Source organism: Streptomyces sp. NPDC029139 (assembly GCF_055564335.1).
In genome coordinates, this window is record NZ_JBVHWN010000017.1 from 54,826 (window position 1) to 111,492 (window position 56,667).

Genomic DNA, 56,667 nt, shown 5'->3' on the forward strand with positions numbered 1-56,667 from the left:
GGTGTCGGTCGCCGTGGGTGTGGGGCTGTCCGTCACGGTGATCGGTCTGCCCCTGCTGGCCCTCGGGCTCGCCGGGGCGCGCGGCATGGGCCGGGCGGAGCGGGCGAGGGCCCGGGCGCTGCTCGGCGTACGGGTGGAGGAGCCGAGCCCGCTCCCCCGCCGGCACGGGTTCTTCCCCTGGCTGTGGACGGCGTTGAAGGACCCGGTGGCGTGGCGGACGCTGTTGTACGGCTTCATCCGGCTGCCGTGGGGCATCGTGACGTTCACCGTCACCCTCGTCTCGCTGATCGTGCTCTGGCCCGTGCTGCCGTTCATCACCCGTGGGCTCTCCAACGCCGACCGGGCCATGGTCCGCGGGCTGCTCTCGCCCTCGGACGAGCTGGAGCGGCGGATCGCCGAGCTGGAGGAGGACCGGGGCGTGGTCGTGGACACGGCCGCCGCCGATCTGCGCCGGATCGAGCGCGATCTGCACGACGGCGCCCAGGCCCGGCTCGTCGCGCTCGCCATGGGGCTGGGTCTGGCGAAGGAGAAGCTGTTGGAGGACCCGGAGGCGGCGGCCTCCATGGTCGACGAGGCGCACGGCGAGGTGAAGCTGGCCCTGCAGGAGCTGCGGGACCTGGCGCGGGGCATCCACCCCGCTGTCCTCACCGACCGCGGCCTGGACGCCGCACTCTCCTCGATCGCCGCGCGGTGCACCGTCCCGGTGAAGGTGACCGTCGATCTGACCGAGCGGCCGGCCGAGGCCATCGAGGGCATCGCCTACTTCACGGTCTCCGAGCTGCTCCAGAACGTCTCCAAGCACGCGCGGGCGCGCTCCGCCTCGGTGGAGGTGTGGCGCCGGGACGACCGGCTGCTGCTGCAGGTACGGGACGACGGACACGGCGGGGCCCGGCTGGACGGCGGTACGGGGATGGCGGGGCTGGCCGAGCGGCTGGGCGCGGTCGACGGGCTCTTCGTCGTCGACTCCCCTGAGGGCGGGCCGACGACGGTCACGGCGGAGCTGCCGTGGCGGTCCCGTCCGGTGTCGGCGCAGGCCTGACCGGGCGCCGGCACAGGCGCAGGCGCACGCGCACGCGCACGCGCATACGGGCATAGGCGCAGGCGTGCGTCGGCGCAGGCGTGGGCCAGAAGGCACGGCCCTGCGCGGGCGCCGGCTTCCGCGCCCGCCCAGGTAGGGAAAACCCCCCGCCCGAGACGCCCACCTTCCTCATGGTCCGCGGCGCCGCCGACCGGAACCCTTGAGACATCACCCTCCCCGAGCAGAAACGGACCACAGCGATGGCTACCCACCGCCTCCCCGCCGGGCTCCGCGCGCCGTTCGAGGCCCGCACCTGGCGCGAGTTCGGCCACCTGGTGCTCGGGCTGCCGCTGAGCTGCGTCTACTTCGCGCTCTCCATCGCCATGGTCTCGGCGGGCGCGGGGCTGTTGATCACCTTCCTCGGCATCCCGGTCCTGGCCGGCGGGCTCGCCCTCTGCCGCGGTTTCGGCGCCGTCGAGCGGGCCCGGGCACGCGCGCTGCTGGGCGTGGACGTGGCGGCGCCCGAGCCGGTGCGGGGCCGTACGGGCGGGGCGATGTCGTGGATGGGGGCGATGCTGAAGAGCGGCGCGTCCTGGCGGCACCTGCTGTACGCGATCCTCCACATGCCGTGGGCCATCTTCGCCTTCACCGTCTCGGTGACCTTCTGGGTCTGGGGCTGGGCGCTGTTCACGTACCCCCTCTGGCAGTGGGTCTTCCCTCTGTACGCGGGCCAGGACGGCATCCAGCTGTACGGCGACCGGACGCGCGCCTTCTACCTGGACTCCCCCTTCGAGATCGCCGTCACCAGCGCCGTCGGCCTGCTGTTCGTGCTCGTCGGACCGTGGATCATCCGCTCGCTGGCCGCGGTCGACCGGCTGATGGTCTCCGGGCTGCTGGGTCCGTCACGGCTGGCGACGCGTGTGACGGAGCTGGAGACGGACCGGGGTGTGGTCGTGGACACCGCCGCCGCCGATCTGCGCCGGATCGAGCGCGATCTGCACGACGGCGCCCAGGCCCGGCTCGTCGCGCTCGCCATGGACCTGGGTCTGGCGAAGGAGAAGCTCGCCGAGGACCCCAGGGCGGCGGCGCAGATGGTCGAGGAGGCGCACGGCGAGGTGAAGACGGCGTTGCGGGAGCTGCGCGACCTGGCCCGGGGCATCCACCCGGCGGTCCTCACCGACCGCGGCCTGGACGCGGCACTGTCGGCGGTCGCGTCCCGCTGCACGGTCCCGGTGTCGGTGGAGGTCGACCTTCCGGCCCGGCCGGTGCCCGCGATCGAGGGGATCGCCTACTTCACCGTTTCCGAGCTGCTGCAGAACGTGTCGAAGCACTCCGGCGCACGTCGCGCCTGGGTCGATGTGTGGCACACCGGCGACGGGCTGATGCTTCAGGTCAGGGACGACGGGCGGGGCGGCGCGGACGTGGCGGCGGGCAGTGGTCTGGCCGGTCTGACGGAGCGGCTCACCGCGGTCGACGGCATCCTGGCGGTGGACTCGCCGGCGGGCGGCCCGACGACGGTCACGGCGGAGCTGCCCTGGAGGGCCTGAGCCCGTCGCGGGCACCGTCCCGAGCCCTCCGCGGGCACGGCCCTGAGCCCTCCGAGGGCACCGTCCCGGGCCCGCCGAGGGCACCGTCCTGGTCCGCGCCGCAGAACCGTCGGGCCCACCCGTGCGCAGCCGTGGTGGAGCCCACCGTTCCGGGAGCCGCCCCGCGGAACGCCTGGCCACAACCCGCTCACGGGTTGCCGGCGGAATGCCCGCCGCGCGAGGGACGGGGTGCGATGCTGGGGCCTCACCGGAACATCGACATGGGGGCTTCAAGGTCGTGGAGAACGTGGCGGACAGGGTGCGTGTGGTCATCGCCGAGGATTCAGTGCTGCTCCGTGAGGGCCTGACCCGGCTGCTGACCGACCGGGGGCACGAGGTCGTCGCCGGGGTGGGCGACGGAGAGGCCCTGGTGAAGACCGTGGCCGGTCTCGCCGGTGAGAACGCGCTGCCCGACGTGGTGGTGGCGGACGTCCGGATGCCCCCCACGCACACGGACGAGGGCGTACGGGCGGCGGTACGGCTGCGCAAGGAGTACCCGGAGATAGGGGTCCTGGTCCTCTCGCAGTACGTGGAGGAGCAGTACGCCACCGAGCTGCTGGCCGGTTCGAGCCGGGGCGTGGGCTATCTCCTGAAGGACCGGGTCGCCGAGGTCCGCGAGTTCGTGGACGCCGTGGTCCGGGTGGCCCGGGGCGGTACGGCGCTGGACCCGGAGGTCGTGCAGCAGCTCCTCGGCCGGAGCCGTAAGCAGGACGTGCTGGCCAACCTGACCCCGCGCGAGCGGGAGGTCCTCGGCCTGATGGCCGAGGGGCGGACGAACTCGGCGGTCGCGAAACAGCTGGTGGTGAGCGACGGCGCGGTGGAGAAGCACGTCAGCAACATCTTCCTGAAGCTGGGCCTGTCGCCGAGTGACGGGGATCACCGCCGGGTACTCGCGGTGTTGACCTACCTGAACTCCTGAAGACCTGACACTCTGTCAGATAGCGACACAAGATCCGGTCAAGCCGGACCTCATGACGGAGCAAGCGCGAGCCGGTACCAAAGGACGAGCGGAACACCGAGTCCGCGAAGACTCCGGGGGCGACAGAACGTGACAAGCTATGACACAAGGGCATCTCAAAACGAGGTCCGTGATGCGAGAAGTCCCGGGAAGGCACCCCTTACCGTCGTAGGGTGGGCCACGGGACGGCCGGTCCGCCGACCGTCTCCCGAGCCTTCTCCCGCCTCCGGCGGAGAGACCCTTGCCGCGAGGGAGGTCCAGTTCAGTGACCAGCCAGGTCAGTAGCGAGGCCGGTGAGGCCCTGGTCGGGGAGCAGCGCAGCGTCCCGGCAGCGCCCCACCACGGCGACGAGAAGGAAGTCCGGAAACTCGATCGGGTGATCATCCGGTTCGCCGGGGACTCCGGTGACGGTATGCAGCTGACCGGTGACCGGTTCACCTCGGAGACGGCGTCCTTCGGGAACGACCTCTCGACGCTGCCGAACTTCCCCGCCGAGATCCGGGCGCCCGCCGGCACGCTGCCGGGGGTCTCCTCGTTCCAGCTGCACTTCGCCGATCACGACATCCTGACCCCGGGCGACGCGCCGAACGTGCTGGTCGCGATGAACCCGGCCGCTCTCAAGGCCAACATCGGCGACGTGCCGCGCGGCGGCGAGATCATCGTCAACACGGACGAGTTCGCCAAGCGCCCCATGGCCAAGGTCGGCTACGAGACGTCCCCGCTGGAGGACGGCTCGCTGGACGGCTACCGGGTCCACCCGGTGCCGCTGACGACGCTGACGATCGAGGCCCTGAAGGACTTCGGGCTGTCCCGGAAGGAGGCCGAGCGCTCCAAGAACATGTTCGCGCTCGGGCTGCTCTCCTGGATGTACCACCGGCCGACCGAGGGCACCGAGACCTTCCTGCGCCAGAAGTTCGCCAAGAAGCCGCAGATCGCCGAGGCGAACGTGGCCGCGTTCCGGGCCGGCTGGAACTTCGGCGAGACGACCGAGGACTTCGCCGTCTCGTACGAGATCGCGCCGGCGACCCGGGCGTTCCCCACCGGCACGTACCGGAACATCTCCGGGAACCTGGCCCTCTCGTACGGTCTGATCGCCGCCTCGCGCCAGGCCGACCTGCCGCTCTACCTGGGCTCGTACCCCATCACTCCGGCCTCGGACATCCTGCACGAGCTCAGCAGGCACAAGAACTTCGGTGTCCGCACCTTCCAGGCCGAGGACGAGATCGCCGGCATCGGCGCGGCACTCGGCGCGGCCTTCGGCGGCTCGCTCGCCGTCACCACCACCTCCGGCCCGGGGGTGGCGCTCAAGTCCGAGACGATCGGCCTGGCGGTCTCCCTGGAGCTGCCGCTGCTCGTCGTCGACATCCAGCGCGGCGGCCCGTCGACCGGACTGCCGACCAAGACCGAGCAGGCCGACCTCCTCCAGGCCATGTACGGCCGCAACGGCGAGGCACCGGTGCCGGTCGTGGCCCCGAGGACCCCCGCCGACTGCTTCGACGCGGCCGTCGAGGCCGCCCGGATCGCCCTCACCTACCGCACGCCGGTCTTCCTGCTCTCCGACGGCTACCTCGCCAACGGCTCCGAGCCCTGGCGCATCCCGGACATCGACGAGCTGCCCGACCTGCGCGTCCAGTTCGCCGGCGGCCCGAACCACCGGCTGGCGGACGGCACCGAGGTCTTCTGGCCGTACAAGCGCGACCCGCAGACCCTCGCCCGGCCCTGGGCCGTCCCCGGCACCCCCGGCCTCGAACACCGCATCGGCGGCATCGAGAAGCAGGACGGCACCGGCAACATCAGCTACGACCCCGCCAACCACGAGTTCATGGTCCGCACCCGCCAGGCCAAGGTCGACGGCATCGAGGTCCCGGACCTCGAGGTCGACGACCCGGACGGCGCCCGGACCCTCGTGCTGGGCTGGGGCTCCACCTACGGGCCGATCACGGCGGCCGTCCGCCGGCTGCGCCGCGAGGACCGGCCGATCGCCCAGGCCCATCTGCGCCATCTCAACCCCTTCCCGCGCAACCTCGGGAAGGTGCTGAAGCAGTACGACACGGTGGTCGTCCCGGAGATGAACCTGGGCCAGCTCGCCACCCTCGTCCGGGCGAAGTACCTCGTCGACGCCCGCTCGTACACCCAGGTCAACGGGATGCCGTTCAAGGCCGAGCAGCTCGCCTCGGCGCTCAAGGAGGCCATCGATGAGTGAGTCGCTCCTGCACCTCGTACCGAAGGCCGAAGCCGCACAGTCGATGAAGGACTTCAAGTCCGACCAAGAGGTGCGCTGGTGTCCCGGGTGCGGCGACTACGCCGTCCTCGCCGCCGTGCAGGGCTTCATGCCCGAGCTCGGCCTGGCGAAGGAGAACATCGTCTTCGTCTCAGGGATCGGCTGCTCCTCCCGCTTCCCGTACTACATGAACACGTACGGGATGCACTCCATCCACGGCCGCGCCCCGGCGATCGCCACAGGTCTGGCCACCTCGCGCCGTGACCTGTCGGTGTGGGTGGTGACCGGTGACGGCGACGCGCTCTCCATCGGCGGCAACCACCTGATCCACGCCCTGCGGCGCAACGTCAACCTGAAGATCCTGCTGTTCAACAACCGGATCTACGGTCTGACGAAGGGGCAGTACAGCCCGACCAGCGAGGTCGGAAAGATCACCAAGTCGACCCCGATGGGTTCGCTGGACGCGCCGTTCAACCCGGTGTCGCTCGCGATCGGCGCGGAGGCGTCCTTCGTCGCCCGGACGGTCGACTCCGACCGCAAGCACCTCACCGAGGTCCTGCGCCAGGCCGCCGACCACCCCGGCACGGCGCTGGTGGAGATCTACCAGAACTGCAACATCTTCAACGACGGCGCCTTCGAGGTCCTCAAGGACAAGGACCAGGCCCAGGAGGCCGTGATCCGCCTGGAGCACGGGCAGCCGATCCGCTTCGGCACCGGCCTGGACAAGGGCGTCGTACGGGACCCGGCCACGGGCGAACTGAAGGTCGTCACGGTCACCCCCGAGAACGAGAGCTCCGTCCTCGTCCACGACGCGCACGCCGACTCCCCGACGACCGCGTTCGCCCTCTCGCGGCTCGCCGACCCGGACACGCTCCACCAGACGCCCATCGGGGTCTTCCGGTCGGTGGAGCGCCCGGTGTACGACACGCTGATGGCCGAGCAGCTGGACACGGCGATCGAGCAGAACGGCAAGGGCGACCTCGGGCAGCTGCTCGCGGGGAACGACACCTGGACCGTCGTCGGCTGACGCACGCCGCCGGAAGCCGGACGGAAGCGGTACGGCTGAGGGGCGCAGGCGATACGACTGAGGGGCGCGGAACGTGAGGGCCGCGCCCCTCAGCCCTTCCCGCGCCGCTTCTTCTCGTCGTTCGCCGCCTTCTCGAACTGGCCGAGGAAGCGCGGGACGCCCCGCTCGACCCGGTACAGGAACAGCTCCGTGTTGTACTTGAACATCACCACGTTCTGGACGTCGAACCCGTACTTCTTCGCGAGCCCCTGGTACGTGAACGCCCGCATCGCCCCGCGCAGGGCGACCCGTGACATGGCCAGCTTCTGGCCCGACACCAGGCCCGTCATGCGCTCGGCCAGGCACGTCACCGCGTCGTGGGCCTCCACCGCGAACCGGTCGACGGGTGCCGACGGCGCGATCCCCCAGCGGGTGCGGTAGGCGGCGGTGAACGCCTCGGCGCCGGGCATCAGCGCCGGATCGACGTAGGTGGTGCCGAAGTACCAGCCCTCGGCCGCCGGACCCGCGACGGAGAAGAACTCCGGGGCCAGCGCGTACTCGACACCGCCGCGCATGCCGCCGTACCCCTGGTCCTTCAGCGCCCTGGCGCACAGGCCCGCCCGGCGCGGGGAGACGCCGGCGTAGAGCACCGCGTCGGGGCGCGCGGCGAGGGCCTCGCGCACCACCGGACCGAAGTCCTCGCTCTCGGCGGCCACCTGGTGGAGCGTCACCGTCCGACCCACCTGGGACATGGTGGTCCGCGCGGAGTTGGCCATCCGCCAGCTGTAGTCACCCGCCGCCCGGTCGTCCACCACGGCCGTCCGTACGGCGTCCCGCACGAGGGCGAAGCTGGTGAAGGGCAGTTGCAGCATGTCGTGGTGGACGCGCAGCTCCCGATAGCTGGGGATGTGGATCTGCGAGGCGAGGTCGCCCTGGTCGACGCCGACGGCGACGGACACGACCACCATGGGGCTCTTGTCGTACGTCTCGGACGCGGTGAGGACGGTTTCGCGGGTGGTGGGCCCGATCACGGCCACGGCCGTCGTGTCCTTGACGAACTCCTGTGCCACGGTGGCGGCCCGCTGCGGGTCCCCGCGGTCGTCCCGTACCTTCACCGCCAGGTCGAAGAGCCGGTCGGCGCGGGCGTTGAGGGTCTCGACGGCCAGCCTCGCCCCGCGCTCCTGGGCGCGTCCGTCCGCCGCGCGGGGGCCGCTCAGATCGGTCTGGACGCCGATCGTGTACGTGGGCAGGGCCACGGGCGACCCGCCGGAGCCCGGTGTGCCGGGCGGGCGGTTCACCAGCCACGCCGTCAGCCCGCCCGCCCCCGCGACGGCGGCCGCGGACCCCAGGACCAGGAAGCGGCGCCGTGACGCCGAGGTGCGGGCCGGGTCGGCGGAGGGCGCGACGACGGTCGGCTCCGCCACCGGCAGGTCGAGGACCCGGGCGGAACGCTCCGCGATCAGCGCCGGCAGCCCGGGGGGCAGCCAGTCGCCGGCCGCCGCTTCCGCCGGGCCCAGCCGGGCCCGTACCTCCGCCGCCGTGGGCCGGTCCACGGGGTCCTTCGCCAGACACGCGGTCACCAGCGGCAGCAGGGCTTCCGGTACGCCGTCGAGGTCGGGTTCCTCGTGGACCGTGCGGTACACGATCGCGGCCACTCCGCCCGTACCGAAGGGCCGCCGGCCGGTGGTCGCGTACGCGAGCACGCAGCCGAGCGAGAAGACGTCGCTCGGCGGGCCGACCTCGCCCGCGCCGGTGGCGCGGGCCTGCTCGGGGGCGAGGAAGCCGGGTGTGCCGATCATCGCGTCGGTGGCGGTGAGGGCGGTGGCGCCGGCCGAGCGGGCGATGCCGAAGTCGATCAGGCGCGGGCCGTCGAGGGCGAGCAGCACGTTGGCGGGCTTGACGTCCCGGTGGACGAGTCCTGCCCCGTGCATGTCCGTGAGCGCGTCGGCGAGCCGGGCGCCCAGAGCCCGTACGGTCGGCTCGGGCAGGGCGCCGTGCACGCCGACGGCCTCGGCGAGGGAGGGTCCGGGGACGAACTCGGTGGCCAGCCAGGGTTCGCGGGCCTCCGGGTCGGAGCCGAGGACGCGGACCACCCAGCGGCCGGTGATCCGCTCGGCGACGCGGGCCTCCCGCCGGAACCGCTCGCGGAAGCCGGGGTCGGTGGCGTGCTCGGCGAGGATCAGCTTGAGCGCGGCGAGCGAGCCGCCGGCGGACCGGGCGAGGTAGACCACGCCCATGCCGCCGGCACCGAGCCGGCCGAGCAGACGGTATCCGGCGATCGCGGAGGGATCGGCGGGGCGGAGGGGCCGCACGCGTCAGGTCCGTCTGTTCTGCGGCGGCCCGGCGGGGGCGAACTCCAGCGGCTTGAAGCGGCCGTTCTCGACCGCGTACATGAAGGTGCCCACGCCGGACAGCGCGCCCCTCTCGTCGAAGCCGTACTGGCCCATGGCGCCGGTGTACCGCGCCTTGCGCAGGAGGGAGGCGATCCCGGTGCGGTCGAGGCGTTTCCCGCCCTTGACGACCTTCACGACCTCCTGCGCCAGGAAGGTGACCATGTCGAAGGACTCGCCCGTGTAGAAGGCGGGGGCCGTGCCGTAGCGCTTGCGGTGTGCGGCGACGAGGGCGGACGCCTCCTTGCGGGACGCGGGGTCGACGGCCGGCGCGCCGACGATCCAGCCCTCCGCCGCGTCGCCCGCCTCGGTCAGGAACCGGGGCTCGAACACATGCTGTCCGGTGACCTTCATGCCGGTGAAGCCCAGTTCGTCGAGTGCCCGGGCGACCAGGACGGCGCTCGGGGTGAGGCCGCAGTGGACGTACGCGTCCATGCCCTCCGCCATCATGGCGGCGAGCACGCGCTTGTAGTCGGTGGTGGCCGCGGGCACGACACGGGGGATGGGGGCGAGCTTCGCCTGCCGGAAGACGAAGTTGGCGCCGCCGATGTACTGCCAGGCGTAGTTGTCGTCGGTGCGCTCCTGGAGGAGACCCGGCCGGACGCTCCGGGTCTTGGCCAGGATGTAGTAGCTGAGATAGGTGCCCGCGATGGGGTGCTGCGGGCACGCCTGGAGCACCGACCTCCCCTGGCCGCTGCCCGAGTTGGTCAGCAGGTTCGATCCGACGGAGACCGTGATGAGGGGCAGGAGCGCCTCGTCGTACGCGGGGAGGGCGGCCAGACCCGGGTAGTCGGAGGTCGGGCCGAGGACGCCGAGGACGTCGGGGTCGCCGGTGAGGACGCGGGCCGCGGCCAGGGCCTTGTTCTTGTCCCCGCCGTCGTCGGAGACCTTGAGTTCGAGGGTGAAGGGCTTGTCCGCGCGGGCGTTGAACTGCTCGACCGCGAGCCGGGCACCGCGTTCCTGCGCGCGGCCGATGTCCTTGGCGGGGCCGGTCAGGTCCGCGTGGACGCCGATGACCCAGCGCCGCTTCTTCGGTGGCGCGGTGGCCTTCCGGTCCTTGCCGTCGTCCCGCAGGGCGGCCCAGGCGGCGGTGCCGCCCCCCGCGGCGAGCACGGCTCCTCCGGACGCCAGCAGGAACTTCCGTCTGCTGGGCGCCGGCCGGCCGTCGGTCTCGGATGCGCCGAGCCGGGTCGCGTCGATCTCGGGCAGGGCGAGCATCGCGGCCGAGCGTTCGGCGATGGTCCGCACGACGGGGGCGGGCAGCCAGTCGGCCCCGCCGCTGGGGGTGTCCTCCGTGAGGCGGGCGGCGATCTCCTCGGCGGTGGGCCGCTCGGCGGGGTCCTTGGCGAGGCAGGCGTGCAGGAGGTCGAGGAGTCCGGTGGGCCCGTCCGGTACGCCGTCGAGGTCGGGCTCGTCGTGGACGGTGCGGTACAGCAGGGCGTCGACCGCCCCCGTGCCGAAGGGCGGGCGGCCGGTCGCCGCGTAGGCGAGGAGGCAGCCGAGGGCGAAGACGTCGCTGGGCGGCCCGATCTGGGCGGCGCGGGCCTCTGCCTGTTCGGGGGCGAGGAAGCCCGGGGTGCCGACGACCATGTCGGTGGAGGTGAGCGCGGTCTCCCCCGTCGTCCGCGCGATGCCGAAGTCGATGAGGCGCGGGCCGTCGACGGCGAGGAGCACGTTGCCGGGTTTGACGTCCCGGTGGACGAGACCGGCCTCGTGCACGGCGGCGAGCGCGCGGGCGAGGGCGCCGCCGAGGACGCGTACGCTCCGCGCCGGCAGCGGGCCGTGCGCGGTGACCGCCTCGCCGAGCGAGGGGCCGGGGACGAAGGCGGTCGCCATCCAGGGCTCGGGCGCGTCGGGGTCGGCGCCGGTGACGGGGACGGCCCAGGGACTGGCGACGCGGCGGGCGGCCTCGACCTCGCGGCGGAAGCGGGCGCGGAAGTCGGGCTGGTCGGCGTGGTCGGCGTGGGTGACCTTCACGGCGGCGAGTTCGCCGTTGTCCGTACGGCCGAGGTAGACCACGCCCATGCCGCCGGCGCCGAGCCGGCCGAGCAGGCGGTATCCGGCGATCGCCGACGGGTCGGAGGGCAGCAGCGGCCGCGGGGCGGCGGGCTCACGGGCCGGCTCGGGGGCGGACCCGGACGCGGGCTGGGGGGCGGGGCTCACGACTGGACCTCCAGCTCGTCCTCGGCGCGCCCGACCATGGCGACCAGGGCATGGACCTGCGCGTTGTCGACGTCCTTGGCGAGGTGGCCGGGCGCTCCCTTGACGACGGCGGCGACGGTGACCTGTCCGACGCGGGACTGGTACCACGAGTAGGTCTGCTCGCCGCGGACGGAGTCGTTGATGTACGTCCCCGCTTCGCGCAGGGAGTCCACGGCGGTGAAGTTGCCGCCGACGCCGTACGGGCTGCCGAGGGACAGCAGTCCCTTGATCCGCTCCCCGTGGCGCAGCTGCTGGTCGGGGCAGCGCAGCGCCTCCTCCAGGGTCTGCGCCATCTCCCAGTCGGCGTCCGACTCGGTGCGGTGCACGGTGACCGTGGCGGAGACCTGGAGCGTGCCCTTGCCGGCCTTCGCGGGGATCTCGCTGTAGGCGGTGACGCTGTGGAGGACGGACGAAGGGCGGGTTCCGGTCTCCCACGAGCACCGCTCGTCGAGGACGGGCCAGTAGCTGTCCGGGCTGAGGTACGGGGTGCGCTTGACGTAGTCGGAGCCCCAGGAGGCGGGGTCCGCGACGATGGCGAGGGCGAGGCGCTTCGCCTCTGCCTCGTTCTTCGGGGCGCGCGCCGGGTCGGCAGTGAAGCCGAGCTTCGTGGGCAGGGCCACGGGCGGCGCCGTCGTGCTTCCGGTGGACGCCGGGGGCGTACCGGAACTGCCCCCGCTCCCGGGGCGTTTCGTGTCGTCGCCCGAGTCCGAGCAACCTGTCAGGATCACGCCGCAGGCCAGTAAGGCCCCCCAGGCGCGCAGCGTTCTTCGGTACCCGTACGTCACGCTTCCCCCACGCACGCTCACACTTTCCCCGAGTGGTGAGGAGATCGTACGGGGCGGGGGCCCAACACGCCCCGGTTACAACATCATTGGGACGATCTCGCAGCGGATTCGCGACGCGCCGCGTCGTAGCGGGCGCGGGCCTCCTGGACGGCCGGGACGCGGGCGTCGGTCCAGCGCGCGAGCTCCGCGACCCGCCCGGCGGCCTCCTCGCCCAGGTCGGTGAGGCTGTAGTCGACGCGGGGAGGGATCACCGGCTTGGCGTCGCGGTGGACGAAGCCGTCGCGCTCCAGGGTCTGGAGGGTCTGGGTGAGCATCTTCTCGCTGACGCCGCCGACGCGGCGGCGCAGCTCGCTGAAGCGGTAGGACCGCTCGCGCAGCGCGATGAGAACGAGGACCCCCCACCGGCTGGTGACGTGCTCCAGGACGAGGCGCGCGGGGCACATGGCTCCGTCGACGTCCGCGAGCAGGGGCTTCGGTTCCTCACTTACTCCCATGTCAGTACCTTACTTCAAAGTGGGTACTTTCGAAAGGTTAGCGCCCGACGTACGGTGAGTGCATCGCCCGATCCGCCCCACCGAGGAGATCCCATGAGCATCGTCGTCACCGGAGCCACCGGACAGCTCGCCCGTCTCGTCGTGGACGAGCTGCTGACCCGGGTGCCCGCCGGGTCCGTGGCCGCCGTCGTACGCGACAAGGCCAAGGCCGCCGACCTCGCCGAGCGCGGCGTCGAGCTGCGGATCGCCGACTACGGCAAGCCGGAGACCCTGGCGGACGCCTTCGGGGCCGGCGACCGGGTGCTGCTGATCTCCGGCAGCGAGGTCGGGCGGCGCGTGGCCCAGCACGCCGCCGTGATCGCCGCGGCGAAGGCCGCCGGCGTCGCCCAGCTCGCCTACACCGGCATCCTCGGCGGTCCGGAGGCCGACTTCGAGCTGGCCGCCGAGCACCGGGAGACCGAGCGGCTGATCCTCGACTCCGGCCTGCCGTACACCTTCCTGCGCAACGGCTGGTACACCGAGAACTACACCGCCAACCTCGCCCCCGTCCTCGCCCACGGCGCCGTCGTCGCGAACGCCGGCGAGGGCCGGATCGCCTCCGCCTCCCGCGCCGACTTCGCGGCCGCGGCCGCGGCCGTCCTCACCGGCCCGGCCGAGGAGCACCTGAACAGGGCGTACGAACTGAGCGGCGACGTCGCCTGGTCGCTGGCCGAGTACGCGGCCGAGGTCGCCCGCCAGACCGGCCAGGAGATCGCGTACCGCGAGGTCCCGGCCGAGGCGCACGAGGAGATCCTGACCGGCGCGGGCGTCCCGCCCTTCTTCGCCGCGATCCTCGTGGACGTCGACAAGGCCATCGCGCGCGGGGCGCTCGCCCGCCGGACCGGCGACCTCTCCCGCCTCATCGGCCGCCCGACCACCCCGCTCGCCGAGACGGTCGCCGAGGCCCTCGCCCGGAGGTCATGACCGTATCGCGGTACGGACATGACAGCCCGCCCTGCGCGGCGCTACCTTCGTCAGAACGGTGCGGCGCAGGGCAGGAGGTTCGGTGAAGACGGACGACGAGGGACGGGCGGGGCTCTTCTACGGGATCGGCGCCTACGGCATGTGGGGACTCGTCCCCCTCTTCTGGCCCCTGCTCAAGCCGGCCGGGGCGGTCGAGATCCTCGCCCACCGGATGGTGTGGTCACTGGTCGTCGTCGCCCTCGCGCTGCTCGCGCTGCGCCGCTGGGGCTGGATACGGGAGCTGGTGCGCAGCCCGCGCAAGCTGGTGCTCATCACGTCCGCCGCGACGATGATCACCGTCAACTGGGGCGTGTACATCTGGGCCGTGAACGCCGGCCAGGTCGTCGAGGCCTCGCTGGGGTACTTCATCAACCCGCTCGTCACCATCGCCCTGGGCGTCCTGCTCCTGAAGGAGCGGCTGCGGCCCGCGCAGTGGGTGGCGGTCGGGGTCGCCGTCACGGCCGTCCTCGTCCTCTCGATCGGCTACGGACGCCCGCCGTGGATCTCGCTGATCCTGGCCTCCTCCTTCGCCGTCTACGGCCTGGTGAAGAAGAAGGTCAACATCGGCGGCCTGGAGTCGCTGGCCGCCGAGACCGCCGTCCAGTTCCTGCCGGCCCTCGCCTACCTGCTGTGGCTGGGCTCGCGCGGCTCGGCCACCTTCGGCTCCGAGGGCGCGGGACACGCGGCCCTCCTCGCGGCGACCGGCATCGTCACCGCGGTGCCCCTGGTCTGCTTCGGGGCGGCGGCGATCCGCGTCCCGCTGTCGACGCTGGGACTGCTGCAGTACCTGACGCCGCTCCTCCAGTTCAGCCTGGGTGTCCTCTACTTCCACGAGGCGATGCCGCCGGAGCGCTGGGCGGGCTTCTCGCTGGTGTGGCTGGCGCTGACGATCCTGACATGGGACGCGCTGCGGACGGGGAGGCGCAGCCGGATGGAGGCCCAGGCGCTGGCCCTGGCCACGGCCGCCGCGCGGGCCGCACGGGCCGGCGGCACAAGCGGCCATGCCGCCGAGGAGACCGGGGACACCGCCGTTTCCACCCCATCGGCCCGGCCCGGACGCTGACCACAGGCAGCCACGGCCCCTCCGGTGTGACGCCAGGGGAGGGAGGCGGCAGCGACGGCCGGAGCCTCGGACCGAGGCGCGCGGTCAGTCCCCCCTGCCCGCCACCTCTCCCTCCGTGTGCGTACGGGCCCGGTGCGCCCGGACCTTGTGCCGGTTGCCGCACCGCTCCATGGCGCACCAGCGCCGGCGCCCGGGGCGGGAGGTGTCCACGAACAGCAGGGAGCAGGTGTCGGAGCCGCACTCGCGGATCCGGTCGGCGTGGGGGCCCGTGAACAGCGCGACCGCGTCGCGGGCGACGGTCGAGAGCAGGGGGGTCGCGGTGGCCCCCGGCGCCCACGCGTGCGCGCCGTCGGCGGTCATGCGCGGCACGAGCGGAGGCCGTGCGGCGGCCTCGTTGACGAGGGCGAGGTCCTGCGGTGGGTAGTCCCGGCCCCGCGTCCGGGCGTGCGCGAGCCTCCACAGCGCGTCCCGCACCTCCCGTACGCACGCCAACTCGCCCTCCCCGACGGTCACGTCGAGGTCGGGTCCGAGCCGGCACCGCCGGACCCAGTCGAGCAGCCCCTCCGCCGCGTCGAGGACCTCGAACCGCGCCGCCACGGGCCCGGGGCCGCCGGTGAGCAGCAACTCCAGGCAGAGGGCGCCCGCGTCGAAGCGGAACCGCTGTCCATCGGGGTGAATGAGGATCATTCCGGTTGTGTCCTGCGTCACGAAACCACTATAACTGGTTACATGACAGCGCTCCATTGGAAGCTCGTGATCGACGCCGCCGACCCGCACGGCCAAGCCGTGTTCTGGGCAGCCGCCCTCGGCTATGTGGAGGAGGACAACAGCGCCCACATCCAGCGCCTCCTCGATCTCCACGCCCTGCCCCCCGAGGCGACCGTCCCGTTCGCCGACCGCCTCGCGTTCCGTGACCTGATCGCCGTCCGCCACCCGGACGACCCGTACGAGGAGCAGACCGGCATCGGCCTCGGCCGCCGCATCCTCTTCCAGCGGGTCCCGGAGAAGAAGACCGTCAAGAACCGTCTTCACCTGGACGTCCACGCCCCCGAGGGCACCCGGGACGCGGAGGTCGAGCGCCTGGAGTCCCTGGGTGCCTCGGTGCTGCGCCGGGTGGCGGAACCGGGGGGCACGTGGATGGTCATGACGGACCCGGAGGGCAACGAGTTCTGCGTGCAGTGACGTCGGGCGCTCGTCTGCTCAGGACTCCTGGGGGCGCCGCACCTCGAACTGGAAGCAGCCGTACTCGACGGCCCTGACGTGCACGAGCGCCACCCGCGGGTCGGCGAACGCCTCCGCGAAGGCCTTGTCGAGGCCCTCGGTCGCCTCGGCCGGGATCTCCAGGAGGCGACCGCCGACGATGCGCCCCTCGGAGTCGTAGCGGCGCAGGGTGCGCAGGGCGCCGGGACGGGCGAAGGGGTACGCCTCCGGGTCCGCCGGCGGCCCCGCGCACTCCTCGGCGTGGATGAAGACCGGCCCCTGCTCGTCGTACGCCCCCGGCCGGGCCCCGGTCTCGTCGGCCCAACGGCGCAGCGGCGCGTAGGAGACGAGCGCGATCCTCTCCCCGGGCTCGACGGGCCGCAGGCAGCAGCGCAACGGGCTCCCGCCCTCGGTGGCGGTGTACGGAGCACAGGGCTGTCCGGCGTCGTCCACGGTCCGAAGCCGGGCGAGGGCGGCGGGCTCGACGGGGCGTGCGATGTAGGTCGTCATGCCCCCAGCGTCCCGGCCGGGCGAGCGCCGTACCGGCGGGAATCGGACGTGGAGTTCCCCCGGTCGCGCAGGGCGGGAGCTAAATTCCCCCCGCGGCGTCGACGAGGGTTTCGAATCCCGCGCCGTCGCAGTAGCGCACCGCGCGCGCCTCGGCGGGCACGTCGGCCGACATCACGGCCTGTTGGGTGTCGACGAGGATGTGGCTTCCGTCGCGATCGAGCTGCTCGCGGTCGAGCACCGTGGACGCGGCGATGGCGTCCCGCCCGGCGCTCTCGCGCGCTTCGACGACTCCGGCGTCCGCGGCACCGGCGGAGCCTGTGACACCTTCGCCGTCCGCGGACATGGCCGCGTCGCGCCCGTACTGCCACAGTCCCAGCTTGCCGCAGTAGTCCTTCTGCCATGCCCGAACCTGCTCGGGATCCTGCGACGAGCAGCCGCCGACCAGCATCAAGGTCACCAGCGCCCCCGCGGCACGCACCCGTATGTCTCCGCCTCGCACGGCCGTCACCCTCTTCCGCTCCCGCGGGCCGGACGCCGAGAAGGGCCCGTGCGCGCACCGTCCGGCCGGATCTCCCTGGCGCCGGGAGTACAGAGAGTATGCGGCGGTGCAGGAACGCCCGCGCCCGGGCGCCTATCTGACCGCATGTCAGAAAGTCCTGAGCGATCCGCGTCCGCGGCGACCGCCCGCCGCTCCGGCCCCGGCACACCGGCTCCGACTCCGACTCCGGCCCGGCTCCGACTCCGACTCCGGCCCCGGCTCCGACTCCGGCTCCGGCTCCGGCTCCGGCTCCGGCTCCGGCTCCGGCTCCGGCTCCGACGAACGCAACCACCCAAGAGGGACAGGGCGATCGGCGTTCCGGAACCCCGCCCGGCACCGGGGTCCGCCTCGGCCTCCGTCCCCGCACCCCCTACCATCGGCCCTCATGGCGACCTTCGTGCACCTGACGGCCGCGGCCACCGTCCCGCGGATCCGGCGGGCCGGCGTACGAGCCCTCAGCCGGGGGCGCGGCAGCGGGCTCGGCGCCGCCGGGCGGGGCGTCTACCTCTTTCCCGTCCTGCCGTCGTACACGCTGACCCACCAGTGGCTGCGCGAGCTGGCCCGCCGGCCCGGGCCCGGCACCTTCGTCGCCGTGCACGTCACCCTCGCGGGCGGGGAGCCGGTCACCGTCGGGCGGTACGGCGATCGGGAGCCCCGGGAGACGACCGCCGCCGAGGCGGTGCGCACGGTGGGCGCGCTCGACGATCCGCGCGGGTGGGAGGTGTTCCTGCCCCGGGCGGTCACCCGGCGCGAGGTACGAAGCGTCCGACGGGTCCGGCAGGTCACCGGGTGGCGGTACTTCCCCGACGCCCACGGCAGGACGCCCTGCACCTGCCACGGCTGCCGGGTGCGCGGTGAATACGGCTCCCGGAGGCTGCGTGAGCGCCGGCCGCATCCGCTGGACGGCCCCCCTCCCCCGCCCCGCGAACTGCTCGCCCGGGTCGAGGCGGCCGAGGCCGAGGGGGATGCCGTCGCGCTGCGCGAGGCGCTGCGCTGGTACGGGATGCGGCGGCGCGGGCCCCTGGAGCGGCTGGCCCGGCTGGCCCGGCACCCCGACGCCGGCGTGCGGACCGCGCTCGTCGAGGCCGTGGCGTACTGGTCCACGCCCGGAGTCGCGGCGCTGCTCGGGGAGTTGGCGCGGGATCCGCACCCGGACGTCAGGGAAGCCGTCGAGGACGCCATGGAGGCGCTCGTCCGCTGAGCGAACGCGGCTGACCGGTTTCCGCTCTTGACGACAAGTCAAACTCTCCCCGAACATTCAGCGCACGCACCACCCGTACAGCTCCAGCGCCTCGTGGCACCCACGCCCCGGGGCGTCTCGCACGTTTCCGTCCCATCCCCGTTCGGAATCCGGAGCCCCCACATGAAGTTCTCCGTTCCCAGACGTGCCGCCGCGCTCTCCGCCGTCGCCGCGCTCGCCCTCGCCGGTTTCACCGGCGCCTCCGCGAACGCCGCGCCCGCCGCGCCTTCCGCCGTCGCCGCACCCGACATCCCGCTGGCCAACGTCAAGCAGCACCTCGCCGACCTCCAGTCGATAGCCAACGCCAACGGCGGCAACCGCGCCCACGGCCGTACCGGCTACAAGGCGTCCATCGACTTCGTGAAGGCCAAGCTGGACGCGGCCGGATACACCACCACCGTCCAGCAGTTCACCTACAACGGCACCACCGGCTACAACCTGATAGCCGACTGGCCCGGCGGTGACCCCGGCCAGGTCCTCATGGCCGGCGCGCACCTCGACTCGGTCTCCTCCGGCGCCGGCATCAACGACAACGGCTCCGGCTCGGCCGCCGTACTGGAGACCGCGCTCGCCGTCTCCCGGGCCAACCTCCAGCCCACGAAGCATCTGCGCTTCGGCTGGTGGGGCGCCGAGGAGCTCGGCCTCGTCGGGTCGAAGCACTACGTCAACCAGCTGCCCACCACCGAGCGGGCGAAGGTCTCCGGCTATCTGAACTTCGACATGATCGGGTCGCCGAACCCGGGCTACTTCGTCTACGACGACGACCCGACGATCGAGCAGACCTTCAAGAGCTACTTCGCCGGGCTCGGGGTGCCGACCGAGATCGAGACGGAGGGCGACGGCCGCTCCGACCACGCCTCCTTCAAGAACGTGGGCATACCCGTCGGCGGTCTGTTCACCGGCGCCAGCCGGGTCAAGACCAGCGCGCAGGTCCAGAAGTGGGGCGGGACGGCCACGGCCTTCGACCGCTGCTACCACTCCTCCTGCGACACGACCGCGAACATCAACGACACCGCCCTCGACCGCAACAGCGACGCCGTCGCCCACGCGATCTGGACGCTGTCGGCCGGTACGACCACGCCTCCCGGCCAGGTCTTCGAGAACACCGCCGACGTGTCGATCCCGGACAACGGCGCCGCGGTGACCTCCACGGTCAACGTCACGGGTGTCACCGGCAACGCGCCGTCCACCCTCAAGGTCGGTGTGGACATCGTCCACACCTGGCGCGGTGACGTCGTGGTCGACCTGATCGCCCCGGACGGCTCGGTCTACAACCTGAAGCCGTTCTCGTCCTCCGACTCGGCGGACAACATCCAGACCACGTACACGGTCAACGCCTCCAGCGAGGTCGCCAACGGCGCCTGGAAGCTGCGGGCCCAGGACAAGGCCGCGCAGGACACCGGCTACATCAACAGCTTCAAGCTGACGTTCTGAGCCCCGCACGCATCCGGTCGGGCTCGAGCTGAGCCTGACGCGTACAAGAACTCCCGGGTGGGTCGGTGACCATCGCCCCCGACCCGCCCGGGGTCCCAAGCGCCCTACTTGCCGGCGTTCGCCGCGGCCACCAGCGCGTCCTTCGTCACCGCGCCGACGTACACCCTGCCGTCGTCCGTCATCAGCGCGTTCACCAGCTTCGTCTTGAAGACGGTGCCCGAGCCGAACTTCCCGGTGACTTTGTCCCCGAGCGCGTCCAGGAAGCCCTGGACCTCCTTGGGGGCCTCGTCCGTCTTCGGGGCCGGGGCTCCGGTGTCGAGCTTGGCGATGGCCGTCCAGCCCTCGCCGATGACGTTCATGCCTTCGCCCTCGGCGCCGGCGAGGTCCGCGAGCCCGCCGAACTCCTTGGCGAAGTCCTCCGGGGCCTTCTCGTGCTCCGGACCGCCCTGCGTGACCTTCGCGCCCTTCGGCGCCTTGAAGTCGAACGTCGAGGCCGCCGGCTTGCCGAAGTCGACCTTCGTGAAGCCCGCGTCGACGACGGGCTTGCCGCCCTCGACCGACGCCAGCGTGAACTTCAGCGGGGTGCCCGTCGTGGCGTCCACCGCGACCTTCACCGACTCGACCGTCGAACCGCTCTGCTTCGGCTTGATCACCAGCTGGTACGCGTCCCGGCCGGCCACCTTCGCCGTCCCGCCGACCGTGATCGACGTCGTGCCCTCCGCGGCCTTCAGGACCTCGTCGGCGAGCTCCTTCGGCGTGGTCGGGAGCTCCTTCTCCGGCGCCTCGGCGGCCCCGTCCGCCTTCTCGTGGAAGACCTCGTTCGACTTGCTGTCGTACGCCCAGACGTCGTCGCCGTTGTGGATCAGGCTGTACTCGTCCAAGCCGTCCAGGATCGTCAGCTTCTGCCGGTCCGGGCCGTCGGCGGCCACGCGCAGCGTGTGCGTGCCCGCGGCCAGCTCCGTCAGCTTCTGCTGCGGGTCCGCGGAGGCCGAGCCGCCGGCCGCCCCGCCGAGGAGACCCGCGAAGGACGGCAGCCCCAGGTCGGTGCTGATCTTCATCGTGCCGGAGAGCGTCTGGGTGTCGGACGCGGCGATCTTCTCGATCAGCTGCTGCGCCGTAATCTCCGGCAGGTCCGGGTCGCCGGACGCCGCCAGGGCCGGTACGAGCCCGATGGTCGCCGCGGCCACCGCGGCCACCGCGACCGGGACGACGTAGCGGCTCGTCTTACGGGTGTCTGCCATGGTCTGCTCTACCTCCGTGGTCGATGACTCCATCTGACCAAAGCGGCGGTAAGGAATCGTCAGACTCCGGGCTCAACCTCACGTACTGCTACGGGATGACCCGACCCTGAGAGACCCCGCCCTCGCGGCGGACCGCCACGCCTGCCCCGGCGGTCGAGCACCCCCGTGAGCCAGGGTGACGGATGCCCCCTCGGCCGCGCGGTGGTGAGGCCGCGTCTCAGCCCGCGCGGTGGACCACCGCGTCGCACAGCTCCTGCAGGGCCGCCTTCGCGTACCCCTCCGGCAGCGGCGCCAGCATCGCGCGCGCCTCCTCGGCGTAGCGCACGGTGTCCCGGCGGGCCTGCTCCAGGGCGGGGTGGACCCGCAGCCGCCGCAGAGCCTCCGCGTGGCGGGCGTCGTCGGTGAGGTCGCCGTCGATGAGCTCGACCAGCTCCACGTCCTCCGGGCGCCCGTAGGCCGCCGCGGCGGCGCGCAGGTGGAGCACGGGCAGGGTCGGGATGCCCTCCCTGAGGTCCGTGCCCGGGGTCTTGCCGGACTCGTGGGAGTCGGAGGCGATGTCGAGGACGTCGTCGGCGAGCTGGAAGGCGACGCCGAGGCGCTCGCCGTACTGGGTGAGGGTGTCGACGACGCTCTCGTCCGCACCGGCCATCATCGCGCCGAAGCGGCAGGAGACGGCGACGAGCGAGCCGGTCTTGCCGCCGAGGACGTCGAGGTAGTGGTCGACGGGGTCGCGGTCGCCCTGCGGTCCGGCGGTCTCCAGGATCTGGCCGGTGACCAGGCGCTCGAACGCCTCGGACTGGATGCGTACGGCCTCGGGGCCGAGGTCCGCCAGCGTGTGCGAGGCGCGGGCGAAGAGGAAGTCACCCGTCAGGACGGCGATCGAGTTGCCCCACCGGGTGTTCGCGCTGTCGACGCCGCGCCGCACGTCGGCCTCGTCCATGACGTCGTCGTGGTAGAGCGTGGCGAGGTGGGTGAGCTCGACGACGACGGCCGAGGGCACGACACCCGGCGCGTAGGGGTCGCCGAACTGGGCGGCGAGCATCACGAGCAGCGGCCTGAAGCGCTTGCCGCCGGCCAGGACGAGGTGCTGCGCGGCCTCCGTGATGAACGGGATCTCGCTCTTGGTGGCGTCGAGGAGCCCTGCCTCCACGGCCGCCAACCCGGTCTGGACATCGGCCTCAAGAGCCTGGTCCCGCACGCTAAGACCGAACGGCCCGACGACGGTCACGAGGGGGTCTCCTGTCTGCTGACGCCTGCAACTACCTGCCGACGATCACACGGATTGTCGATGTGTCGCTCGATTCACTCAAGTCAGCGTATCCGGTCGCGTTTCGATCACCATGGGCGCCTTCCCGCCACCCCCGGTATGTTCGTGATCAGCTGATACGACCAGGAGTAGGCGCTTTGTCCCGAAGAGTGAGCGCGACCGACCCGAACAGGCGAGCGGCCGCCGCACATCCCGTCCCCTGAGGTGGGTCCGCCATGCGCATCCGTACCACCTTCCCGTACGAGACGACCCACGAGGACGTCCGGATCCCGCTCCCGGACGGTACGAGGCTGTACGCGCGGATCTGGCGGCCGGTCGCCGACGAGCCCGTCCCCGCCCTCCTCGAGCACCTCCCGTACGGTCTCACGGACCGGACCGCGGCCCGCGACGGGCAGCGCCATCCCTGGTACGCCGGGCACGGCTACGCCTCCGTACGCGTCGATGCGCGCGGGCACGGAAACAGCGAGGGCGTGCCCGGGGACGCGTACGACGCCGCCGAGCCGGCGGACGGCGTGGCGGTGGTGAACTGGCTCGCGGAGCAGCCCTGGTGCACGGGGCGGGTCGGCATGTTCGGCCTCTCCCGGGGCGGCTGCGACGCGCTCCGGGTCGCCGCGCTCGCCCCGGAGCCGCTGAAGGCGATCGTGACGGTCTGCTCGTCCGACGACCGCTACGACGACGGCGCGCACTACCGGGGCGGCTCCGTCCTCGCCGTGGAGACGCACGCCCGGGCGGCCGCCCTGCTGGCCGCCGCCTGCCGGCCGCCGGACCCGGCGTACGTGGGCGAGAAATGGCGCGAAATGTGGCTGCGGCGCCTGGAGGCGGTGGAGCCGCTCGTCCACACCTGGCTGGCGCACCAGACGCGGGACACCTACTGGCGGCACGGCGGCGTCCGCGAGGACCTCGGGGCGATCGAGGCGGCCGTCCTCGCGGTCGGCGGCTGGCACGACCCGTACCGGGACACGGTGCTGCGGCTGGTGGAACACCTCCCCCGGGACCGGGTGCGCGGGATCATCGGCCCCTGGTCCCACCAGTACCCGGACCGGGAGCTACCGCCGGGGCCGGCGATCGGCTTCCTCCAGGAGACGCTGAGGTGGTGGGACCACCACCTCAAGGGCATCGAGAACGAGGTCATGGCGGAACCGCCGCTGCGCTCCTGGATCAGCGCGTCGCACCCCCCGGCGACGGTCTACGAGGAGCTGCCGGGCCGCTGGGTCACCGACCCGGCCTGGCCGTCCCCGAACGTCACCCCCGTGACGTACGCCTTCCAGGGCGACCCGGTCGTGGTCGCCTCGCCGCAGCGGACCGGACTGGACGCGGGGCGCTTCGTGCCGTGCGGCGACGACGCGGACCTGCCGCCCGACCAGCGCGGTGAGGACGCCCACTCGGCCTGCTTCGACTTCCTGGTCCCCGCGGACGGCCCGCCGGTCGAGGTCCTGGGGCGCCCCCGCGTGAGCCTCGCTCTGACCGCCTCGGCCCCGAGGGGCCAGGTGATCGCGCGCCTCTGCGACGTCGCCCCGGACGGCTCCTCGACCATGGTCACACGAGGGGTGCTCAACCTCTCGGCACGCCTCGGCCTCGACCGGATCGTGGAGGCAAGGGTCGGGGCGGTCGAGGAGGTCGTCCTGGAGCTGAGCGGCATCGGCCACGGCTTCCCACCGGGACACCGGATCCGCCTGGCGGTCTCCTCCGCGTACTGGCCGTGGATCTGGCCCCAGCCGGACGCGGCGGGTTTCACCCTCGACCCGGCCGCCTCGCACCTGACCCTGCCGGTCCGCCGCCCCACGGACGACACGGTGGAGTGGCAGGAACCGGAACAGTCCGAACCGCCGGCCGTGGTGATCCCGACGACCTTGGAGGAGCCCCGCCCGGAGCGCCTGGTGGTACGGGACGTGGCGAAGGGCGAATGGAGGCTGGAGGTCGACCCCCGGTACGGCGGTACGCGGGTCCATCCGGACGGCCTGGAGCGCACCGAGGACGCCCTGGAGACCTACACGATCACCGAGACCGACCCGCTGTCGGCCCGCACCCGCTCCGACCGGTCGATCCGCGTGCACCGCCCGGACATGGCGTGGGACGTCACGATCGAGGCGCGCTCGGAGATCGCGTGCGACGCGGACGTATTCCTCACGTCGGACGAGGTGGTGTGCAAAGAGGCGGGGGAAGTCGTCTTCCACCGGACCTGGGAGAAAAGCATTCCACGGACGGCGGGGTGAACTCCGGCCGTACGGCCGGAGAAGAAAGGGGCCCGCATTCCTGGATGGAATGCGGGCCCCTCACTCACTGCGCTGATCAGGCGTTCGAACCGGCCTTGCGGCGACGGACGACGAACATCGCGCCGGCACCGAGCGCGACGGCCGCGGCGCCCGCGAGGGCGATCTGCGGAACGACGTCGTTCGAACCGGTGTTGGCGAGGTTCCCGTTGGTGGAACCGGTGGTTCCGCCGTTCACCGGGGTGGTGGAGGTGCCGCCCTGGCCGGTGGTGTTGGTGTTGCCCTTCTGGCCCTTGGCGTCGTCGACCTTGCCCGGGTTGCTGCCCTTGGCGAGGATGGCGAACTCGTAGTACTCCACGTCGGGAGTACCACCGCAGGACTCGTCCTCGTTCCAGTAGTCACCCGCGACGAAGGCGGCGCCCTGGCCGGCCGGGGCCTTGGCGTCGATCGTCAGCTTGAGCTTGACGTCGACGGAGGACTTGGCGTTGAGCGAACCGACGAACAGGCTCTCGTCGAAGTCGACGTCCTGCCACTTCGGGCTGGCCGCGGTGGACCACTCGAGGTCGAGGTACTCGTCGAGCTCCTTCATGCCCTTCTCGTCGAAGGCGTGGACAGCGGCGTACGGGTACACCTCGTCCATCTTCTTGCTCGTGCCGTTGGTGACGCGCACCGTGAAGTTGACCGTCGTACCGGCGACGACCTTCTCGGGCAGGCCCTGCACGACGGTGGTGAACTTGGGCTCCGGAACGCAGTCCTCGACCGGCTCCTCGCCCTCCTCGCCACCCTCTGCGGCCTCGGCGTCCGCGAGCGCCTTCTCGGCGGCCTTGAGGGTCGCGCGGGCGGCCTCCTTGCTCTGCCGGGCCGTCTCGATCTTCCGGGCCTCGGCGACCCGCGCGTCGTCGAGCTTCGTGCGCGCCTCCGTCGCCTTGGCGTCGGCGGCGGTCTTGTCGGCGGCCGCGGTCTCGGCGGCGGCCTTGGCCTCGTCGAGCTCCTTCTGGGCCTCGGCCTTGGCGGCGTCGTCGGCGGCGGCATCGAGCTTGGCCTGGGCCTCGACGACCTTGGCGTCGGCGGCGGCCTTGTCGGTGGCGGCCTTCTCGGCGAGTTCCTTCGTCTCACGGACGGTGATCTGAAGGGCGTGCTCCGGGTCCTCGAGCGCCTCGAACGCCGCCTGGGCGTTCTCGTGCGCGATGACGGCGATGTCGTACGCCGTCTGCGCGTCCGACACCGCCTTGCGCAGCTGCTCCAGCGTCGGCTTCTGGTCCTGCGTCTGCGCCGGCGCCGCCGGCTTCGTGTCCGCGAACGCCGGGGCGGCGGAAAGGAGGACGACCGGGGTCGTCACGGCGGCGGCCACGGCCGTCGCGAGAATGCGGCGAATCTTCAAGGCAGACCTTTTCTGGTCGAAAGAAGATGGATGAATGGAGGAAAGAAAGTGGGGGCGTCGCGCCTGCGGGGTCTACACGCGGTGCGACGCTGCCGAGATCGTATGGCCCCGATAAGCCTCTGGAAAAGGCCGAATTGAACGTGCTCAGCCGCACACCCGACCCACTGCGGGTATAAAGCGCGCGAACATGGACAGTTGTGCACGGAGGCCCCACTTTTTGTGTGACCCATGTCATCCGCGCCCGGCGGCCCGCCCCGTAACGTGTCCCCCACACCCGTGGAAAGCGAGGCAAGCACCGATGCCCGAGCAGTCCCCGCTCGACCTGGCCGAAGGCGATCCCTTCGGCCCGCACAACCTTCCGTACGGCGTCTTCTCCACCGCCGACGAGCCCGACCGGCGGAGGGTCGGCGTCCGCATCGGCGGTCATGTCCTCGACGCGGGGGCCGCCGCGCACGCCCTCGGTTCGCCGTACGCCGCGCTGCTCGCCCAGCCCAGCCTCAACCCGCTCCTCGCCGCCGGCCGGACCGCCTGGCGCGATGTGCGCCGGGCCCTGACGGCCTGGGTGACCGTGCCCGCGCACCGGCCGGAGATAGAGCCCCTGCTGCACCCGCTCGGCGCGGTCACGATGCACCTGCCGTACGAGGTCGCGGACTACGTCGACTTCTACGCGAGCGAGCACCACGCCACCAACGTCGGCCACATCTTCCGCCCGGACGGCGAGCCGCTCACGCCCAACTGGAAGCACCTCCCGATCGGCTACCACGGCCGCGCCGGCACGGTCGTCGTCTCCGGCACCGAGGTCGTGCGTCCCTCCGGGCAGCGCAAGGCGCCCACCGACCCGGCGCCGGTCTTCGGGCCCTCGGTGAAGCTGGACATCGAGGCGGAGGTCGGCTTCGTCGTCGGCACCCCGTCCGCCCAGGGAACGCCGGTCCCGCTCGGCGACTTCCGCGAGCACGTCTTCGGCCTCACGCTCCTCAACGACTGGTCCGCCCGGGACATCCAGGCGTGGGAGTACGTGCCGCTCGGCCCGTTCCTCGGCAAGTCCTTCGCCACGTCCGTCTCGGCCTGGGTGACCCCGCTGGAGGCCCTGGACGCGGCCCGCACGGCGCCGCCCGCCCGGGACTTCGACCTGCTGCCGTACCTGGACGACTCCGGCGAGGAGGAGCACGGCGGCTTCGACCTGCGGATCACCGTCGAGATCAACGGCCAGGTCGTCTCGGAGCCGCCGTTCGCCACCATGTACTGGACGGCCGCCCAGCAGCTCGCCCACATGACGGTCAACGGAGCGTCGCTGCGGACCGGTGACCTGTACGGCTCCGGTACGGTCTCGGGCCCCGAGGTGCACCAGCGCGGCTCGTTGCTCGAACTGACCTGGAACGGTCGCGACCCGCTCGAACTTCCCGACGGCAAGCGGACGTTCCTCGAGGACGGTGACGAGGTCACGCTGACCGCGTGGGCTCCGGGACCGGACGGCACGCAGGTCGCGCTGGGCGAGGTGACGGGCCGGATCGCTCCCGCGGTCTGACCCTCCAATGGGCCACCCCGCGTGCGGGGTCCCTCACCGGCGGCCCATGCTGCTGTCGGTGGGGGGACCCCGACACTCCCGTCCAAGGAGCACGCAGATGCCCGCACGACCCCGCCCGCTCATAGCCGCGCTCGGCCTCGCCGCCGCCACCTCGCTGGCCCTGGGGACCGCCCCGGCCTCGGCCGCGAAGGGCCACGACTGGCCCCATCCGGGCCTGGAGAGGGCCTACGACGCCACGGTGAAGTACAAGTCCGAGCAGGCCGCCCTGAAGGACGGCTACCTGCGGACGGACGAGTGCGTCGAGGACGAGAAGCTCGGCGGCATGGGTTACCACTACGTCAAGCCGGCCCACATCGGCTCGACCGACCCGGCCAAGCCCGCGGCCCTGCTCTACCAGGACGACCACAAGGGCGGGCGCAAGCTCGTCGCGCTCGAGTACGTCGTCCTCAACACGGGCCAGCCGAGGCCACAGATCTTCGACCGGGGCTTCGACGGCCCGAGCGTCCTTCCCGAGCTGGGGAGCCACTACTCCCTGCACGCCTGGATCTTCAAGAAGAACCCGGCGGGCGTGTTCGCCCCGTTCAACCCGCGGGTGCACTGCGAGTGCCCGCCGGACGAGGCGACGTCGTAGTCACGCGTCAGGGCCCGGTCGCCGCTCGCGCGGAGACCGGGCCCTGAGTCGCGTACGGCCGCGGCTACCGGACGAAGACGCTCGCCTGGTTCGCCAGGTCCAGGAAGTACTGGGGCGCCAGGCCGAGCACCAGCGTCACGACCACACCGACCGTGATCGTCGCCGCCGTGAAGCCCGAGGGCACGGCGACCGTGGGGCCGTCCGCCTTCGGCTCGCTGAAGAACATCAGCACGATCACCCGGATGTAGAAGAACGCGGCGATCGCCGACGAGATGACGCCGACCACGACCAGCGCGCCCGCGCCGCCCTCCGCCGCCGCCTTGAAGACCGCGAACTTGCCGGAGAAGCCGGACGTCAGCGGGATGCCGGCGAAGGCGAGCAGGAAGACGGCGAAGACGGCGGCCACGAGCGGCGAACGACGGCCGAGGCCCGCCCACTTGGACAGGTGCGTCGCCTCGCCGCCCGCGTCCCGCACCAGCGTCACGACGGCGAACGCGCCGATCGTCACGAAGGAGTACGCGCCCAGGTAGAACAGCACCGACGAGATGCCGGTGGGTGTCGCGGCGATGACACCGGCCAGCAGGAAGCCCGCGTGCGCGATGGAGGAGTACGCGAGGAGCCGCTTGATGTCGGTCTGGGTGATCGCGACGATCGCGCCGCCCAGCATGGTGACGATGGCGACGCCCCACATGACCGGCCGCCAGTCCCAGGTGAGGCCCGGCAGCACCACGTACAGCAGGCGCAGCAGCGCGCCGAACGCGGCGACCTTCGTGGCGGCCGCCATGAAGCCGGTGACGGGGGTGGGCGCGCCCTGGTAGACGTCCGGGGTCCACATGTGGAACGGCACGGCGCCGACCTTGAAGAGCAGGCCCATCAGGACCAGGGCGAAGCCGATGAGCAGCAGGACGTCGTTGCCCATCGTCCCGGCGAGGGCCGGGTCGACGGCGGTGACCGAGCCGTCGACGACGTCGGCGATGGTGGCGTACGAGACGGAGCCCGCGTAGCCGTACAGCAGGGCGATGCCGAAGAGCAGGAACGCCGAGGAGAAGGCGCCGAGGAGGAAGTACTTGACCGCCGCCTCCTGTGACATCAGCCGCTTGCGGCGGGCGACGGCGCAGAGCAGGTAGAGCGGCAGGGAGAAGACCTCGAGGGCGATGAAGAGCGTCAGGAGGTCGTTGGCCGCGGGGAAGACCAGCATGCCGGCGACGGCGAACAGCGCCAGCGGGAACACCTCGGTGGTGGTGAACCCGGCCTTGATCGCCGCCTTCTCCTGCTCGCTGCCGGGGACGGCGGCGGCCTCGGCGGCGAAGGAGTCGACCTGGTGGCCGTGGTGGACCGGGTCGAGCCGGCGCTCGGCGAAGGTGAAGACCGCGACGATCGAGGCCAGCAGGATGGTGCCCTGCAGGAAGAGTGCCGGGCCGTCCACGGCGATGGCGCCCATGGCCGCGATGTGGGCCTTGGTGGAGCCGTAGCCTCCGGCGGCGAGGCCGACGATCGCGGCGAAGGCGGCGACGAGCGCGAGGACGCTGAGGAAGACCTGGCTGTGATAGCGGCCCCTGCGGGGCACGAATGCCTCGACGAGGACGCTGAGGACCGCGGCGCCGACCACGATGAGGACCGGCGAGAGCTGGACGTACTCGATGTGGGGTGCGGGAATCTTGCTCACGGGATCCGCGGCCGTCGTCCACAGGCTGTGGACGGCGGGCGCGACGGCGGATGCACTCACTTGGCCGCCTCCACTTCGGGCTGGGGGTCCTTTTGCTGGACGTCGGACATGGTGTGCTGCACGGCCGGGTTGACGATGTCCGTCAGCGGCTTCGGGAACACCCCGAGGAAGATCAGCAGGGCGATCAGCGGGGTGACCACGACCAGTTCACGCACCCGCAGGTCCGGCATCGTCCGGACCTCCTCCTTCACCGGGCCCGTCATCGTCCGCTGGTACAGGACGAGGGTGTAGAGCGCGGCGAGGACGATGCCGGTGGTGGCGATGATGCCGGCCACCGGGTACCGGGCGAACGTGCCGACCAGGACGAGGAATTCGCTGACGAAGGGCGCGAGTCCCGGCAGAGAGAGGGTGGCCAGACCGCCGATCAGGAAGGTGCCGGCGAGCACCGGGGCGACCTTCTGCACACCGCCGTAGTCGGCGATGAGCCGCGAGCCGCGCCGGGAGATCAGGAAGCCGGCGACCAGCATCAGCGCGGCCGTCGAGATCCCGTGGTTGACCATGTAGAGCGTCGCGCCGCTCTGGCCCTGGCTGGTCATCGCGAAGATGCCCATGATGATGAAGCCGAAGTGCGAGATCGATGCGTACGCGACCAGGCGCTTGATGTCCCGCTGACCGACCGCGAGCAGCGCCCCGTAGACGATGCTGATCAGCGCGAGCGCGATGATCACCGGGGTGGCCCACTTCGACGCCTCCGGGAAGAGCTGGAGGCAGAAGCGGAGCATCGCGAAGGTGCCCACCTTGTCGACGACCGCGGTGATGAGCACGGCGACCGGCGCGGTCGCCTCCCCCATCGCGTTCGGCAGCCAGGTGTGCAGTGGCCACAGCGGCGCCTTCACCGCGAAGGCGAAGAAGAAGCCGAGGAACAGCAGCCGCTCCGTGGTGGTCGCCATCTCCAGCTGCCCGCTCGCCCGGGCCTCGGCGATCTCGGTGAGGGAGAAGTTCCCCGCGACCACGTAGAGCCCGATGACGGCGGCCAGCATGATCAGACCGCCGACCAGGTTGTAGAGCAGGAACTTGACGGCCGCGTACGAGCGCTGGGCCGCGGCGTTCTCGTCGGAGCCCGCGTGGGCCCGGTCGCCGAAGCCGCCGATGAGGAAGTACATCGGGATGAGCATGGCTTCGAACAGGATGTAGAAGAGGAAGACGTCGGTGGCCTCGAAGGAGAGGATCACCATCGCCTCGACCATCAGGATCAGGGCGAAGAAGCCCTGGGTCGGCCGCCAGCGCGACGACTTGGTCTCCAGGGGGTCGGCGTCGTGCCAGCCCGCCAGGATGACGAAGGGGATCAGCAGCGCGGTGAGCGCGATCAGCGCCACCCCGATGCCGTCCACGCCCAGTTCGTACCGGACCCCGAAGTCCTTGATCCAGGAGTGGGATTCGACGAGCTGGTAGCGGTCGCCACCGGGCTCGAAGCGGACCATGACGACCGCGGCGAGCACGAGGGTGACCAGCGAGACCAGCAGCGCCAGCCACTTGGCCGCCGTGCGGCGGGCCGCGGGCACGGCGGCGGTGAGGACGGCACCGACCGCCGGTACCGCTGCCGTGGCCGTCAGCAGGGGGAACCCCGCGTTGACTACTTGGGACATGGCGATCACACCGCCCTCATCAGCAGGGTCGCGGCGATCAGCACCGCCGTACCTCCGAACATGGAGACCGCATACGAGCGGGCGTAGCCGTTCTGCAGCTTGCGCAGCCGGCCGGACAGGCCGCCGACCGAGGCAGCGGTGCCGTTGACCACCCCGTCGACCAGGGTGTGGTCGACGTAGACGAGCGAGCGGGTGAGGTGCGTGCCGCCGCGGACGAAGACGACGTGGTTGAAGTCGTCCTGGAGCAGGTCGCGGCGGGCCGCGCGGGTGAGGAGCGAGCCGCGCGGCGCGGTGACCGGGACGGGCCTGCGTCCGTACTGGAGGTAGGCGAGCCCGACGCCGAGCACCATGACCGCGACCGTGGCGGAGGTGATGGCTCCGGCGCTGATCGGCGGGTGTCCGTGCTCGAACGAGGTGACGGGCTCCAGCCAGTGCACGAACCGGTCGCCGATGCCGAAGATCCCGCCCGCGAACACCGAGCCGAAGGCCAGCAGGATCATCGGGATCGTCATGGACCTCGGGGACTCGTGCGGGTGCGGCATCTCGCCGGGGTGCACCTCGATGCCGGGCTCGACACTGGGCGCCTTGTCCGGGTCGGGCGCCGGCTGCCAGCGCTTCTCGCCGAAGAAGGTCATGATCATCACGCGTGTCATGTAGTACGCGGTGATGGCGGCGCCCAGCAGGGCGACGCCGCCGAGGATCCAGCCCTCGGTGCCGCCCTTGGCGAAGGCCGCCTCGATGATCTTGTCCTTGGAGAAGAAGCCGGACAGGCCCGGGAAGCCGATGATGGCGAGGTAGCCGAGGCCGAAGGTGACGAAGGTGACCGGCATGTACTTCCGCAGGCCGCCGTACTTCCTCATGTCGACCTCGTCGTTCATGCCGTGCATGACCGAACCGGCGCCGAGGAAGAGCCCGGCCTTGAAGAAGCCGTGCGTGACCAGGTGCATGATCGCGAAGGCGTAACCGATGGGGCCGAGGCCCGCCGCCAGGATCATGTAGCCGATCTGCGACATGGTCGAGCCGGCGAGCGCCTTCTTGATGTCGTCCTTCGCGCAACCGACGATCGCACCGAAGAGGAGCGTGACCGCGCCGACCACGGTGACCACGAGCTGTGCGTCCGGTGCGCCGTTGAAGACGGCGGCCGAGCGGACGATCAGATAGACACCGGCGGTGACCATCGTGGCCGCGTGGATGAGGGCCGAGACCGGGGTCGGGCCCTCCATCGCGTCACCGAGCCAGGACTGCAGCGGCACCTGGGCCGACTTGCCGCAGGCGGCGAGGAGCAGCATCAGGGCGATCGCCGTCAGCGTGCCCTCGGACGTCTCGCCCGTGGACGAGAGCACCGGCCCGAAGGCGAAGGTCCCGAAGGTGGTGAACATGATCATGATGGCGATGGACAGGCCCATGTCGCCGACCCGGTTGACCAGGAAGGCCTTCTTCGCGGCGGTGGCCGCGCTGGGCTTGTGCTGCCAGAACCCGATCAGGAGGTACGAGGCGAGGCCGACGCCCTCCCAGCCGAAGTACAGCAGCAGGTAGTTGTCGGCGAGGACGAGGAGCAGCATCGCCGCGAGGAACAGGTTCAGATAACCGAAGAAGCGGCGCTTGCGCTCGTCGTGCTCCATGTACCCGATCGAGTACACGTGGATGAGCGTGCCGACGCCGGTGATCAGCAGCACGAACGTCATCGACAGCTGGTCGAGCTGGAAGGCGAGGTCCGCCTGGAAACCCTCGACCGGGATCCAGGTGAACAGCCGCTGGTGCAGCGCCCGGTCGTCGGCGCTCCTGCCGAGCATGTCGGCGAAGAGGACGGCGCCGATGACGAAGGAGACGGCCGCGAGCAGCGTGCCGAGCAGGGGCCCGGCCTTGTCCAGGCGCCGCCCGCCGCACAGCAGGACGGCCGCTCCCAGCAGAGGCGCCGCGACGAGCAGCGCAATCAGGTTCTCCACAATTCAGCCCCTTACAGCTTCATCAGGCTGGCGTCGTCGACCGAGGCCGAGTGGCGGGAACGGAACAGCGACACGATGATCGCGAGCCCGACCACGACCTCCGCGGCGGCGACGACCATCGTGAAGAAGGCGATGATCTGGCCGTCGAGGTTGCCGTGCATCCGGGAGAAGGCGACGAACGCGAGGTTGCAGGCGTTGAGCATCAGCTCCACGCACATGAAGACCACGATCGCGTTGCGCCGGATCAGCACCCCGGCCGCGCCGATGGTGAACAACAGGGCGGCGAGATAGAGATAGTTGACGGGATTCATCGCGTGGCCTCCTCATCGTCCCGGTCGCGGCCGAGCCGCTCCTCCGCGCGCTGCTCCAGCGCCTTGAGGTCGGCCAGTGCCTCGTTGGACACGTCCCGCACCTGGCCGCGCTTGCGCAGCGTCTGCATCACGGTCAGCTCGGCGGGGGTGCCGTCGGGCAGCAGACCGGCGATGTCCACCGCGTTGTGCCGGGCGTAGACACCCGGCGCGGGCAGCGGCGGCACGTGCTTGCCTTCCCGTACGCGCTGCTCGGCGAGCTCGCGCTGGGTACGGGCACGCTCCGTGCGCTCCCGGTGGGTGAGGACCATCGCACCGACGGCCGCGGTGATGAGCAGCGCGCCGGTGATCTCGAAGGCGAAGACGTACTTGGTGAAGATCAGGGCGGCGAGGCCCTCGACGTTCCCGCCGTGCGCGGTGTTGGCCGCGCCCAGTCCGTTGAACTCCGTCAGTGCGGCCTGGCCGATGCCGGCGATCAGCAGGATGCCGAAGCCGAGCCCGCAGGCCGCGGCCCACCAGCGCTGCCCCTTGATGGTCTCCTTCAGCGAGTCCGCGGCCGTGACACCGACCAGCATGACGATGAAGAGGAACAGCATCATGATCGCGCCGGTGTAGACCACGATCTGGACGATGCCGAGGAAGTACGCGCCGTTGGCGAGGTAGAAGACCGCCAGGACGATCATCGTGCCGGCCAGACAGAGGGCGCTGTGCATCGCCTTCTTCATCAGGACCGTGCACAGGGCGCCGATGACGGCGACGGTGCCGAGGACCCAGAACTGGAAGGCTTCGCCGTTCGAGGTCGTGTAGGCGGCGAGGGTGGTGTTCATACGTCCACCTCTTCCGGCTCGCCCTTCTCCCCCTTGGTGGTGGCGACCTGACGGACCGTGCCCGGCGCGGCCTCGGTGACGAGCCCCCGGTAGTAGTCCTGCTCGTCCATGCCAGGGAAGATGGCGTGCGGCGTGTCGACCATGCCCTCGTCCAGGCCCGCGAGGAGCTGCTCCTTGGTGTAGATCAGGTTCTCGCGGGAGGAGTCGGCCAGTTCGAACTCGTTGGTCATCGTCAGCGCCCGGGTGGGGCACGCCTCGATGCACAGCCCGCACAGGATGCAGCGGGCGTAGTTGATCTGGTAGACGACGCCGTACCGCTCGCCCGGGGAGTAGCGCTCCTCGTCGGTGTTGTCCGCGCCCTCCACGTAGATGGCGTCGGCGGGGCAGGCCCAGGCGCACAGCTCGCAGCCGACGCACTTCTCGAGACCGTCGGGGTGGCGGTTGAGCTGGTGCCGGCCGTGGAAGCGCGGCGCGGTCGTCTTCGGCTGCTCCGGGTACTGCTCGGTCAGCCGCTTCTTGAACATGGCCTTGAAGGTCACGCCGAAGCCGGCCACCGGATTCTGGAAATCAGACACCGTCCGTCTCCTTTCCCTCACTCGCAGTAGCAGTATCGGGGCCACCACTGACAACGAGGTCCCGGTCGTGGCGGGGCCTGCGCCGGGGTACGGGCGGCAGTGACTGTCCGGGCTTGGGCGGTACGGGGAATCCGCCGGCCATCGGGTCGAAGGGGGGCTCGTCCTCGGCCCCGGCGGCCTTCGCCCTCCGGTCGCGGAACATGTCCGCGACGAAGGAGAGGAGGAGGACGGCGATGACCGCGCCGGCGACGTACAGCACGATGTTCTGGAAGCCGACGTTCTCGTTCCGCAGGGCGCGGACGGTAGCGACCAGCATCAGCCAGAGCACCGAGACCGGGATGAGGACCTTCCAGCCGAGCTTCATCAGCTGGTCGTAGCGGACGCGGGGCAGGGTGCCCCGGAGCCAGATGAAGAAGAAGAGCAGCAGCTGCACCTTGAGGACGAACCAGAGCATCGGCCACCAGCCGTGGTTCGCGCCCTCCCAGAAGGTCGAGATCGGGTACGGGGCGCGCCAGCCGCCGAGGAAGAGCGTCACGGAGACGGCGGAGACCGTCACCATGTTCACGTACTCGGCGAGCATGAACATCGCGAACTTGATGGAGGAGTACTCGGTGTTGAAGCCGCCGACGAGGTCGCCCTCGGACTCCGGCATGTCGAACGGGGCGCGGTTGGTCTCACCGACCATCGTGACGATGTAGATGATGAACGAGACCGGCAGCAGGACGATGAACCAGCGGTCCGCCTGCGCCTCGACGATCGCCGAGGTCGACATCGACCCGGAGTAGAGGAACACCGAGGCGAACGCGGCGCCCATGGCGATCTCGTACGAGATCATCTGCGCGCAGGAGCGCAGGCCGCCGAGGAGCGGGTACGTGGAGCCGGAGGACCAGCCGGCGAGCACGATGCCGTAGATGCCGACGGAGGCGATGGCCAGGACGTACAGCATGGCGATCGGCAGGTCGGTGAGCTGCATCGTCGTGCGGTGTCCGAAGATCGACACCTCGTTGCCGGCCGGGCCGAAGGGGATCACGGCGATGGCCATGAACGCCGGGGCCGCGGCGATGATCGGCGCGAGGATGTAGACGACCTTGTCGGCGCGCTTGACGACGACGTCCTCCTTCAGCATCAGCTTGATGCCGTCCGCGAGGGACTGGAGGAGGCCCCAGGGTCCGTGCCGGTTGGGCCCGATGCGCAGCTGCATCCAGGCGACGACCTTGCGCTCCCACACGATGGAGAACAGCACGGTGATCATGAGGAAGGCGAAGCAGAAGACGGCCTTGATCGCGACGAGCCACCAGGGGTCGGTCCCGAACATGGAGAGGTCTTCAGCGGCGAGCAACGTGGTCATGCCTGCACCTCCGTCGCAGCCACGGGACCGATGCGGACCACGTCGCCCGGGTGGGCGCCCGTGTCGGAGAGGACTCCGCCCGCCGTGGAGTTCAGCGGGAGCCAGACCACGCGGTCGGGCATCTCGGTGACCTGGAGCGGCAGACGGGCCGAGCCCGCCGGGCCTGTGACGGCGAGGAGGTCGCCGTCCTTGACGCCGGTCTCGGCGGCGGTGGCGGCCGAGACGCGGGCGACCGCCGCGTGGCGGGTGCCGGCCAGGGCCGGGTCGCCCTCCTGGAGGCGGCCCAGGTCGAGCAGGAGCCGGTGTCCGGCGAGGACCGCCTCGCCCTCGGCAGGCCGGGGCGCGGGCTGCGCGGGCTCGACGGGCTCGGAGGCCCGCTCGCCGTCCCAGCCGCCGAGCCGGTCCAGCTCCCGGCGGGCCGAGCGCAGGTCGGGCAGGGCGAGGTGGACGTCGAGGGCGTCGGCGAGCATGTGCAGCACGCGGGTGTCCGTCGGCGGCAGGGGGCGGGTCATCTGATCGGGCTTGAGAGCGGCCTCGAAGAGCCGTGCCCTGCCCTCCCAGTTGAGGAAGGTGCCGGCCTTCTCGGCGACGGCGGCGACCGGCAGGACCACGTCCGCCCGCTCGGTGACCTCGCTCGGCCGCAGCTCCAGGGAGACCACGAACGCCGCGTCCAGGGCCTCACGCGCGCGTGCCGGGTCGGGCAGGTCGCGCACCTCGACGCCGCCGACGAGCAGCGCACCCAGCTCGCCGGTGGCCGCGGCCTCGACGATCTGTCCGGTGTCACGGCCGTAGCCGTGCGGGAGTTCGCGTACGCCCCAGGCGGCCGCGACCTCCTCACGCGCGCGTGGGTCGGTCGCGGGGCGGCCGCCGGGCAGCAGGGTCGGGATGGCGCCGGCTTCGAGCGCGCCGCGCTCACCGGCCCGGCGCGGGATCCACACCAGCCGCGCCCCGGTCGCGGCCGCCGTCCGTACGGCGGCGGTCAGCCCGCCGGGCACGGCGGCGAGCCGCTCACCGACGACGATGACCGCGCCGTCCTGGCGCAACGCCTCCGCGGCGTGGGTGCCGGGCTCGTCGAGACCGACCCGGGAGGTGAGGGCGTCCAGCCATTCGGTCTCGGTGCCGGGCGCGGCCGCCAGCAGCGTGCCACCGGCCTTCACCAGGCCCCGGGTGGCGTGCGAGGCGAGGGCGTACGTCTTCTGGCCGTGCTTGCGCCATGCCTTGCGCAGCCGCAGGAAGACGCCGGGCGCCTCCTCCTCGGACTCGAAGCCGACGAGCAGCACGGCCGGAGCGGCTTCCAGGGAGGTGTACGTGACCCCTCGACCGTCCAGGTCGCGTCCGCGGCCGGCCACGGTGGAGGCCAGGAAGTCGGCCTCCTCGCCGGAGTGGACGCGGGCCCGGAAGTCGACGTCGTTGGTGTCGAGGGCGACCCGGGCGAACTTGGCGTACGCGTAGGAGTCCTCGACGGTCAGCCGTCCGCCGGCCAGGACGCCGGTGCGGCCGCGGACGAGTCCGCGGGCCGCCGCCTCCAGGGCCTCCGGCCAGGACGCCGGCTCCAGCTCACCCGTCTCGGGGTTCCGTACGAGGGGCGTGCTCAGCCGGTCGCGCTGCTGCGCGTACCGGAAGGCGAACCGCCCCTTGTCGCACACCCACTCCTCGTTGACCTCCGGGTCCTCGGCGGCGAGCCGCCGCATGACCTTGCCGCGCCGGTGGTCCGTGCGCGTCGCACAGCCGCCCGCGCAGTGTTCGCAGACGGAGGGCGAGGAGACGAGGTCGAAGGGGCGGGAGCGGAACCGGTACGCCGCCGAGGTGAGCGCGCCGACCGGGCAGATCTGGATGGTGTTGCCGGAGAAGTACGACTCGAAGGGGTCGCCCTCGCCGGTGCCGACCTGCTGGAGCGCGCCGCGCTCGAGGAGTTCGATCATCGGGTCGCCGGCGACCTGGTTGGAGAACCGGGTGCAGCGCGCGCACAGCACGCACCGCTCGCGGTCGAGCAGCACCTGGGGGGAGATCGGTACCGGCTTCTCGAAGGTCCGCTTCTTGCCGTCGAAGCGGGACTCGGCCTGCCCGTGGGACAGCGCCTGGTTCTGCAGCGGGCACTCGCCGCCCTTGTCGCAGACCGGGCAGTCCAGCGGGTGGTTGATGAGCAGCAGCTCCATCACGCCGTGCTGGGCCTTCTCGGCGACCGAGCTGGTCAGCTGCGACTTCACCACCATGCCGTCGGTGCAGGTGATGGTGCAGGAGGCCATCGGCTTGCGCTGGCCCTCGACCTCGACGATGCACTGCCGGCAGGCGCCGGCCGGGTCGAGGAGCGGGTGGTCGCAGAAGCGCGGGATCTCGATGCCGAGCTGTTCGGCGGCGCGGATGACCAGGGTCCCCTTGGGGACGGAGATCTCGGCGCCGTCGATGGTCAGCGTGACGAGGTCCTCGGGCGGGAGGGCGGCTTCGCCGCCGGCCGGGTTCGACGTGGTCACCGTCATGCCGTCACCTCCTTGTGGTTGTCCGCCCAGGCGGTCGACTTGGCCGGATCGAAGGGGCAGCCCCGGCCGGTGATGTGCTGCTCGTACTCCTCGCGGAAGTACTTCAGCGAGGAGAAGATCGGGGAGGCGGCGCCGTCACCGAGGGCGCAGAACGACTTCCCGTTGATGTTGTCGGCGATGTCGTTCAGCTTGTCGAGGTCGGACATCACGCCCTTGCCGGCCTCGATGTCGCGCAGCAGCTGCACGAGCCAGTACGTGCCCTCGCGGCACGGCGTGCACTTGCCGCAGGACTCGTGCGCGTAGAACTCGGTCCACCGGGTCACGGCCCGCACCACGCAGGTGGTCTCGTCGAAGCACTGGAGCGCCTTGGTGCCGAGCATCGAGCCGGCCGCGCCCACGCCCTCGTAGTCCAGCGGGACGTCGAGGTGCTCGTCGGTGAACATCGGGGTGGAGGAGCCGCCCGGCGTCCAGAACTTCAGCCGGTGGCCCGGCCGCATGCCGCCGCTCATGTCGAGGAGCTGGCGCAGCGTGATCCCGAGGGGGGCCTCGTACTGTCCGGGCGAGGCGACGTGCCCGCTGAGCGAGTAGAGCGTGAAGCCCGGGGACTTCTCGCTGCCCATCGACTTGAACCAGTCCTTGCCCCGGTTGAGGATCGCGGGAACGGACGCGATGGACTCGACGTTGTTCACCACGGTGGGGCAGGCGTACAGACCGGCGACCGCGGGGAAGGGGGGACGCAGCCGGGGCTGGCCGCGCCGGCCTTCGAGCGAGTCGAGCAGGGCGGTCTCCTCGCCGCAGATGTACGCGCCGGCTCCGGCGTGCACGGTGAGTTCGAGGTTCAGACCGCTGCCGAGGATGTTCTCGCCGAGGTAGCCGGCCGCGTAGGCCTCGCGCACGGCCTCGTGGAGCCTGCGCAGGACGGGGACGACCTCGCCGCGCAGGTAGATGAAGGCGTGCGAGGAGCGGATCGCGAAGCAGGCGATCACGATGCCCTCGATGAGGGAGTGCGGATTGGCGAAGAGGAGCGGGATGTCCTTGCAGGTGCCCGGCTCGGACTCGTCGGCGTTGACGACGAGGTAGTGCGGCTTGCCGTCGCCCTGCGGGATGAACTGCCACTTCATCCCGGTGGGGAAGCCCGCGCCGCCGCGGCCGCGGAGCCCGGAGTCCTTGACGTACGCGATGAGGTCGTCGGGCGTCATGGCGAGGGCCTTCCGCAGGCCCTCGTACCCCTCGTGCCGCTGGTACGTCTCCAGGGTCCAGGAGTTCGGCTGGTCCCAGAACGCCGAGAGGACCGGCGCCAGAAGCTTCTCGGGGCTGCTGTTGTTGATCTCGGCTGCCAAGGTCATCACTCCCCCTCCCCACTGGCCGATTCGCCGCGCGGGTGGACGATCTTGTGGTGCGGGGACTCGCCCTTGGCCAGACGCAACCCGACGAGCGAGGCCGGGCCGGCCCCTCCGGTGGCCTCGACGGCCCCCTCGCGCTCGTCGGGGAAGCCGGCCAGGATGCGGGCGGTCTCCTTGTACGTGCACAGGGGCGCGCCGCGCGTCGGCTCGACGGGGCGGCCGGCCCGCAGGTCGTCGACGATCTTCTTCGCCGACTCGGGCGTCTGGTTGTCGAAGAACTCCCAGTTGACCATCACGACGGGCGCGAAGTCGCAGGCCGCGTTGCACTCGATGTGCTCCAGCGTGACCTTGCCGTCCTCGGTGGTCTCGTTGTTGCCGACGCCGAGGTGTTCCTTCAGCTCCTCGAAGATGGCGTCGCCGCCCATCACCGCGCAGAGCGTGTTGGTGCAGACCCCGACCTGGTAGTCGCCGGAGGGCTTGCGCCGGTACATGGAGTAGAAGGTGGCCACCGCGGTCACCTCGGCGGTGGTGAGGCCGAGGAGTTCCGCGCAGAACCTCATGCCGGTGCGGGTCACGTATCCGTCCTCCGCCTGCACGAGGTGCAGCATCGGCAGGAGCGCGGAGCGGGACCCCGGATAGCGGGCGATGATCTCCTCGGCGTCCGCCTCCAGCCGGGCGCGTACCTCGGCCGGGTAGTCGGGGGCGGGGAGCTGGGGCATCCCGAGACTGGTGTGTCCGTCCGTCATCGGTCGACGCCTCCCATCACGGGGTCGATGGACGCGACGGCGACGATGACGTCGGCGACCTGGCCGCCCTCGCACATCGCCGCCATGGCCTGCAGGTTGGTGAAGGACGGGTCGCGGAAGTGGACCCGGTAGGGGCGGGTGCCGCCGTCGGAGACGACGTGCGCGCCGAGCTCGCCCTTGGGCGATTCCACGGCCGTGTACACCTGTCCGGGCGGGACCCGGAAGCCCTCGGTGACCAGCTTGAAGTGATGGATCAGGGCCTCCATGGAAGTGCCCATGATCTTCTTGATGTGGTCGAGGGAGTTGCCGAGTCCGTCCGGGCCGAGCGCGAGCTGCGCCGGCCAGGCGATCTTCTTGTCGCCGACCATGACCGGGCCGGGCGCCAGCCGGTCGAGGCACTGCTCGACGATCCGGAGCGACTGCCGCATCTCCTCCAGGCGGATGAGGAAGCGGCCGTAGGAGTCGCAGGTGTCGGCGGTCGGGATGTCGAAGTCGTAGGTCTCGTAGCCGCAGTACGGGTCGGTCTTGCGCAGGTCGTGCGGGAGGCCCGCGGAGCGCAGGATCGGTCCGGTGGCGCCGAGCGCCATGCAGCCGGTGAGGTCGAGGTAGCCCACGTCCTGCATCCGGGCCTTGAAGATGGGGTTGCCGGTGGCGAGCTTGTCGTACTCCGGCAGGTTCTTCTTCATGGTCTTCACGAACTCGCGCACGGCGTCGACGGCGCCGGGCGGGAGGTCCTGGGCGAGGCCGCCGGGGCGGATGAACGCGTGGTTCATGCGCAGGCCGGTGATCAGCTCGTACAGGTCCAGGATCATCTCGCGGTCCCGGAACCCGTAGATCATGATCGTGGTGGCTCCGAGCTCCATGCCGCCGGTGGCGATGGCCACCAGGTGGGAGGAGAGCCGGTTGAGCTCCATCAGCATCACGCGGACGACCGTGGCCCGGTCCGGGATCTGGTCGGTGATGCCGAGCAGCTTCTCGACGCCCAGGCAGTACGCCGTCTCGTTGTAGAACGAGGTGAGGTAGTCCATGCGCGTGACGAAGGTGGTGCCCTGCGTCCAGGTCCGGTACTCGAGGTTCTTCTCGATGCCGGTGTGGAGGTAACCGATGCCGCAACGGGCCTCGGTGACGGTCTCGCCGTCGATCTCCAGGATCAGGCGGAGCACGCCGTGCGTGGACGGGTGCTGGGGACCCATGTTGACGACGATCCGCTCGTCGTCGGCCTTGGCGGCGGACTCGACGACCTCGTCCCAGTCACCACCGGTGACGGTGTAGACGGTGCCTTCGGTGGTCTCCCGGGGGGAGGCAGAGGGGGTGTTCACGAGTACGACCTCCGCTGGTCAGGAGCCGGGATCTGGGCGCCCTTGTACTCGACGGGGATGCCGCCGAGGGGGTAGTCCTTGCGCTGCGGGAAGCCCTGCCAGTCGTCCGGCATCATGATCCGGGTGAGGGCGGGGTGCCCGTCGAAGACGATGCCGAAGAAGTCGTACGTCTCGCGCTCGTGCCAGTCGTTGGTCGGGTAGACCGCGACGAGGGACGGGATGTGCGGGTCGGCGTCCGGCGCGGACACCTCCAGGCGGAGCAGCCGGCCGTGGGTGAGCGAGCGCAGGTGGTAGACGGCGTGCAGCTCGCGGCCCTTGTCGCCGGGGTAGTGGACGCCGGAGACGCCCGTACAGAGCTCGAAGCGCAGGGCGGGGTCGTCGCGCAGGGTGCGGGCGACCCGCACGAGGTGCTCGCGCGCGATGTGGAAGGTCAGCTCGCCGCGGTCGACGATCGTCTTCTCGATCGCGTTCTCCGGCAGGAGCCCCTGCTCGTCGAGGGCGCCCTCGAGCTCGTCGGCCACCTCGTCGAACCAGCCGCCGTACGGGCGGCCGGCCGGGCCGGGCAGCCGGACGGAGCGGACGAGGCCGCCGTAGCCGGAGGTGTCGCCGCCGCTCTGGGCGCCGAACATCCCGCGCTGGACGCGGACCTCCTCGCCCTGGTCCCCGCGCTGGCCCGGCAGGTTCTGCGCGCTCAGGTCCTTGTCGGGATTGGGAGTCTCGTCGCTCATCGCAGCAGACCCTTCATCTCGATCGTCGGCAGGGCCTTGAGCGCCGCTTCCTCCGCCTCGCGGGCCGCTTCCTCCGCGTTCACTCCGAGGGGGGAGCTCTGGATCTTCTGGTGGAGCTTGAGAATCGAGTCCATCAGCATCTCCGGGCGCGGCGGGCAACCCGGCAAATAGATGTCGACCGGCACAATGTGATCAACGCCCTGCACAATCGCGTAATTGTTGAACATTCCACCCGAAGACGCGCACACCCCCATGGAGATGACCCACTTGGGGTTCGGCATCTGGTCGTAGACCTGCCGCAGCACGGGCGCCATCTTCTGGCTGACGCGGCCGGCCACGATCATCAGGTCGGCCTGGCGCGGTGAACCGCGGAAGACCTCCATGCCGAAGCGCGCCAGGTCGTAGCGGCCCGCGCCGGTCGTCATCATCTCGATGGCGCAGCATGCGAGGCCGAAGGTCGCAGGGAAGACGGATGACTTGCGCACCCAGCCCGCGGCCTGTTCGACCGTCGTCAGCAGAAAACCGCTCGGCAGCTTCTCTTCGAGTCCCATAGGTGCCCCTCAGCCCCTCAGTCCCATTCCAGGCCGCCGCGCCGCCACACGTAGGCGTAGGCGACGAAGACGGTGAGCACGAAGAGCAACATCTCCACGAGCCCGAAAAGCCCCAGGGCGTCGAAGGTGACGGCCCAGGGGTAGAGGAAGACGATCTCGATGTCGAAGACGATGAAGAGCATCGCCGTCAGGTAGTACTTGATCGGGAAGCGGCCGCCTCCGGCGGGAGTGGGCGTCGGCTCGATGCCGCACTCGTACGCCTCAAGCTTTGCCCTGTTGTACCGCTTTGGGCCGATTAGCGTGGCCATGACCACGGAGAAGATCGCAAACCCCGCACCCAGGGCACCGAGCACGAGGATGGGCGCGTACGCATTCACGCTCCTCGCTCCTTCCAGTCGTCCTTGACCGTTGGACCGCACGGCCGGGCCGTGGAAGATCGCCCCCATGTGAGGCAGTTCACAAGCCCGACTGCCCCGCATCTTATGCCTGCCCCTCTGTGATCTGCGACACGGGGTGCACCAAGGAGTTTGTGATCTCCACCACCTGACGAAGGATCATGAAGTCGGATGAGCGGTGATCTTGGCACTCGAAGCGCCCAGGTGATCACCAGATGTGACATCCGGACCGGAAAGCGCTGGTCGGAGGGGTGTCGCCCTATCAAGAGATGGACCATGCAAGCAAATTGGCGATGGACGCCACCGGAGTGATAAAGCAACCGCCCGTCGCCCGGTCGGGGGCCCTGGTGGACGGGAGTGGACGCGTGCACGCATTCACGAGCTCGCATGTGACCTGCGCCACACCGGGCAGGGCCGCCGGAAAGCGGGGCTTGGCCAACGGTGTGAAGAGGTGGTAAGTGGCGGTCAATTCGGACGTTTCGCGGAAAACCCGTGATCAAGGCCCTGATAGGCCCTGCCCGGATTGTCCGTTACGGCGTCAATAAAGGTGCCAGAGAAGCGGATTAAGGGGTTCCGGACGTAACTGTGGCGCAACCCACGTTTCTTGAAGGGAACCGTGAAGCCCTGATAGCGGTTGTACTCATGTCCCAGACCGCTCACATACCCAGCCACCGGAAGCCCCGCCGCAGCGCCTCGAAGCTCGCGCTCCGGGCAGGAGTTGCCGGTGGCGTCCTCAGCACCATCGCGGTGGCCGGTGCCGCCGGGCCGGCGAATGCCGAGCCGGTGACCGAGACCATCGAGATGCCCACGCTGGGCTCGCTCGACACCGACCTGGCGAGCGCCGTCTCCGCGTCGGCCGAGGCGACCCAGCAGGAGGCCCTCGACCTGAGCCTGCAGGCCCAGGAGAACGCCTCCATCCAGAAGGCCGCCCAGGACGCCAAGAAGGCCAAGGCCGAGGCCGACCGCAAGGCCGCGGCCGCCAAGGCGGAGGCCGAGCGCGCCGAGAAGGCCCGTGCCGCGGCCCAGGAGCGCGCCTCCCGCACCGCGACGCGCACCACGCTCTCCGCGTCCTCCTCCGACTCCTCGTACGACAGCGGCTCGCAGGTGGCCACCGGCTCCGCCGCGGCGATCGTCGCCTTCGCCCGCGCCCAGGTCGGCGACGCCTACGTCTCCGGCGGCACCGGCCCCAACTCCTGGGACTGCTCCGGCCTCGTCCAGGCCGCCTACGCCCAGGCCGGCATCGACCTGCCCCGCGTCTCCAGCTCGCAGTCGTCCATGGGTACGTCCGTCTCGCTGAGCAACCTGCAGCCGGGCGACATCCTCTACTGGGGCAGCCGCAGCGGCTCGTACCACGTGGCGATCTACGTCGGCGGCGGCAACTACGTCGGCGCGCAGAACCCGTCGACCGGTGTCGTCGAGCGTTCCCTGGACTGGGACACGCCGTCGGGCGCGGTCCGCATCCTCTGATCATCCGTACGCCGAAAAGCCGTCACTCCTCGGGGGAGAGACGGCTTTTCGCCGCTTCGTCCTAATTCTTCCGGAACGTCTCGACGATCCTGGCGTAGCTGTCGCCGCCGTGCCCCGCCGCCACGGCCTCCCGCATCAGCTCCAGGTGGAGGCGCGGCAGCCGGTTGTCGATGCCGCGTGCCTCCGCCGCGTGCAGCAGATGCCCGACGGCCGCCACCTGGACGTCGATCGTGGCGTCCGCGCCCGGGTACTCCCCCGCGTCGATCTGCTCGGCGTACCCCGTCATGAACCAGGAGACCGTCCTCAGCCACCGGTTCGCCAGCGCGGTGAAGTCCTTGGCCGGGACCCCGTCCGCGCCCGCGAGGGCGGTGGCGTGGAGCCAGCCGCCGAAGACCGACCACATGAGCCCGAGCAGCCCGGCGTCGTAGAGGGACGCGAGGCCGGCGTCCGGGCCGAGGTCGACCGGGTCGCCGAGCACGGCCAGCGTCGCGCGGTGTTCGGCGAGGAGCTCCGGCCCGCCCGCGTACAGGATCACGTTGGCGCTGTCGCCCACCCCGGGCGGCGTCGTCATGACGGCGCCGTCGAGATAGCCGATGCCGTGCTCCGCCGCCCACTCCGCCTCCGCGCGGGCCTGCTCCGGCGAGCCGCTGGTGAGGTTGGTCAGGACCCTGCCGCGCAGCGACGCGGCCACCGGGGCCAGGAGCGCGCGTACGGCCGTGTGGTCGAGGACGCAGACCACCACGAGGTCGCTCGCCTCGACGGCCTCGGCGACGGAGGCGGCGCGGGTGGCGCCCCGGGCGACCAGGGGTTCGGCCTTGGCCGGCGTACGGTTCCAGACGGTGGTGGGGTGGCCCGCGGCGAGGAAGGCGTCGGCGAGGGCGAAGCCCATCTGCCCGAGGCCGATGACGGTGACGTTCGGCTTGTTCATGGGTTCCACGCTCGCAGCGGCGGAATCCGGCCGACAGTGGCAGGACTGTCCAGGGCCGCACGATTCCTGCCGTACGGTCGGTGTCATGGGTGCGGGAGTGGTCGCCATCGCCGTCGTACCGGACCGGCGGGTCGGGACATCGCTGTGGGAGCTGTACGAACTCTCCCTCGCGTGCGGGGTCTTCGGCATCCCCCATCCGGACCTCGCCGACCCCTGGTACGAGCTCCGGCTGTGCGGGGACGCCGGCGACACCGGGGTCTTCTCGCTGCGGACCGGTCACGGCCTCGACGGACTCGTCGGCGCGGACACCGTGATCGTGCCGTCGGTGCCCGACGCGGTCGTGGAGGACGGCGAGGAGGTGCCGGCCGAACTGGTGGAGGCGCTGCGCGCGGCCGCCGCGTCCGGCGCGCGGATGGTGTCCCTGTGCACCGGGGCCTTCGCGCTCGCCGCCGCCGGCCTGCTCGACGGCCGGCGGGCCACCGCCCACTGGCAGCACACCGCGCAGCTGGCCGCCCGCCACCCCGGGGTGATCGTGGACGACTCGGTGCTCTACACCGACGAGGGGACGGTGCTGACGAGCGCCGGCGCCACCGCCGCGCTCGACCTGTGCCTGCACCTCGTCCGCAGGGACCTCGGCGCCACCGTGGCGGGGCAGCTCGCCCGGCGCCTGGTCGTGCCCGCCCACCGCACCGGCGGTCAGGCCCAGTTCATCGAGGCACCGCTGCCGCCGAGCGACGGCGACAGCCTGGGGCCCGTCCTGCAGTGGGCGACCGAGCGCCTCGCCGAGCCGCTGACCGTCGACGACCTCGCCCGCCGGGCCCGGATGAGCCCGCGCACCTTCCACCGGCGGCTGCGGGAGGCGTACGGGACCACGCCGCTGCAGTGGCTGCTCCAGCAGCGCGTGGCCCGCGCCCAGACCCTCCTGGAGTCCACCGACCTGCCCGTGGAGCTGATCGGCGAACGGAGCGGCCTGGGCACGTCCGCCAATCTGCGACGCCACTTCACCCGCACGGTCGGGGTGTCCCCGAGCGACTACCGGCGGGCGTTCCACACCGGTGGTGCTATGCCTTCGGCGCCACCTTCGACAGGCCGTTGATGATCCGGTCCATCGCGTCGCCGCCCGTCGGGTCCGTGAGGTTCGCGAGCATCTTCAGCGTGAACTTCATCAGGACCGGGTGGGTCAGACCCCGCTGCGTCGCGATCTTCATGACCTTCGGGTTTCCGATGACCTTCACGAAGGCCCGGCCGAGCGTGTAGTACCCGCCGTAGGTGTCCTTGAGGATCTTCGGGTAGTTGTGCAGGGCCAGTTCCCGCTGGGCCGGGGTGGAGCGGGCGTGGGCCTGGACGATGACGTCGGCCGCGATCTGGCCGGACTCCATCGCGTACGCGATGCCCTCGCCGTTGAACGGGTTGACGAGTCCACCGGCGTCACCGACGAGCAGCAGGCCCTTGGTGTAGTGCGGCTGGCGGTTGAAGGCCATCGGGAGGGCCGCGCCGCGGATCGGGATCGTCATGTTCTCCGGGGTGAAGCCCCAGTCCTCCGGCATCGAGGCGCACCATGCCTTGAGGACCTCGCGCCAGTCCAGCTCCCGGAACGCGGAGGAGGAGTTGAGGATGCCGAGGCCGACGTTGGACGTGCCGTCGCCCATGCCGAAGATCCAGCCGTAGCCGGGCAGGAGACGGTCCTGCGGGCCGCGCCGGTCCCACAGCTCCAGCCAGGACTCCAGGTAGTCGTCGTCGTGGCGGGGGCTGGTGAAGTACGTCCGCACGGCCACGCCCATCGGCCGGTCCTCGCGCCGGTGCAGGCCCATGGCGAGGGAGAGCCGCGTCGAGTTGCCGTCGGCGGCGACGACGAGCGGCGCGTGGAAGGTGACCTCGCGCTTCTCCTCGCCGAGCCTGGCGGTCACGCCGGCGATCCGGCCGGTGCGGTCGTCGACGACCGGGGCGCCGACGTTGCAGCGCTCGTACAGCCGCGCGCCCGCCTTCTGCGCCTGTCGGGCGAGCTGCTCGTCGAAGTCGTCGCGCTTGCGGACGAGTCCGTAGTCCGGGTACGAGGCGAGGTCGGGCCAGTCGAGCTGGAGCCGGACGCCGCCGCCGATGATGCGCAGGCCCTTGTTCCGCAGCCAGCCGGCTTCCTCGGAGATGTCGATGCCCATGGCGACGAGCTGCTTGGTGGCGCGCGGGGTGAGGCCGTCGCCGCAGACCTTCTCGCGGGGGAAGGCGGTCTTCTCCAGGAGCAGGACGTCGAGTCCGGCCTTGGCGAGGTAGTACGCGGTCGTGGAGCCGGCCGGGCCTGCCCCGACGACGATCACATCTGCGCTGTGCTCGGAGAGGGGCTCGGTCACGGCGGGGTCTCCCGGGGGGTCGAGGGAAGGTCGGTTGCAGTGTATTGCGGAGGTTCCGGGGCCTCGGCGGAGGTTCCGGGGGCTGCGGCGGGGGCGTCCGGTGGCCCGGGCCCCCGGCGCCGAGGTTCCGGGGGGCCGAAGCCGCGGTTCCGGGGGCCCGACGTCGAGATTCCCGCGGCCGGGGCCCGGGGGTCAGTGCTTGAAGCCCCGGTGCATCGCCACCACGCCGCCCGTCAGGTTGCGCCAGGCCACCCGGGACCAGCCGGCCTTCTGCAGCAGCCCCGCGAGGGTCGGCTGGTCCGGCCAGGACTGGATGGACTCGGCGAGGTAGACGTACGCGTCCGGGTTGGAGGAGACCGCCCGCGCCACCGGCGGCAGGGCGCGCATCAGGTACTCCTCGTACACCGTGCGGAACGGCGCCCAGGTCGGGTGCGAGAACTCGCAGATCACGACCCGCCCACCGGGCTTCGTCACCCGGTACAGCTCGCGCAGCGCCCCCTCGGTGTCCTGGATGTTGCGCAGACCGAAGGAGATCGTCACCGCGTCGAAGACGTCGTCGCGGAAGGGGAGCTTCGTCCCGTCGCCGGCGGTGAAGGGCATCCACGGGTGCCGCTTCTTGCCGACCTGGAGCATGCCGATCGAGAAGTCGCACGGCACGACGTACGCCCCGGCGCGGGCGAAGGGCTGCGAGGAGGTGGCCGTCCCGGCCGCCAGGTCCAGGATCCGCTGGGCCGGGCGGGCGTCGACCGCCTTGGCGACCTCCTTGCGCCAGCGCCGGTCCTGGCCGAGCGAGAGCACGTCGTTGGTGAGGTCGTAGTTCGCCGCCACGTCGTCGAACATCGAGGCGACTTCGTGCGGCTGCTTGTCCAGGGATGCTCGGGTCACCCGGCCATTGTGGCAGCCCTCCCACGACGGACTTCGGGAGCCCTCCGGGCCCGCCGCGGATTCGTCGAGATTTCCTTTCAACCTTTCCCGGGGCCGCGCGCTCAAGAAGGGGTGACAGTCGGCGAGCGGGGGACGGCCCCCGGACAGGGAGGAGCGCGATGCAGGCACCGCAGGGCTCGGACGAGGCGTTCGAGGAGTTCGCCCGCGCCGGGCAGACGCGGCTGTACCGCACGGCGTACCTGCTCTGCGGGGACGCCGAGACCGCCCGGGATCTCACCCAGACCACCCTCGCCAAGCTGTTCCAGCACTGGCGCCGGGCGGGTACGGCCGAGTATCCGCACGCCTACGCCAAGACCGTCCTGACCCGCACCTTCCTCGCCGAGCGGCGCCGCCGACTGCGCGACCTGCTCGCCTTCACCCGGACCGGCGGGCTCGCCCCCGCCCCCGCGGCGGAGCACGCCGACCTCCGGGTCACCCTGCTCGCCGCCCTCGCCGAGCTCCCGCCCCGGGCCCGCGCCATGGTCGTCCTGCGGTACTGGGAGGACCTGAGTGTGGAGACCGTCGCCTCGCTGCTGCGCTGCAGCGAGGCGACCGTCAAGAGCCAGTGCTCGCGCTCGCTCACGCGGCTCCGCGACCGTCTCGGCGAGGCCCACCTCTACGCCACCGACCACCACGCCACCGGAAGCTGAGGCACGCCGTGGACGACATCGACGACACCACACTGCTCAAGAGCGCCATGGACCGTACGACCGAGGAACTCCCGCCGCTCCCCGACCTCGTGCCCGCCGCGATGGTCCAGGGCCGCAGGCGGCGCGCCCGGGCCCGTCTCGCCGCCGTCGGGGGGGTCTTCGGCGTCGTGACCGCCGCCGCGCTCGGCCTGACCGCGCTGCCGGGACCCGGCGGCGACGTGACGATGCCCGCCGCGCCGCCCCTCGCCTCCCCCTCCGTGTACCGCACTCCCGTACAACTCCGGCCGACGCCGGGCCAGAAGCCCCCGGAGCCGCGGACCGGGGCCGAGGCGAGCCGCCACGCCCGGTTCCAGCAGCAGGCCGCGGCGCTCCTGGACGAGCTGCTGCCGGCGACGGTGACGGACGTGCGCCCGGTGGACGGCCACGTGGCCCTCTACCGGATCACGTCCGGCGGACGGAACTTCATGGCGGGCCTGTCCGTGCGCCCGGCGGAGGGAGAGGCCCTTCCGCCCTGCCGGAGTGCCCTGGCCAAGCGGACGACCTGCGAGCGGGCGGACCTCGCCCCGGGCCGCACCGCGCAGGTCCGCACGATGCCGGTCAACGAACCCGACACCATGAGCGCGATGGTCGTGTTCGCGTACGGCCGCAGTCATGTGGCCCTCTCCGTCGACCCCTCGGAGAAGACGGCCGGGGCAGCGGCCGCCTCGTCCCCGGTGACGGCGGCTCAGCTGCTCGCCGTCGCCCGCGACGACCGCTTCACGGAGCTGGTGCGGTACGCCGACGAACATCCGGTCCAGACGAAGTCGGTCTCGATCGAGGGCGGCTGACCTCTCGCTGACCCCTCACCAGGCCCTCGCCGGGCCCTCGGCAGGCCGCCTGGGCGGATTTCTGGCGGGCCTGCGACGGGCCGACGCCCGGGCCGACGACCGCGGGCCCGTTCTAGCGGCGGCGGAACACCAGGCGGCCACCGAGCACGGTGGCCACGCAGGTGGCGGCGCCGTGGGCCAGGAGGCCGGCCTCGTCGGGCACGTCGAAGGCGGCGAGGTCGGCCGGTCCACCCACGGTCAGCGGGCCGTGGGCGGTGCCCGCCAGGTCGTGGCCCTCCACGAAGGGGTCGAGGTCCGGGCCGTCCCAGACCGGCGGGGCGAGGAACGGGGCGTCCGGAACCTCCCGCAGCCCGGCTCGCGCGACGGCCTGCCGCACCTCGGGCCGGGCCCCGATGCCCACGTGCGTCGTCCCGTGCGCCAGCATCCGCTGGATGCCTCGCCGCACACTGCCCGCCATCCGGGCCGCGTCCGGAACGAGCGCGTCGAATGCGGGGCCGGAGATCGGGGCGGTGCCCAGCGCCTCCGCCTCGCGCGGGTCGGGGTGGTACACCCGCGTCAGCAGCCAGTGCCCGTGCCACTGGCGCAGCCCCGGTGTCAGGACGCCCGGCCAGCGCCGTGTCCGCGCGTCCGGGTGGGCGGCTGCCACGTCCTCGTACGGGCCGAGGGCCGCGATCTCCGCGCCGCTGACGGCGACCGCCCCGCCGGGCACGGGGGCTCGGCCCCCGCCCGGCAGCAGCAGCTCCGCCGCGTGGATCGTCAGCACGGCGGCCTCAGTTGGCGTTGAGCAGCTTCAGCTCGGGGTGGGCGGTGCCGCCCTCGATCGCCGTGGACGAGATGTGCGAGACGACCCGCTCGTCGACCGGGTCGTTCGCCGGGTCGTCGTGGACGACGAGGTGCTCGTACGTCGTGGCGCGCTGCGCCGGGACGCGGCCCGCCTTGCGGATCAGGTCGATGATCTCCAGCCGGTTCGAGCGGTGCTTCGCGCCGGCCGAGGAGACCACGTTCTCCTCCAGCATGATGGAGCCGAGGTCGTCGGCGCCGTAGTGCAGCGACAGCTGGCCGACCTCCTTGCCCGTGGTCAGCCAGGAGCCCTGGATGTGGGCGATGTTGTCCATGAAGAGCCGCGCGATCGCGATCATCCGCAGGTACTCGAAGAGCGTGGCCTGCGTACGGCCCTTGAGGTGGTTGTTCTCGGGCTGGTACGTGTACGGGATGAAGGCCCGGAAGCCGCCCGTCCGGTCCTGCACGTCACGGATCATCCGCAGGTGCTCGATGCGCTCGGCGTTGGTCTCGCCGGTGCCCATCAGCATCGTGGACGTCGACTCGACCCCGAGGTTGTGCGCGATCTCCATGATCTCCAGCCACCGCTCGCCGCTCTCCTTGAGCGGGGCGATCGCCTTGCGGGGGCGGGCCGGGAGCAGTTCGGCGCCCGCGCCGGCGAAGGAGTCGAGACCGGCCGCGTGGATGCGCTGGATCGCCTCCTCCACCGAGACCTTGGAGATCCGGGCCATGTGCTCGACCTCGGACGCGCCGAGGGAGTGGATGACCAGCTGCGGGAAGTCCTTCTTGATGGCGGCGAAGTGCTTCTCGTAGTACTCGACGCCGTAGTCCGGGTGGTGGCCGCCCTGGAACATGATCTGGGTGCCGCCGAGCTCCACGGTCTCCGCGCAGCGGCGCAGGATGTCGTCGAGGTCGCGGGTCCAGCCCTTGGCCGTGTCCTTCGGCGGCGCGTAGAAGGCGCAGAACTTGCAGGCCGTGACGCAGACGTTCGTGTAGTTGATGTTGCGCTCGATGATGTACGTCGCGATGTGCTCCGTACCCGCGTAGCGGCGTCGGCGCACGGCGTCGGCCGCGGCGCCCAGCGCGTGCAGGGGCGCCGAGCGGTAGAGGTCGAGCGCCTCCTCGGGGGTGATCCGGCCACCCTCGGCGGCGCGGTCGAGGACGGACTGAAGGTCGGCCTTCTCGGTCACCGGGTGGTCCCTTCGGAGGGTGCTGCACTGACCGAGCCAGCCTACGCCAGGGGTTGTCGGGACTTTCGCAGGGTGCCCGTGGGACGGCCGGCCGCCTCCTCCTCGGAACGGTAGGCGAGGGTGCCGTCCGCGTTGCGGGTCAGGGTGAAGGCCGACGTCCCTCCGGTGCAGAGGCCCTGGGTGCCCGGGCGGTCGGGGTCGGTGCGGTCGGCGATGCGCAGTTCGGTGGCGGTGGCGGAGGTCAGCTTGCCGATCCCGTGGCAGCGGACGGTGGTGCCGAGGACGCTGATCGTGTGGGTGGTGCGGACGACGTCCTCGCCGGTGGTGCCCGCGGTGACGACGGCGGTGAAGTCGCCGTGCGGGGAGCCGTTGCGTTCGGTGGTGGGCCCGGTCCAGGTGCCGAGGAACGCCGAGGGGACGGAGCCGGCGGCGGGGGCGCTGGTGGGCGCGGTGGCGGCGGGCGGACTCGACGTGTTCCCACCGGTCCCGCCGGCGTCGGCGCCCCTGCGGCCGCCGGGCACGAGGTCGAAGAGGTACCCCGCCCCCAGGGTCACGGCGGCGAGCGCCCCGGCGACGGCGAGCGCGACGCTGCAGCTGACGCGCCGCCCGGCCGCCATGGAGAGGGTCACCTGCCGCCGGCCGGTGGCGTCCGCCGGCTGCTTACGGCCCTGCCCCTTGCGGGGCGCTGGCACGCCGGGGGGCATGGGGGGCACGGCCCCGGGGCCGAAGACGCCCGGCGGCGGATCCGTCGGGACGCCGAAGACTCCCGGCGGCGGGCCGGCCGCGGCCACGCCGGGGCCGGCGGGCGACACCGAGGGGACGGTGAAGGGGACGGGACCCGAGACGTTCGGGTCGGGGAAGGGCGCGGGCACAAGAGGGAAGGGTGCGGGGGCCGGCGGGAAGGGTGCGGGAGCCGGCGCGGCACCGAACCCACCGGGCGCCGCACCCGTGTCCGCTCCCGCACGCGCGTCGAGTTCCAGGAGGCGTACGGCGGTCCTGCTGATCTCCTCCACCAGCGGGCCCGGCAGCCAGCCGCGCGCCACGAGCACCGACGCGCCGTCCGGGGCGAGCGCGGCGGCGAGGGCGGCCGGAGCGGGCCGGGCCTCGGGGTCCTTCGCGAGGCAGGCCACCGCCAGTTCCCGCAGGTCCCCCTCGAGCGCGCCCAGCTCGGGCTCCTCGTGAACGACCTTGTAGAGGAGGGTCGCGGAGGTGTCGCCGGGGAAGGGATGGGTGCCGGTCGCCGCGTAGACGAGGACCGCGCCGAGGGAGAAGACGTCGGACGCGCCCGTCGCCCCGTGCCCGAGGATCTGCTCGGGCGCCATGTAGCCGGGCGAACCCATGGAGACGCCGCTGGCCGTCAGCGAGGCCGTGCCGTCCAGGGCCCGCGCGATGCCGAAGTCGATGAGCCGGGGGCCGTCCAGGGCCGCAAGCACGTTCGAGGGCTTCACGTCCCGGTGAACCAGACCGAGGCCGTGCACGCCCGCCAGCGCCTCGGCGAGGCCCGCCCCCAGGGTCCGCACGGTGTGCTCGGGCAGCGGGCCGACCGCCTCCACGGCCCGGGCGAGCGTCGGCCCGGCGACGTACCCGGACGCGACCCACGGCACGGCCGCCTCCGGGTCGGCGTCCAGGACCGGCGCGGTCCACTGACCGCCGACCCGCCGGGCGGCCTCCACCTCGCGCCGGAACCGCGCCCTGAACTGCTCGTCCAGGGCGAAGTGCGGGTGCACGATCTTCACGGCGACGGTCCGGCCGCCCTCGTTGCGGGCGAGGTAGACGCGCCCCATGCCGCCGGCGCCGAGACGGCCGAGGAGCCGGTAGGCACCGATGGTCCTCGGTTCGCCTGCTTCGAGCGGCTGCATGTCTCCCCTTCGAGCGGCGCGGAGCCCTTCGTGGGCCGGATCACCACGATTCGGAACCGTACCCAGCCAACCGATCCCCCACCACGTCCCTCCTCCACTCCGTCATCACCGTCGCGTCCCCCAGCACCCGGAGTCGCCGCCATGAAACGCCTCCCCAAGATCCCCGCGATCCTCGCCGCCGTCCTCGCGCTCGGGGTCACGGCCGCTCTGGTCGGCGGCTGCTCGGGGGAGGGCGCGCCCGTCACGTTCGACACCCCGCGATCGACGGCCGGGGCCGAGCAGCCGGACGCGCGACGCACGCCCGGGAGCGCGCGGACCCCTGGGGCGAGCGTCCCCGAAACGGTTCTCCCCACCGGCCCCAAGGCGAGTTTCACCACGGCCAACACCCTTGAGGACGGCACCAAGATCGGCGTCACCACGCTCGCGGGCGCGAAGTCCGGCTTCACCGGCAAGGTGTGGGTGTGGGCCCCCAAGCAGTATTTCGACCCGAAGTACGCCGAGAGCGGCTTCCCGGTCCTCGTGGCACTGCCGGGCGGCAACGGCTATCCGGTGAATTACTGGATGGGTACGGACCTCAAACTGCAGTCGAGCATCAGCGAGTGGTCCCGGGAAGGGAAAAGCCTTCCGTTCATTGTCGTGATGCCCGTCCTCAACCCCGACGACGACTTCTACTACGACGGCAGCGATATCCCGGGGCAGCCGAAAATGGGCACCTGGCTGACCGAGGACGTGCCCGATTTCGTCCGGGCGAATTTCCGTACGTTCGCGTCCCGTGACGGCTGGGCGTTCATGGGCTCGTCCTCCGGCGGCTTCGCCGGACTGAAGGCCGTGCTCCAGCGCCCCGACCGGTTCAGGGCCGTGATCGCGTCCGGCCCCGACACCGTCCCGGACTCCCCGCTCTGGGCGGGCCACGAGGCGGAACGGCAGGCGAACAACCCGGAGAAGCTGGCGGCGGCGCTCGCGACGAAGCCGGACACCGAGGAGAACCGGGTCTACGTGGCGTTCCAGATCGGGTCGGAGGAGTCGGGCGCTCCCCGGCTGAGGTCCTTCATGCGGCACCACGGCAAGGGCCCGGTGAAGACCCGCCTCCAGGTCATCCAGGGCGGCGGGCACAACGCCAGGGGGTACATCCGGGGCATGGGCGAGGGGTCGATGGAGTGGATCAGCCGGCACATGACGGCGCCGGTCCCGTCCTCCTGAGGACCCGCGGGTTCACCCGCCCCCGGGACCGAACCGACGGGCCGCCGGGGGTCCACCGGGGTCCACCGGGCCTGACCGGCCGCATGGACCGACGGGCCGCCGGGGCCTTCCGGCCGACCGGACGACCCGCCGCCCGGACCACCCGCCGACCGGGTCCGTCCGGCGTCAGCCCAGCAGTTCGACCTTCACGTCCGCCGGGAATCCGGTCGTCGGGCCGGTCCGGCGGGCGAACTCGCGTACGCCCGCCTGCTGCTCGGGCCCGAAGCGGAAGTCCAGCGTCCGGAAGTACCGCTCCAGGAGTTCCGCGTCGAAGGACTCCCAGCGCGCGGCCTGCTCGGCGACCTTGGCGACCTCCACCAGCGACAGATCGCGCGAGGCCAGGAACGCCTCGTGGACCTCGCGCACGGTCTCCGGCTCGCGGGCCAGGAAGTCCTTGCGGGCCGCCCACACGGCGAAGACGAAGGGCAGGCCCGTCCACTCCTTCCACATCAGCCCCAGGTCGTGGACCTCGAGACCGAGCCGCGGCGCGTCGTGCAGCGAGGCGCGCAGGGCGGCGTCACCGATCAGGACGGCCGCCTCCGCCTCCTGCATCATCAGGCCGAGGTCGGGCGGGCACGTGTAGTAGTCGGGCCGTACGTCGTACCGCTCGGCGAGCAGCAGCTGCGCGAGGCGTACGGAGGTGCGGGAGGTGGACCCGAGCGCCACCCGCGCCCGGTCCAA

At 71.7% G+C, this 56,667-nt stretch carries 49 protein-coding genes (2 of these 49 cut by a window edge); 18 read left to right on the forward strand and 31 right to left on the reverse strand.

Features of this window, described 5'->3' with window-relative positions; genetic code table 11:
- The 5 genes from ACZ4VW_RS29000 to ACZ4VW_RS29020 form a co-directional block, all read left to right on the forward strand.
- Window positions 1-1,039: the 3' portion of a sensor histidine kinase gene (locus ACZ4VW_RS29000; RefSeq protein ID WP_467967459.1), read on the forward strand. Its footprint begins 137 nt before the window's first position; only the last 1,039 of its 1,176 coding nucleotides appear in the window; its start codon lies beyond the left edge, outside the window; the stop codon is at window positions 1,037-1,039.
- Between the two features lie 239 nt (window positions 1,040-1,278).
- Window positions 1,279-2,565 (forward strand): sensor histidine kinase, encoded by a 1,287-nt coding sequence (locus ACZ4VW_RS29005; protein ID WP_467967461.1) that lies wholly within the window; start codon window positions 1,279-1,281, stop codon window positions 2,563-2,565.
- A gap of 298 nt (window positions 2,566-2,863) precedes the next feature.
- Window positions 2,864-3,523, forward strand: a complete 660-nt coding sequence (locus ACZ4VW_RS29010) for a response regulator transcription factor (protein ID WP_355105938.1) — start codon at window positions 2,864-2,866, stop codon at window positions 3,521-3,523.
- Between the two features lie 304 nt (window positions 3,524-3,827).
- Window positions 3,828-5,765 carry a 2-oxoacid:acceptor oxidoreductase subunit alpha gene (locus ACZ4VW_RS29015; protein WP_467967463.1) on the forward strand — a complete coding sequence of 646 codons (1,938 nt, stop codon included), beginning with the start codon at window positions 3,828-3,830 and terminating at the stop codon, window positions 5,763-5,765.
- Entirely contained in the window at window positions 5,758-6,810 is a 1,053-nt protein-coding gene (locus tag ACZ4VW_RS29020) for a 2-oxoacid:ferredoxin oxidoreductase subunit beta (RefSeq protein WP_467967465.1), read from the forward strand. Before ACZ4VW_RS29015 ends, ACZ4VW_RS29020 begins: the two co-directional genes overlap by 8 nt.
- 89 nt (window positions 6,811-6,899) lie before the next feature.
- On the opposite strand, the gene ACZ4VW_RS29025 is transcribed toward ACZ4VW_RS29020, so the two are convergent.
- The 4 genes from ACZ4VW_RS29025 to ACZ4VW_RS29040 all read right to left on the reverse strand — a co-directional run bounded on the left by ACZ4VW_RS29025 (window position 6,900) and on the right by ACZ4VW_RS29040 (window position 12,660).
- Window positions 6,900-9,101 carry a bifunctional serine/threonine-protein kinase/ABC transporter substrate-binding protein gene (locus tag ACZ4VW_RS29025; protein ID WP_467967467.1) on the reverse strand — a complete coding sequence of 734 codons (2,202 nt, stop codon included), beginning with the start codon at window positions 9,099-9,101 and terminating at the stop codon, window positions 6,900-6,902.
- Between the two features lie 3 nt (window positions 9,102-9,104).
- On the reverse strand, window positions 9,105-11,342 hold the full coding sequence (locus ACZ4VW_RS29030; protein WP_467967469.1) for a bifunctional serine/threonine-protein kinase/ABC transporter substrate-binding protein: 2,238 nt from the start codon (window positions 11,340-11,342) through the stop codon (window positions 9,105-9,107).
- A complete protein-coding gene (locus ACZ4VW_RS29035; RefSeq protein WP_467967471.1) occupies window positions 11,339-12,001 on the reverse strand; it encodes a hypothetical protein in 663 nt (220 codons plus the stop codon). The genes ACZ4VW_RS29030 and ACZ4VW_RS29035 overlap by 4 nt, the downstream gene beginning before the upstream one ends.
- 248 nt (window positions 12,002-12,249) lie before the next feature.
- Window positions 12,250-12,660, reverse strand: coding sequence for a winged helix-turn-helix transcriptional regulator (locus ACZ4VW_RS29040; protein ID WP_467967473.1), 411 nt, complete (start codon window positions 12,658-12,660; stop codon window positions 12,250-12,252).
- 93 nt (window positions 12,661-12,753) lie between these two features.
- Here ACZ4VW_RS29040 and ACZ4VW_RS29045 point away from each other — a divergent pair, with 93 nt between their 5' ends.
- Entirely contained in the window at window positions 12,754-13,623 is an 870-nt protein-coding gene (locus tag ACZ4VW_RS29045) for an NAD(P)H-binding protein (RefSeq protein ID WP_467967475.1), read from the forward strand.
- An 82-nt stretch (window positions 13,624-13,705) separates the two neighbouring features.
- Complete coding sequence (gene rarD, locus ACZ4VW_RS29050; RefSeq protein WP_467967477.1) at window positions 13,706-14,725, forward strand: EamA family transporter RarD; 1,020 nt, start codon at window positions 13,706-13,708, stop codon at window positions 14,723-14,725.
- An 84-nt stretch (window positions 14,726-14,809) separates the two neighbouring features.
- On the opposite strand, the gene ACZ4VW_RS29055 is transcribed toward rarD, so the two are convergent.
- Window positions 14,810-15,412 carry a CGNR zinc finger domain-containing protein gene (locus ACZ4VW_RS29055; protein WP_467967578.1) on the reverse strand — a complete coding sequence of 201 codons (603 nt, stop codon included), beginning with the start codon at window positions 15,410-15,412 and terminating at the stop codon, window positions 14,810-14,812.
- 42 nt (window positions 15,413-15,454) lie between these two features.
- Between ACZ4VW_RS29055 and ACZ4VW_RS29060 the strand changes: the two genes are divergently transcribed.
- Window positions 15,455-15,907 carry a VOC family protein gene (locus tag ACZ4VW_RS29060; protein WP_467967479.1) on the forward strand — a complete coding sequence of 151 codons (453 nt, stop codon included), beginning with the start codon at window positions 15,455-15,457 and terminating at the stop codon, window positions 15,905-15,907.
- A gap of 18 nt (window positions 15,908-15,925) precedes the next feature.
- On the opposite strand, the gene ACZ4VW_RS29065 is transcribed toward ACZ4VW_RS29060, so the two are convergent.
- Window positions 15,926-16,435, reverse strand: a complete 510-nt coding sequence (locus ACZ4VW_RS29065; protein WP_467967480.1) for a DUF1203 domain-containing protein — start codon at window positions 16,433-16,435, stop codon at window positions 15,926-15,928.
- 79 nt (window positions 16,436-16,514) lie between these two features.
- Window positions 16,515-16,892 (reverse strand): hypothetical protein, encoded by a 378-nt coding sequence (locus ACZ4VW_RS29070; RefSeq protein ID WP_467967482.1) that lies wholly within the window; start codon window positions 16,890-16,892, stop codon window positions 16,515-16,517.
- Between the two features lie 466 nt (window positions 16,893-17,358).
- Here ACZ4VW_RS29070 and ACZ4VW_RS29075 point away from each other — a divergent pair, with 466 nt between their 5' ends.
- Together ACZ4VW_RS29075 and ACZ4VW_RS29080 are read left to right on the forward strand one after the other, a co-directional pair.
- Window positions 17,359-18,174, forward strand: a complete 816-nt coding sequence (locus ACZ4VW_RS29075) for a HEAT repeat domain-containing protein (RefSeq protein ID WP_467967484.1) — start codon at window positions 17,359-17,361, stop codon at window positions 18,172-18,174.
- A 162-nt stretch (window positions 18,175-18,336) separates the two neighbouring features.
- Window positions 18,337-19,647 (forward strand): M28 family peptidase, encoded by a 1,311-nt coding sequence (locus ACZ4VW_RS29080; RefSeq protein WP_467967486.1) that lies wholly within the window; start codon window positions 18,337-18,339, stop codon window positions 19,645-19,647.
- 104 nt (window positions 19,648-19,751) lie between these two features.
- Here the strand turns inward: ACZ4VW_RS29080 and ACZ4VW_RS29085 are convergent, their stop codons facing one another.
- Together ACZ4VW_RS29085 and ACZ4VW_RS29090 are read right to left on the reverse strand one after the other, a co-directional pair.
- The gene (locus ACZ4VW_RS29085) at window positions 19,752-20,888 is read right to left on the reverse strand and encodes a LolA family protein (RefSeq protein ID WP_467967488.1); all 1,137 of its coding nucleotides are present in this window, start codon (window positions 20,886-20,888) and stop codon (window positions 19,752-19,754) included.
- A gap of 217 nt (window positions 20,889-21,105) precedes the next feature.
- Window positions 21,106-22,116, reverse strand: a complete 1,011-nt coding sequence (locus ACZ4VW_RS29090) for a polyprenyl synthetase family protein (protein WP_467967491.1) — start codon at window positions 22,114-22,116, stop codon at window positions 21,106-21,108.
- A gap of 254 nt (window positions 22,117-22,370) precedes the next feature.
- Here ACZ4VW_RS29090 and ACZ4VW_RS29095 point away from each other — a divergent pair, with 254 nt between their 5' ends.
- Window positions 22,371-24,368, forward strand: a complete 1,998-nt coding sequence (locus ACZ4VW_RS29095) for a CocE/NonD family hydrolase (RefSeq protein ID WP_467967493.1) — start codon at window positions 22,371-22,373, stop codon at window positions 24,366-24,368.
- A 76-nt stretch (window positions 24,369-24,444) separates the two neighbouring features.
- On the opposite strand, the gene ACZ4VW_RS29100 is transcribed toward ACZ4VW_RS29095, so the two are convergent.
- Window positions 24,445-25,746 carry an LAETG motif-containing sortase-dependent surface protein gene (locus tag ACZ4VW_RS29100; RefSeq protein WP_467967495.1) on the reverse strand — a complete coding sequence of 434 codons (1,302 nt, stop codon included), beginning with the start codon at window positions 25,744-25,746 and terminating at the stop codon, window positions 24,445-24,447.
- 298 nt (window positions 25,747-26,044) lie between these two features.
- On the opposite strand from ACZ4VW_RS29100, the gene fahA reads away from it, so the two are divergent.
- Window positions 26,045-27,271, forward strand: coding sequence for a fumarylacetoacetase (fahA, locus tag ACZ4VW_RS29105; RefSeq protein WP_467967496.1), 1,227 nt, complete (start codon window positions 26,045-26,047; stop codon window positions 27,269-27,271).
- Window positions 27,272-27,368: 97 nt separating this feature from the next.
- Entirely contained in the window at window positions 27,369-27,902 is a 534-nt protein-coding gene (locus ACZ4VW_RS29110; protein WP_467967498.1) for a hypothetical protein, read from the forward strand.
- A gap of 64 nt (window positions 27,903-27,966) precedes the next feature.
- Here ACZ4VW_RS29110 and nuoN read toward each other — a convergent pair whose 3' ends face one another.
- Genes nuoN through ACZ4VW_RS29180 form a run of 14 tightly spaced genes read right to left on the reverse strand, consistent with a single transcriptional unit; the run spans window position 27,967 to window position 43,759 of the window.
- Complete coding sequence (gene nuoN / locus ACZ4VW_RS29115; RefSeq protein WP_467967500.1) at window positions 27,967-29,628, reverse strand: NADH-quinone oxidoreductase subunit NuoN; 1,662 nt, start codon at window positions 29,626-29,628, stop codon at window positions 27,967-27,969.
- Entirely contained in the window at window positions 29,625-31,214 is a 1,590-nt protein-coding gene (locus tag ACZ4VW_RS29120; RefSeq protein ID WP_467967501.1) for an NADH-quinone oxidoreductase subunit M, read from the reverse strand. Before ACZ4VW_RS29120 ends, nuoN begins: the two co-directional genes overlap by 4 nt.
- Window positions 31,215-31,219: 5 nt before the next feature.
- Complete coding sequence (nuoL, locus tag ACZ4VW_RS29125) at window positions 31,220-33,160, reverse strand: NADH-quinone oxidoreductase subunit L (protein ID WP_467967503.1); 1,941 nt, start codon at window positions 33,158-33,160, stop codon at window positions 31,220-31,222.
- 11 nt (window positions 33,161-33,171) lie between these two features.
- Entirely contained in the window at window positions 33,172-33,471 is a 300-nt protein-coding gene (gene nuoK / locus ACZ4VW_RS29130; protein WP_069927518.1) for an NADH-quinone oxidoreductase subunit NuoK, read from the reverse strand.
- Entirely contained in the window at window positions 33,468-34,295 is an 828-nt protein-coding gene (locus ACZ4VW_RS29135) for an NADH-quinone oxidoreductase subunit J (RefSeq protein ID WP_467967505.1), read from the reverse strand. The genes nuoK and ACZ4VW_RS29135 overlap by 4 nt, the downstream gene beginning before the upstream one ends.
- Entirely contained in the window at window positions 34,292-34,819 is a 528-nt protein-coding gene (gene nuoI, locus ACZ4VW_RS29140) for an NADH-quinone oxidoreductase subunit NuoI (protein WP_467967580.1), read from the reverse strand. Before nuoI ends, ACZ4VW_RS29135 begins: the two co-directional genes overlap by 4 nt.
- Window positions 34,820-34,862: 43 nt before the next feature.
- On the reverse strand, window positions 34,863-36,218 hold the full coding sequence (gene nuoH / locus ACZ4VW_RS29145; protein ID WP_467967507.1) for an NADH-quinone oxidoreductase subunit NuoH: 1,356 nt from the start codon (window positions 36,216-36,218) through the stop codon (window positions 34,863-34,865).
- Window positions 36,215-38,695, reverse strand: a complete 2,481-nt coding sequence (locus ACZ4VW_RS29150) for an NADH-quinone oxidoreductase subunit G (protein ID WP_467967509.1) — start codon at window positions 38,693-38,695, stop codon at window positions 36,215-36,217. Before ACZ4VW_RS29150 ends, nuoH begins: the two co-directional genes overlap by 4 nt.
- Complete coding sequence (nuoF, locus tag ACZ4VW_RS29155) at window positions 38,692-40,044, reverse strand: NADH-quinone oxidoreductase subunit NuoF (protein ID WP_467967510.1); 1,353 nt, start codon at window positions 40,042-40,044, stop codon at window positions 38,692-38,694. The genes ACZ4VW_RS29150 and nuoF overlap by 4 nt, the downstream gene beginning before the upstream one ends.
- Window positions 40,041-40,784, reverse strand: a complete 744-nt coding sequence (nuoE, locus tag ACZ4VW_RS29160; RefSeq protein WP_467967511.1) for an NADH-quinone oxidoreductase subunit NuoE — start codon at window positions 40,782-40,784, stop codon at window positions 40,041-40,043. The genes nuoF and nuoE overlap by 4 nt, the downstream gene beginning before the upstream one ends.
- A complete protein-coding gene (locus ACZ4VW_RS29165; RefSeq protein WP_467967513.1) occupies window positions 40,781-42,103 on the reverse strand; it encodes an NADH-quinone oxidoreductase subunit D in 1,323 nt (440 codons plus the stop codon). Before ACZ4VW_RS29165 ends, nuoE begins: the two co-directional genes overlap by 4 nt.
- The gene (locus ACZ4VW_RS29170) at window positions 42,100-42,831 is read right to left on the reverse strand and encodes an NADH-quinone oxidoreductase subunit C (protein ID WP_467967515.1); all 732 of its coding nucleotides are present in this window, start codon (window positions 42,829-42,831) and stop codon (window positions 42,100-42,102) included. The genes ACZ4VW_RS29165 and ACZ4VW_RS29170 overlap by 4 nt, the downstream gene beginning before the upstream one ends.
- A complete protein-coding gene (locus tag ACZ4VW_RS29175; protein ID WP_467967517.1) occupies window positions 42,828-43,382 on the reverse strand; it encodes a NuoB/complex I 20 kDa subunit family protein in 555 nt (184 codons plus the stop codon). The genes ACZ4VW_RS29170 and ACZ4VW_RS29175 overlap by 4 nt, the downstream gene beginning before the upstream one ends.
- A 17-nt stretch (window positions 43,383-43,399) precedes the next feature.
- Window positions 43,400-43,759 carry an NADH-quinone oxidoreductase subunit A gene (locus ACZ4VW_RS29180; RefSeq protein ID WP_030494815.1) on the reverse strand — a complete coding sequence of 120 codons (360 nt, stop codon included), beginning with the start codon at window positions 43,757-43,759 and terminating at the stop codon, window positions 43,400-43,402.
- Between the two features lie 660 nt (window positions 43,760-44,419).
- On the opposite strand from ACZ4VW_RS29180, the gene ACZ4VW_RS29185 reads away from it, so the two are divergent.
- Window positions 44,420-45,244 carry a C40 family peptidase gene (locus ACZ4VW_RS29185; RefSeq protein WP_467967520.1) on the forward strand — a complete coding sequence of 275 codons (825 nt, stop codon included), beginning with the start codon at window positions 44,420-44,422 and terminating at the stop codon, window positions 45,242-45,244.
- 61 nt (window positions 45,245-45,305) lie between these two features.
- Here ACZ4VW_RS29185 and ACZ4VW_RS29190 read toward each other — a convergent pair whose 3' ends face one another.
- Window positions 45,306-46,259 (reverse strand): NAD(P)-dependent oxidoreductase, encoded by a 954-nt coding sequence (locus ACZ4VW_RS29190; RefSeq protein ID WP_467967522.1) that lies wholly within the window; start codon window positions 46,257-46,259, stop codon window positions 45,306-45,308.
- Between ACZ4VW_RS29190 and ACZ4VW_RS29195 the strand changes: the two genes are divergently transcribed.
- The gene (locus ACZ4VW_RS29195; RefSeq protein ID WP_467967524.1) at window positions 46,258-47,268 is read left to right on the forward strand and encodes a helix-turn-helix domain-containing protein; all 1,011 of its coding nucleotides are present in this window, start codon (window positions 46,258-46,260) and stop codon (window positions 47,266-47,268) included. The two genes, ACZ4VW_RS29190 and ACZ4VW_RS29195, sit on opposite strands and share 2 nt — an antisense overlap.
- Here the strand turns inward: ACZ4VW_RS29195 and ACZ4VW_RS29200 are convergent.
- Window positions 47,234-48,517: a geranylgeranyl reductase family protein gene (locus ACZ4VW_RS29200; RefSeq protein ID WP_467967526.1), complete on the reverse strand. Its 1,284-nt coding sequence runs from the start codon at window positions 48,515-48,517 to the stop codon at window positions 47,234-47,236. The two genes, ACZ4VW_RS29195 and ACZ4VW_RS29200, sit on opposite strands and share 35 nt — an antisense overlap.
- A gap of 192 nt (window positions 48,518-48,709) precedes the next feature.
- Window positions 48,710-49,402 carry a demethylmenaquinone methyltransferase gene (locus ACZ4VW_RS29205; RefSeq protein ID WP_467967527.1) on the reverse strand — a complete coding sequence of 231 codons (693 nt, stop codon included), beginning with the start codon at window positions 49,400-49,402 and terminating at the stop codon, window positions 48,710-48,712.
- A 158-nt stretch (window positions 49,403-49,560) separates the two neighbouring features.
- On the opposite strand from ACZ4VW_RS29205, the gene ACZ4VW_RS29210 reads away from it, so the two are divergent.
- Complete coding sequence (locus ACZ4VW_RS29210; RefSeq protein ID WP_467967529.1) at window positions 49,561-50,091, forward strand: SigE family RNA polymerase sigma factor; 531 nt, start codon at window positions 49,561-49,563, stop codon at window positions 50,089-50,091.
- A gap of 8 nt (window positions 50,092-50,099) precedes the next feature.
- Window positions 50,100-50,918 (forward strand): hypothetical protein, encoded by an 819-nt coding sequence (locus ACZ4VW_RS29215; protein WP_467967531.1) that lies wholly within the window; start codon window positions 50,100-50,102, stop codon window positions 50,916-50,918.
- A 112-nt stretch (window positions 50,919-51,030) separates the two neighbouring features.
- Here the strand turns inward: ACZ4VW_RS29215 and ACZ4VW_RS29220 are convergent, their stop codons facing one another.
- Genes ACZ4VW_RS29220 through ACZ4VW_RS29230 form a run of 3 tightly spaced genes read right to left on the reverse strand, consistent with a single transcriptional unit; the run spans window position 51,031 to window position 54,747 of the window.
- Window positions 51,031-51,681 carry an imidazolonepropionase-like domain-containing protein gene (locus ACZ4VW_RS29220; protein WP_467967533.1) on the reverse strand — a complete coding sequence of 217 codons (651 nt, stop codon included), beginning with the start codon at window positions 51,679-51,681 and terminating at the stop codon, window positions 51,031-51,033.
- 7 nt (window positions 51,682-51,688) lie between these two features.
- A complete protein-coding gene (gene mqnC / locus ACZ4VW_RS29225; protein ID WP_467967535.1) occupies window positions 51,689-52,888 on the reverse strand; it encodes a cyclic dehypoxanthinyl futalosine synthase in 1,200 nt (399 codons plus the stop codon).
- Between the two features lie 41 nt (window positions 52,889-52,929).
- On the reverse strand, window positions 52,930-54,747 hold the full coding sequence (locus ACZ4VW_RS29230; protein WP_467967537.1) for a serine/threonine-protein kinase: 1,818 nt from the start codon (window positions 54,745-54,747) through the stop codon (window positions 52,930-52,932).
- A 141-nt stretch (window positions 54,748-54,888) separates the two neighbouring features.
- Between ACZ4VW_RS29230 and ACZ4VW_RS29235 the strand changes: the two genes are divergently transcribed.
- On the forward strand, window positions 54,889-55,947 hold the full coding sequence (locus tag ACZ4VW_RS29235) for an alpha/beta hydrolase (RefSeq protein ID WP_467967539.1): 1,059 nt from the start codon (window positions 54,889-54,891) through the stop codon (window positions 55,945-55,947).
- Between the two features lie 165 nt (window positions 55,948-56,112).
- Here the strand turns inward: ACZ4VW_RS29235 and ACZ4VW_RS29240 are convergent, their stop codons facing one another.
- Window positions 56,113-56,667, reverse strand: the 3' portion of a protein-coding gene (locus ACZ4VW_RS29240; RefSeq protein ID WP_467967541.1) for a menaquinone biosynthetic enzyme MqnA/MqnD family protein. It continues 306 nt past the right edge of the window; only the last 555 of its 861 coding nucleotides appear in the window; the start codon falls outside the window, past its right edge — the gene reads right to left on this strand; its stop codon occupies window positions 56,113-56,115.

Excerpts from the sequence above, each read along its gene's own strand:
- ACZ4VW_RS29060 (WP_467967479.1), top strand. The coding sequence starts at position 15,455 with ATGACAGCGCTCCATTGGAAGCTCGTGATCGACGCCGCCGACCCGCAC.
- ACZ4VW_RS29230 (WP_467967537.1), bottom strand. The coding sequence starts at position 54,747 with ATGCAGCCGCTCGAAGCAGGCGAACCGAGGACCATCGGTGCCTACCGG.
- ACZ4VW_RS29210 (WP_467967529.1), top strand. The coding sequence starts at position 49,561 with ATGCAGGCACCGCAGGGCTCGGACGAGGCGTTCGAGGAGTTCGCCCGC.
- ACZ4VW_RS29175 (WP_467967517.1), bottom strand. The coding sequence starts at position 43,382 with ATGGGACTCGAAGAGAAGCTGCCGAGCGGTTTTCTGCTGACGACGGTC.
- ACZ4VW_RS29135 (WP_467967505.1), bottom strand. The coding sequence starts at position 34,295 with ATGAACACCACCCTCGCCGCCTACACGACCTCGAACGGCGAAGCCTTC.
- ACZ4VW_RS29190 (WP_467967522.1), bottom strand. The coding sequence starts at position 46,259 with ATGACACCGACCGTACGGCAGGAATCGTGCGGCCCTGGACAGTCCTGC.
- ACZ4VW_RS29170 (WP_467967515.1), bottom strand. The coding sequence starts at position 42,831 with ATGAGCGACGAGACTCCCAATCCCGACAAGGACCTGAGCGCGCAGAAC.
- ACZ4VW_RS29075 (WP_467967484.1), top strand. The coding sequence starts at position 17,359 with ATGGCGACCTTCGTGCACCTGACGGCCGCGGCCACCGTCCCGCGGATC.
- ACZ4VW_RS29045 (WP_467967475.1), top strand. The coding sequence starts at position 12,754 with ATGAGCATCGTCGTCACCGGAGCCACCGGACAGCTCGCCCGTCTCGTC.
- ACZ4VW_RS29065 (WP_467967480.1), bottom strand. The coding sequence starts at position 16,435 with ATGACGACCTACATCGCACGCCCCGTCGAGCCCGCCGCCCTCGCCCGG.
- ACZ4VW_RS29110 (WP_467967498.1), top strand. The coding sequence starts at position 27,369 with ATGCCCGCACGACCCCGCCCGCTCATAGCCGCGCTCGGCCTCGCCGCC.
- nuoK (WP_069927518.1), bottom strand. The coding sequence starts at position 33,471 with ATGAATCCCGTCAACTATCTCTATCTCGCCGCCCTGTTGTTCACCATC.
- ACZ4VW_RS29150 (WP_467967509.1), bottom strand. The coding sequence starts at position 38,695 with ATGACGGTGACCACGTCGAACCCGGCCGGCGGCGAAGCCGCCCTCCCG.
- ACZ4VW_RS29235 (WP_467967539.1), top strand. The coding sequence starts at position 54,889 with ATGAAACGCCTCCCCAAGATCCCCGCGATCCTCGCCGCCGTCCTCGCG.
- ACZ4VW_RS29020 (WP_467967465.1), top strand. The coding sequence starts at position 5,758 with ATGAGTGAGTCGCTCCTGCACCTCGTACCGAAGGCCGAAGCCGCACAG.
- nuoI (WP_467967580.1), bottom strand. The coding sequence starts at position 34,819 with ATGTTCAAGAAGCGGCTGACCGAGCAGTACCCGGAGCAGCCGAAGACG.
- ACZ4VW_RS29095 (WP_467967493.1), top strand. The coding sequence starts at position 22,371 with ATGCGCATCCGTACCACCTTCCCGTACGAGACGACCCACGAGGACGTC.
- ACZ4VW_RS29005 (WP_467967461.1), top strand. The coding sequence starts at position 1,279 with ATGGCTACCCACCGCCTCCCCGCCGGGCTCCGCGCGCCGTTCGAGGCC.
- ACZ4VW_RS29080 (WP_467967486.1), top strand. The coding sequence starts at position 18,337 with ATGAAGTTCTCCGTTCCCAGACGTGCCGCCGCGCTCTCCGCCGTCGCC.
- ACZ4VW_RS29040 (WP_467967473.1), bottom strand. The coding sequence starts at position 12,660 with ATGGGAGTAAGTGAGGAACCGAAGCCCCTGCTCGCGGACGTCGACGGA.
- nuoE (WP_467967511.1), bottom strand. The coding sequence starts at position 40,784 with ATGACGGACGGACACACCAGTCTCGGGATGCCCCAGCTCCCCGCCCCC.
- fahA (WP_467967496.1), top strand. The coding sequence starts at position 26,045 with ATGCCCGAGCAGTCCCCGCTCGACCTGGCCGAAGGCGATCCCTTCGGC.
- ACZ4VW_RS29120 (WP_467967501.1), bottom strand. The coding sequence starts at position 31,214 with ATGTCCCAAGTAGTCAACGCGGGGTTCCCCCTGCTGACGGCCACGGCA.
- ACZ4VW_RS29085 (WP_467967488.1), bottom strand. The coding sequence starts at position 20,888 with ATGGCAGACACCCGTAAGACGAGCCGCTACGTCGTCCCGGTCGCGGTG.
- ACZ4VW_RS29195 (WP_467967524.1), top strand. The coding sequence starts at position 46,258 with ATGGGTGCGGGAGTGGTCGCCATCGCCGTCGTACCGGACCGGCGGGTC.
- nuoH (WP_467967507.1), bottom strand. The coding sequence starts at position 36,218 with ATGACCACGTTGCTCGCCGCTGAAGACCTCTCCATGTTCGGGACCGAC.
- ACZ4VW_RS29055 (WP_467967578.1), bottom strand. The coding sequence starts at position 15,412 with ATGATCCTCATTCACCCCGATGGACAGCGGTTCCGCTTCGACGCGGGC.
- ACZ4VW_RS29185 (WP_467967520.1), top strand. The coding sequence starts at position 44,420 with ATGTCCCAGACCGCTCACATACCCAGCCACCGGAAGCCCCGCCGCAGC.